53 protein-coding genes (2 of these 53 only partly in view) are annotated in these 56,637 nt (G+C 72.2%); 26 read left to right on the top strand and 27 right to left on the bottom strand.

Annotated elements, in window-relative coordinates:
• Positions 1-496, top strand: the 3' portion of a protein-coding gene (locus UQW22_RS13460) for a superoxide dismutase (protein WP_407317541.1). Its footprint begins 128 nt before the window's first position; the window shows 496 of its 624 coding nt (coding positions 129-624); its start codon lies off the left edge, out of view; its stop codon occupies positions 494-496.
• A 94-nt stretch (positions 497-590) separates the two neighbouring features.
• Here the strand turns inward: UQW22_RS13460 and UQW22_RS13455 are convergent, their stop codons facing one another.
• From UQW22_RS13455 to coxB, 3 genes are read right to left on the bottom strand one after another with little or no spacing between them, the layout of a single operon-like run.
• Positions 591-992 carry a cytochrome c oxidase subunit 4 gene (locus tag UQW22_RS13455; RefSeq protein WP_407317540.1) on the bottom strand — a complete coding sequence of 134 codons (402 nt, stop codon included), beginning with the start codon at positions 990-992 and terminating at the stop codon, positions 591-593.
• A complete protein-coding gene (ctaD, locus tag UQW22_RS13450) occupies positions 989-2,812 on the bottom strand; it encodes a cytochrome c oxidase subunit I (protein WP_407317539.1) in 1,824 nt (607 codons plus the stop codon). Before ctaD ends, UQW22_RS13455 begins: the two co-directional genes overlap by 4 nt.
• Complete coding sequence (gene coxB, locus UQW22_RS13445; RefSeq protein WP_407317538.1) at positions 2,812-3,738, bottom strand: cytochrome c oxidase subunit II; 927 nt, start codon at positions 3,736-3,738, stop codon at positions 2,812-2,814. Before coxB ends, ctaD begins: the two co-directional genes overlap by 1 nt.
• A 285-nt stretch (positions 3,739-4,023) precedes the next feature.
• Here coxB and UQW22_RS13440 point away from each other — a divergent pair, with 285 nt between their 5' ends.
• Positions 4,024-5,181: a cysteine desulfurase family protein gene (locus UQW22_RS13440; protein ID WP_407317536.1), complete on the top strand. Its 1,158-nt coding sequence runs from the start codon at positions 4,024-4,026 to the stop codon at positions 5,179-5,181.
• A complete protein-coding gene (locus tag UQW22_RS13435; RefSeq protein WP_407317535.1) occupies positions 5,178-5,426 on the top strand; it encodes a sulfurtransferase TusA family protein in 249 nt (82 codons plus the stop codon). The genes UQW22_RS13440 and UQW22_RS13435 overlap by 4 nt, the downstream gene beginning before the upstream one ends.
• A gap of 160 nt (positions 5,427-5,586) precedes the next feature.
• Here the strand turns inward: UQW22_RS13435 and UQW22_RS13430 are convergent, their stop codons facing one another.
• Together UQW22_RS13430 and UQW22_RS13425 are read right to left on the bottom strand one after the other, a co-directional pair.
• Complete coding sequence (locus UQW22_RS13430; protein ID WP_407317534.1) at positions 5,587-5,937, bottom strand: HesB/IscA family protein; 351 nt, start codon at positions 5,935-5,937, stop codon at positions 5,587-5,589.
• Positions 5,938-6,011: 74 nt separating this feature from the next.
• The gene (locus UQW22_RS13425; protein WP_407317532.1) at positions 6,012-6,575 is read right to left on the bottom strand and encodes a hypothetical protein; all 564 of its coding nucleotides are present in this window, start codon (positions 6,573-6,575) and stop codon (positions 6,012-6,014) included.
• A gap of 43 nt (positions 6,576-6,618) precedes the next feature.
• On the opposite strand from UQW22_RS13425, the gene nadA reads away from it, so the two are divergent.
• The 3 genes from nadA to UQW22_RS13410 all read left to right on the top strand — a co-directional run bounded on the left by nadA (position 6,619) and on the right by UQW22_RS13410 (position 9,072).
• Complete coding sequence (gene nadA, locus UQW22_RS13420) at positions 6,619-7,824, top strand: quinolinate synthase NadA (RefSeq protein WP_407317530.1); 1,206 nt, start codon at positions 6,619-6,621, stop codon at positions 7,822-7,824.
• 30 nt (positions 7,825-7,854) lie between these two features.
• The gene (locus UQW22_RS13415; RefSeq protein WP_407317529.1) at positions 7,855-8,448 is read left to right on the top strand and encodes a DJ-1/PfpI family protein; all 594 of its coding nucleotides are present in this window, start codon (positions 7,855-7,857) and stop codon (positions 8,446-8,448) included.
• A gap of 78 nt (positions 8,449-8,526) precedes the next feature.
• A complete protein-coding gene (locus UQW22_RS13410; protein ID WP_407317527.1) occupies positions 8,527-9,072 on the top strand; it encodes an acyl-CoA thioesterase in 546 nt (181 codons plus the stop codon).
• An 84-nt stretch (positions 9,073-9,156) separates the two neighbouring features.
• Here the strand turns inward: UQW22_RS13410 and UQW22_RS13405 are convergent, their stop codons facing one another.
• On the bottom strand, positions 9,157-10,539 hold the full coding sequence (locus tag UQW22_RS13405) for a dipeptidase (RefSeq protein ID WP_407317525.1): 1,383 nt from the start codon (positions 10,537-10,539) through the stop codon (positions 9,157-9,159).
• A gap of 56 nt (positions 10,540-10,595) precedes the next feature.
• Here UQW22_RS13405 and UQW22_RS13400 point away from each other — a divergent pair, with 56 nt between their 5' ends.
• Entirely contained in the window at positions 10,596-11,228 is a 633-nt protein-coding gene (locus UQW22_RS13400; protein ID WP_407317524.1) for a DUF3043 domain-containing protein, read from the top strand.
• A gap of 76 nt (positions 11,229-11,304) precedes the next feature.
• Positions 11,305-12,318: an aldo/keto reductase family protein gene (locus tag UQW22_RS13395; RefSeq protein WP_407317522.1), complete on the top strand. Its 1,014-nt coding sequence runs from the start codon at positions 11,305-11,307 to the stop codon at positions 12,316-12,318.
• Positions 12,319-12,406: 88 nt separating this feature from the next.
• Here UQW22_RS13395 and UQW22_RS13390 read toward each other — a convergent pair whose 3' ends face one another.
• Entirely contained in the window at positions 12,407-13,255 is an 849-nt protein-coding gene (locus tag UQW22_RS13390) for a YczE/YyaS/YitT family protein (protein ID WP_407317520.1), read from the bottom strand.
• Between the two features lie 60 nt (positions 13,256-13,315).
• Here UQW22_RS13390 and UQW22_RS13385 point away from each other — a divergent pair, with 60 nt between their 5' ends.
• Positions 13,316-14,755 (top strand): PLP-dependent aminotransferase family protein, encoded by a 1,440-nt coding sequence (locus tag UQW22_RS13385; RefSeq protein ID WP_407317518.1) that lies wholly within the window; start codon positions 13,316-13,318, stop codon positions 14,753-14,755.
• A gap of 73 nt (positions 14,756-14,828) precedes the next feature.
• On the opposite strand, the gene UQW22_RS13380 is transcribed toward UQW22_RS13385, so the two are convergent.
• The 9 genes from UQW22_RS13380 to UQW22_RS13340 all read right to left on the bottom strand — a co-directional run bounded on the left by UQW22_RS13380 (position 14,829) and on the right by UQW22_RS13340 (position 27,153).
• Positions 14,829-19,559, bottom strand: coding sequence for a glycoside hydrolase domain-containing protein (locus tag UQW22_RS13380; protein WP_407317517.1), 4,731 nt, complete (start codon positions 19,557-19,559; stop codon positions 14,829-14,831).
• A 58-nt stretch (positions 19,560-19,617) separates the two neighbouring features.
• On the bottom strand, positions 19,618-20,670 hold the full coding sequence (locus tag UQW22_RS13375) for a hypothetical protein (protein WP_407317516.1): 1,053 nt from the start codon (positions 20,668-20,670) through the stop codon (positions 19,618-19,620).
• Positions 20,671-20,745: 75 nt separating this feature from the next.
• Positions 20,746-21,357, bottom strand: coding sequence for a hypothetical protein (locus UQW22_RS13370; RefSeq protein ID WP_407317515.1), 612 nt, complete (start codon positions 21,355-21,357; stop codon positions 20,746-20,748).
• A gap of 53 nt (positions 21,358-21,410) precedes the next feature.
• On the bottom strand, positions 21,411-24,143 hold the full coding sequence (locus UQW22_RS13365) for a fibronectin type III domain-containing protein (RefSeq protein WP_407317514.1): 2,733 nt from the start codon (positions 24,141-24,143) through the stop codon (positions 21,411-21,413).
• A gap of 166 nt (positions 24,144-24,309) precedes the next feature.
• Positions 24,310-24,957, bottom strand: coding sequence for a BMP family ABC transporter substrate-binding protein (locus UQW22_RS13360; RefSeq protein WP_407317513.1), 648 nt, complete (start codon positions 24,955-24,957; stop codon positions 24,310-24,312).
• Between the two features lie 93 nt (positions 24,958-25,050).
• Positions 25,051-25,260 (bottom strand): hypothetical protein, encoded by a 210-nt coding sequence (locus UQW22_RS13355; RefSeq protein WP_407317512.1) that lies wholly within the window; start codon positions 25,258-25,260, stop codon positions 25,051-25,053.
• Positions 25,257-26,336 carry a quinone-dependent dihydroorotate dehydrogenase gene (locus UQW22_RS13350; RefSeq protein WP_407317511.1) on the bottom strand — a complete coding sequence of 360 codons (1,080 nt, stop codon included), beginning with the start codon at positions 26,334-26,336 and terminating at the stop codon, positions 25,257-25,259. The genes UQW22_RS13355 and UQW22_RS13350 overlap by 4 nt, the downstream gene beginning before the upstream one ends.
• Entirely contained in the window at positions 26,333-26,797 is a 465-nt protein-coding gene (locus UQW22_RS13345; protein WP_407317509.1) for a hypothetical protein, read from the bottom strand. Before UQW22_RS13345 ends, UQW22_RS13350 begins: the two co-directional genes overlap by 4 nt.
• Positions 26,797-27,153 (bottom strand): hypothetical protein, encoded by a 357-nt coding sequence (locus UQW22_RS13340; protein WP_407317508.1) that lies wholly within the window; start codon positions 27,151-27,153, stop codon positions 26,797-26,799. Before UQW22_RS13340 ends, UQW22_RS13345 begins: the two co-directional genes overlap by 1 nt.
• Before the next feature lie 63 nt (positions 27,154-27,216).
• Here UQW22_RS13340 and UQW22_RS13335 point away from each other — a divergent pair, with 63 nt between their 5' ends.
• Positions 27,217-28,719 (top strand): leucyl aminopeptidase, encoded by a 1,503-nt coding sequence (locus UQW22_RS13335; protein WP_407317506.1) that lies wholly within the window; start codon positions 27,217-27,219, stop codon positions 28,717-28,719.
• 16 nt (positions 28,720-28,735) lie between these two features.
• Here the strand turns inward: UQW22_RS13335 and UQW22_RS13330 are convergent, their stop codons facing one another.
• Complete coding sequence (locus UQW22_RS13330) at positions 28,736-29,101, bottom strand: oxidoreductase (protein WP_407317505.1); 366 nt, start codon at positions 29,099-29,101, stop codon at positions 28,736-28,738.
• Positions 29,102-29,375: 274 nt separating this feature from the next.
• On the opposite strand from UQW22_RS13330, the gene sucB reads away from it, so the two are divergent.
• Positions 29,376-31,175 (top strand): 2-oxoglutarate dehydrogenase, E2 component, dihydrolipoamide succinyltransferase, encoded by a 1,800-nt coding sequence (sucB, locus tag UQW22_RS13325; protein ID WP_407317504.1) that lies wholly within the window; start codon positions 29,376-29,378, stop codon positions 31,173-31,175.
• Between the two features lie 70 nt (positions 31,176-31,245).
• Here the strand turns inward: sucB and UQW22_RS13320 are convergent, their stop codons facing one another.
• Genes UQW22_RS13320 through UQW22_RS13310 form a run of 3 tightly spaced genes read right to left on the bottom strand, consistent with a single transcriptional unit; the run spans position 31,246 to position 36,048 of the window.
• Positions 31,246-32,538, bottom strand: coding sequence for a hypothetical protein (locus UQW22_RS13320; protein ID WP_407317502.1), 1,293 nt, complete (start codon positions 32,536-32,538; stop codon positions 31,246-31,248).
• Between the two features lie 57 nt (positions 32,539-32,595).
• Positions 32,596-33,699: a Gfo/Idh/MocA family protein gene (locus tag UQW22_RS13315; protein ID WP_407317501.1), complete on the bottom strand. Its 1,104-nt coding sequence runs from the start codon at positions 33,697-33,699 to the stop codon at positions 32,596-32,598.
• 60 nt (positions 33,700-33,759) lie between these two features.
• Positions 33,760-36,048 (bottom strand): MMPL family transporter, encoded by a 2,289-nt coding sequence (locus UQW22_RS13310; protein WP_407317500.1) that lies wholly within the window; start codon positions 36,046-36,048, stop codon positions 33,760-33,762.
• A gap of 27 nt (positions 36,049-36,075) precedes the next feature.
• On the opposite strand from UQW22_RS13310, the gene UQW22_RS13305 reads away from it, so the two are divergent.
• Genes UQW22_RS13305 through UQW22_RS13290 form a run of 4 tightly spaced genes read left to right on the top strand, consistent with a single transcriptional unit; the run spans position 36,076 to position 39,044 of the window.
• Positions 36,076-36,534, top strand: coding sequence for a MarR family winged helix-turn-helix transcriptional regulator (locus tag UQW22_RS13305; RefSeq protein WP_407317498.1), 459 nt, complete (start codon positions 36,076-36,078; stop codon positions 36,532-36,534).
• A gap of 10 nt (positions 36,535-36,544) precedes the next feature.
• The gene (gene lipB, locus UQW22_RS13300) at positions 36,545-37,261 is read left to right on the top strand and encodes a lipoyl(octanoyl) transferase LipB (RefSeq protein ID WP_407317497.1); all 717 of its coding nucleotides are present in this window, start codon (positions 36,545-36,547) and stop codon (positions 37,259-37,261) included.
• A gap of 26 nt (positions 37,262-37,287) precedes the next feature.
• On the top strand, positions 37,288-38,298 hold the full coding sequence (lipA, locus tag UQW22_RS13295; RefSeq protein WP_407317496.1) for a lipoyl synthase: 1,011 nt from the start codon (positions 37,288-37,290) through the stop codon (positions 38,296-38,298).
• A gap of 11 nt (positions 38,299-38,309) precedes the next feature.
• Positions 38,310-39,044: a DUF4191 domain-containing protein gene (locus UQW22_RS13290; RefSeq protein ID WP_407317494.1), complete on the top strand. Its 735-nt coding sequence runs from the start codon at positions 38,310-38,312 to the stop codon at positions 39,042-39,044.
• A 36-nt stretch (positions 39,045-39,080) separates the two neighbouring features.
• Here UQW22_RS13290 and UQW22_RS13285 read toward each other — a convergent pair whose 3' ends face one another.
• Entirely contained in the window at positions 39,081-39,527 is a 447-nt protein-coding gene (locus UQW22_RS13285; protein ID WP_407317493.1) for an RDD family protein, read from the bottom strand.
• Positions 39,528-39,661: 134 nt separating this feature from the next.
• On the opposite strand from UQW22_RS13285, the gene glnA reads away from it, so the two are divergent.
• Both glnA and UQW22_RS13275 read left to right on the top strand, forming a co-directional pair.
• The gene (gene glnA / locus UQW22_RS13280; RefSeq protein ID WP_407317492.1) at positions 39,662-41,086 is read left to right on the top strand and encodes a type I glutamate--ammonia ligase; all 1,425 of its coding nucleotides are present in this window, start codon (positions 39,662-39,664) and stop codon (positions 41,084-41,086) included.
• 168 nt (positions 41,087-41,254) lie between these two features.
• Positions 41,255-42,124 (top strand): GyrI-like domain-containing protein, encoded by an 870-nt coding sequence (locus tag UQW22_RS13275; RefSeq protein WP_407317491.1) that lies wholly within the window; start codon positions 41,255-41,257, stop codon positions 42,122-42,124.
• A 20-nt stretch (positions 42,125-42,144) separates the two neighbouring features.
• Here UQW22_RS13275 and map read toward each other — a convergent pair whose 3' ends face one another.
• Positions 42,145-42,927: a type I methionyl aminopeptidase gene (map, locus tag UQW22_RS13270; RefSeq protein WP_407317490.1), complete on the bottom strand. Its 783-nt coding sequence runs from the start codon at positions 42,925-42,927 to the stop codon at positions 42,145-42,147.
• A 66-nt stretch (positions 42,928-42,993) separates the two neighbouring features.
• On the opposite strand from map, the gene UQW22_RS13265 reads away from it, so the two are divergent.
• A complete protein-coding gene (locus UQW22_RS13265; protein ID WP_407317488.1) occupies positions 42,994-43,296 on the top strand; it encodes a helix-turn-helix domain-containing protein in 303 nt (100 codons plus the stop codon).
• 276 nt (positions 43,297-43,572) lie between these two features.
• Here UQW22_RS13265 and UQW22_RS13260 read toward each other — a convergent pair whose 3' ends face one another.
• Positions 43,573-44,277 carry a haloacid dehalogenase type II gene (locus UQW22_RS13260; RefSeq protein ID WP_407317487.1) on the bottom strand — a complete coding sequence of 235 codons (705 nt, stop codon included), beginning with the start codon at positions 44,275-44,277 and terminating at the stop codon, positions 43,573-43,575.
• Between the two features lie 119 nt (positions 44,278-44,396).
• Between UQW22_RS13260 and UQW22_RS13255 the strand changes: the two genes are divergently transcribed.
• From UQW22_RS13255 to UQW22_RS13240, 4 genes are read left to right on the top strand one after another with little or no spacing between them, the layout of a single operon-like run.
• Entirely contained in the window at positions 44,397-44,960 is a 564-nt protein-coding gene (locus UQW22_RS13255) for an RNA polymerase sigma factor (RefSeq protein WP_407317486.1), read from the top strand.
• Positions 44,957-45,235, top strand: coding sequence for a zf-HC2 domain-containing protein (locus UQW22_RS13250; RefSeq protein WP_407317485.1), 279 nt, complete (start codon positions 44,957-44,959; stop codon positions 45,233-45,235). Before UQW22_RS13255 ends, UQW22_RS13250 begins: the two co-directional genes overlap by 4 nt.
• Positions 45,232-46,674: a dihydrolipoyl dehydrogenase family protein gene (locus tag UQW22_RS13245; protein ID WP_407317483.1), complete on the top strand. Its 1,443-nt coding sequence runs from the start codon at positions 45,232-45,234 to the stop codon at positions 46,672-46,674. Before UQW22_RS13250 ends, UQW22_RS13245 begins: the two co-directional genes overlap by 4 nt.
• A complete protein-coding gene (locus tag UQW22_RS13240; RefSeq protein WP_407317481.1) occupies positions 46,664-47,794 on the top strand; it encodes an NAD(P)/FAD-dependent oxidoreductase in 1,131 nt (376 codons plus the stop codon). Before UQW22_RS13245 ends, UQW22_RS13240 begins: the two co-directional genes overlap by 11 nt.
• Here the strand turns inward: UQW22_RS13240 and UQW22_RS13235 are convergent.
• Genes UQW22_RS13235 through UQW22_RS13225 form a run of 3 tightly spaced genes read right to left on the bottom strand, consistent with a single transcriptional unit; the run spans position 47,752 to position 49,909 of the window.
• Entirely contained in the window at positions 47,752-48,504 is a 753-nt protein-coding gene (locus UQW22_RS13235) for a TVP38/TMEM64 family protein (protein ID WP_407317480.1), read from the bottom strand. The two genes, UQW22_RS13240 and UQW22_RS13235, sit on opposite strands and share 43 nt — an antisense overlap.
• 59 nt (positions 48,505-48,563) lie before the next feature.
• A complete protein-coding gene (locus tag UQW22_RS13230; RefSeq protein ID WP_407317479.1) occupies positions 48,564-49,211 on the bottom strand; it encodes a CDP-alcohol phosphatidyltransferase family protein in 648 nt (215 codons plus the stop codon).
• Complete coding sequence (locus UQW22_RS13225; protein ID WP_407317478.1) at positions 49,211-49,909, bottom strand: TVP38/TMEM64 family protein; 699 nt, start codon at positions 49,907-49,909, stop codon at positions 49,211-49,213. The genes UQW22_RS13230 and UQW22_RS13225 overlap by 1 nt, the downstream gene beginning before the upstream one ends.
• An 88-nt stretch (positions 49,910-49,997) precedes the next feature.
• On the opposite strand from UQW22_RS13225, the gene UQW22_RS13220 reads away from it, so the two are divergent.
• From UQW22_RS13220 to UQW22_RS13205, 4 genes are read left to right on the top strand one after another with little or no spacing between them, the layout of a single operon-like run.
• Entirely contained in the window at positions 49,998-51,230 is a 1,233-nt protein-coding gene (locus tag UQW22_RS13220) for an ABC transporter substrate-binding protein (protein WP_407317476.1), read from the top strand.
• Positions 51,227-52,087 carry an ABC transporter gene (locus UQW22_RS13215; protein WP_407317475.1) on the top strand — a complete coding sequence of 287 codons (861 nt, stop codon included), beginning with the start codon at positions 51,227-51,229 and terminating at the stop codon, positions 52,085-52,087. Before UQW22_RS13220 ends, UQW22_RS13215 begins: the two co-directional genes overlap by 4 nt.
• A complete protein-coding gene (locus UQW22_RS13210; RefSeq protein ID WP_407317474.1) occupies positions 52,084-52,917 on the top strand; it encodes an ABC transporter permease in 834 nt (277 codons plus the stop codon). The genes UQW22_RS13215 and UQW22_RS13210 overlap by 4 nt, the downstream gene beginning before the upstream one ends.
• Complete coding sequence (locus UQW22_RS13205) at positions 52,914-54,038, top strand: ABC transporter ATP-binding protein (RefSeq protein ID WP_407317472.1); 1,125 nt, start codon at positions 52,914-52,916, stop codon at positions 54,036-54,038. The genes UQW22_RS13210 and UQW22_RS13205 overlap by 4 nt, the downstream gene beginning before the upstream one ends.
• A gap of 34 nt (positions 54,039-54,072) precedes the next feature.
• Here the strand turns inward: UQW22_RS13205 and UQW22_RS13200 are convergent, their stop codons facing one another.
• A protein-coding gene (locus tag UQW22_RS13200) for a bifunctional [glutamine synthetase] adenylyltransferase/[glutamine synthetase]-adenylyl-L-tyrosine phosphorylase (protein ID WP_407317471.1) crosses the window boundary here: on the bottom strand, positions 54,073-56,637 show its 3' portion. Its footprint extends 582 nt past the window's final position; only the last 2,565 of its 3,147 coding nucleotides appear in the window; its start codon lies off the right edge, out of view — the gene reads right to left on this strand; it ends in the stop codon at positions 54,073-54,075.

The following is a 56,637-nucleotide window of genomic DNA, read 5'->3' as shown; positions in this document are numbered from 1 at the left end:
GCTGGAGAAGCTGGCCGAGGCCCGCGAGTCCGGCGACCTCGCCACGGTGAACCTCCACGAGAAGAACCTCGCGTTCCACCTCGGCGGGCACACCAACCACACCATCTTCTGGCACAACCTCTCGCCCGAGGGCGGCGGCGAGCCCGACGGTGAGCTGGCCGAGGCCATCAAGGACCAGTTCGGCTCCTTCGCCGCCTTCCAGGCCCACTTCGCCGCCACCGCGACCGGCATCCAGGGCTCCGGCTGGGCCGTGCTCGGCTGGGACTCCCTCGGACAGAAGCTGCTGATCTTCCAGCTCTTCGACCAGCAGGCCAACGTCCCGGCCGGCATCGTCCCGCTGCTCATGCTCGACATGTGGGAGCACGCCTTCTACCTCGACTACCTCAACGTCAAGGCCGACTACGTCAAGGCGTTCTGGAACATCGCCAACTGGCGCGACGTCGCCGCCCGCCTCGACCGCGCCCGCACCCAGACCGCAGGCCTCCTCACCGCGTGATACCTGGCTGAGGTCGCCGGCAGGTCCGGCAACGACGAAGAGGCCCGGTCCCACGCAGAGCGTGGGACCGGGCCTCTTCGTGCGACGGGGTGGATCAGTGGGCGTGCTGCCCGCGGCTGAACTCGAACACCCAGCCGACCAGGCCGACCAGGCCGACGATGATGCTGATGTAGAAGACCCACCAGCCGACGGCCAGACCGAGGAAGGCCACCGCGGCACCGGCACCGAGCACGAGGGGCCACCAGGACCAGGGGGCGTAGACGCCCTGGTCTCCGGCGCCCTGGTCGATCTCGCCCTGCTCGTCGTCCTCCGGACGCGGGTCGATGTGGCGGGCCTGCAGCGCAAGGTAAGCACCGATCATCGCCATGAGGCCACCGACGAGCGGGATGCCCAGGTAGCCGACGGGCTCGGTCCACCCGCCGAAGAAGCCGTAGAGGACACCGACGACCACGAAGAACGGGGCCAGCCAGACGAAGAGCCGGATCTCGATCTTCACTTGGTCGTCTCCTCGTCCTCGGGTCCGTCGACCGCCGTCGACGACTGGTGCTTCTCGGGGTAGTCGTTGATCTGTCGTTCCTCGACGAGCTCCGCCTGGCCGCGGCGGTCAGCACCGCCGTAGACCTGCTCGAGGCCGTCCTGGTTGACGTGCGGGTCCTCCATGGCGGCGACCTCCGGGTGGTGCAGGTCGAAGGCCGGCGACTCGGAGCGGATCCGGGGCAGCGACGTGAAGTTGTGCCGCGGCGGCGGACACGAGGTCGCCCACTCGAGCGAACGGCCGTAGCCCCACGGGTCGTCGACCTGGACCCGGGGAGCGTTGCGCCAGGTCGCGTAGACGTTCCACAGGAACGGGAGCGTGGAGGCCGCGAGGATGAACGCGCCCACGGTCGAGAGCTGGTTCTCCCAGGTGAAGCCCTCGTCCGGCATGTAGTCGGCGTACCGACGCGCCATACCCTCCACACCCAGCCAGTGCTGCACCAGGAACGTCATGTGGAAGCCGATGAACAGGATCCAGAAGTGGACCTTGCCGAGCCGCTCGTTGAGCATCGTCCCGGTGAACTTGGGCCACCAGAAGTAGAAGCCGGCGAACATCGCGAACACCACGGTGCCGAAGACGACGTAGTGGAAGTGCGCCACCACGAAGTAGGAGTCCGAGAGGTGGAAGTCCAGCGCGGGGCTCGACAGGATGATGCCGGTCAGGCCGCCGAAGAGGAAGGTCACGAGGAACCCGATGGACCAGAGCATCGGAGTCTCGAACGTGAGCTTCCCGCGCCACAACGTGCCGATCCAGTTGAAGAACTTCACACCGGTCGGGACCGCGATGAGCATCGTCATGAAGGCGAAGAACGGCAGCAGCACGGCGCCGGTGACGTACATGTGGTGCGCCCACACGGTGACCGACAGGGCCGCGATCGCGATCGTGGCGTAGATGAGGCCCTTGTAGCCGAAGATCGGCTTGCGGCTGAAGACCGGGAAGATCTCCGAGACGATGCCGAAGAACGGCAGCGCGATGATGTACACCTCGGGGTGCCCGAAGAACCAGAACAGGTGCTGCCAGAGCACCGCTCCCCCGTTGTCCGGGTTGAAGACCTGTGCGTTGAACCGGCGGTCGGCGCCGAGCGCGAAGAGCGCCGAGGCGAGCGGCGGGAAGGCCATGAGCACGAGCAGGCTCGTGACCAGCGTGTTCCAGGTGAAGATCGGCATCCGGAACATCGTCATGCCGGGCGCGCGCATGCAGATGATCGTCGTGATGAAGTTGACGCCACCGAGGATGGTCCCGAACCCGGCCAGCGCCAGGCCGAAGACCCAGAGATCTCCTCCCAACCCCGGACTGAACGTGGTGTTGGACAACGGCGCGTAGGCGAACCACCCGAACGACGCCGCACCCTGCGGGGTGAAGAAGCCGGCTGCGGCGATGAGCCCGCCGAAGAGGAACAGCCAGTACGCGAACATGTTCAGTCGTGGGAACGCCACGTCCGGCGCACCGATCTGCAGCGGCATGATGACGTTCGCGAAGCCGGCGAAGAGCGGTGTCGCGAAGAGCAGCAGCATGATCGTGCCGTGCATCGTGAAGAGCTGGTTGTACTGCTCCTTGCTCTGCACGATCTGGATGCCGGGCATGAAGAGCTCGGCGCGGATGAGCAGCGCCAGGATCCCTCCCACGGCGAACCAGAAGAACGACGTGATCAGGTACATGTAGCCGATGGTCTTGTGGTCGGTGGAGGTGATCCACTTGACGACCGTTCGGCCCAGGGTCTGCCGCTCGGAACGGAGGCCGGGAACGACCTCGGCTCCGTACGCGGTCTCGGTGGTGGCCATCAGCCCTCGACCTCCGGAATGGTTTCTTCGCTGGTGAACTCACCGTGCTGCTGACGGTTGAGGTCGAGACCGAGCTCGCCGGTCTGGCCCTTGGCCTCGAGCTCCGCCATCTGCGCGTCGTACTCGGCGCGGTCGACGACCTTGACGTTGAAGAGCATCCCGGAGTGGAACTCGCCGCAGAGCTCGGCGCACTTGCCGGCGTAGGTGCCCTCCCGCTCGGGGACGACCTGGAACGTGTTCGTCCGGCCGGGGATCATGTCCATCTTGAACAGGAACGCGGGGATCCAGAAGGAGTGGATGACGTCGCGCGAGTCGACGGTGAACTCGACGCGCTCACCGACGGGGAGGTACAGGGTCGGCAGGTTCTGGGAGGTGCCGGGCTCGCCGTCGACCTCGTCCTCGGCGGTCTGCGCCCCGGGGTCCAGCAGCTGCTGGCCCGACTCGTAGACACCCTCGTCGAGGTAGTTGAAGTCCCAGCTCCACTGCTTGCCGATGACCTGGATGTTGACGTCCGGTTCCTCGGACGTGGTGTCGAGGACCGCGGTCATGTCCCGGTTCGTGTAGAAGAACAGCACGAGGACCATGAGCGTCGGCACGATCGTGTACATGATCTCGAGCGGCATGTGGTAGCGCGTCTGCACGGGCAGCCGGTGGTCGTCGCGGCGCTTGCGGTAGGCGGCGACGCACCACAGCATCAGCCCCCACGTGATGACGCCGACGGCGAGCGCGGCGACCCAGGAGCCGACCCACAGGTCGGTCATGCGCCCGGTCTGGTTGGTCACCTCCCCGTCGCTGTATCCGGGAAGGTATCCGCGCTGGGCGGCATCGTCGGCGCAGCCGGAGGCAAGCGCCACGACGGCGACCGCGACGGCGGTCGCACGCAACGCCAGGGCCCGCCGGGTGCGAGTGGGGCTCTTCGGGTGCAAGGGAGGCCTTTCACGTCTCGTCCGACCGCCGCGCCCTCGCTCGGGGCGCACGGGTAGGACCTTCGTCCTCGATGGGAGCAGCCTAGCGCGACCTTCACGCTTTCGACGCCAGAAGCGCCCCGTTCCTACGTGACGACAGGCGGCCTCCGTGTCGCCATCCCGGCTGTTCGCGACATGGTTCCGAGGCGTGTCAGATCATCGCGTCGCTGGCGGCCCCGGTCGGCGCCACGGCATCATGGACGTGCGCTCCGCGCACCGTCCCAGCACCGCACCGAAGGGCTCCGTGTGACACACCCCACCCCCACCGACGGGCGGTCCCACCTGGACAACGGCGGTCGGGCACCCTGGCACCCGTTGGCTCGCCAGGCGTTCCTCCAGGCCCTCGACGACGGCTGGGCGGACCCGCGCCGCCTGCACACCGAGGGTCGTCGCGCCGCCGCGCTGCTGGACGGCGCCCGGGAGGCCGTCGCCGACGTGCTCGGCGCCCGGACGGAGGAGGTCCGCTTCACGCCCTCGCACACCGCATCGCTGCACGCCGCGGTGGTGCAGGTCGCCCGGGCCCGACGGCGGCACGGCCACGACGTCGTGGTCGGCGCCGTCGAGCGGGCCGCCGTCCTGCACGCCGCCGAGCATGCCGCCGGTCCCGCGGGACGGCGCGTGACCGTCGCGGTCGACGGGTACGGGCGGGCGGACGCCGACGCGTTCGTCGAGGCGCTGCGGCACGACGGTGTCGCACTCGCCGCGCTGCAGCACGCCAACGGCGAGGTCGGCACGACCCAGCCGGTCGAGGCGGTGCACGAGGCCGCGCGGGCGGCGGGCGTGCCGCTCGTCGTCGACGCGGGAGCGAGCCTCGGCCACGCCGTCGTCGGCCCCGCCTGGGACGTCCTCGCCGCGGACCCGGCCGACTGGGGCGGACCCGCGGGCATCGGTGTCGCCGCGGTCCGGCACCGGGCCCGCACCGTCGCCGACGGGCCGGAGGACCCCGAGCCGTGGGCGCCGGGCGGTATCAGCGTGCCGGCCGCCTTCGCGGCCGCCGTCGCGCTGCAGGCCGTCCAGGCCGACCGTGGCGACGCCGACGGACGGCGACGCGCTCTCGTCGATCAGGTCCGCGCCCGGGTCGCGCAGATCCCCGACGTGGAGGTGGTGGGAGACCCGTCCGACCGGCTGCCGCACGTGGCGACGTTCTCGTTCCTCTACGTCGACGGTGAGGCGCTCGTCTCCGAGCTCGACCGCGCCGGGTTCGCCGTCGGGTCGGGCTCGGCCTGCACGGCGAGCACGCTCGAGCCGTCGCACGTCCTCGCAGCCATGGGCGTGCTCACCCACGGCAACGTGCGGATCGCGCTGGACAGGTCCACGGACGCCGCCGACGTGGAGCGGTTCCTCGACGTGCTCCCGGGCGCCGTGGCCCGCGTCCGCGACATGCTGGGGGTGCAGGGCCTGTGAGCACCGGGGACGGTCACGTCGTGGACGCCCGCGGGCTGCGGTGCCCCGTGCCGGTGATCCGGCTCGCCGCCCACGCCCAGGGGCTGCCGACCGGTACCGAGGTGACGGTGCTCGCCACGGACCCCGCCGTCGAGCACGACGTCCCCGCCTGGGCACGGCTGCGCGGGCACACGTACGTCGGGGCCCGCACGCACGAGGCGGACGGCCGGCCCTGGTGGGCACTGACCGTCCGCCTCGGGGACTGACTGCTCGGAGGCCTTCGGCTCGGCCGACGTCATATCGGCTGAACCTGCGGTTCCGCTACGGGCGGGTTCCTCGGCCCTCGATCGCGATCGACCTACGCTCGCAAGCTCGCTACGGACGCTCGCTCAACCCTCGGCCCCCACCCTGCGCTGCACCCTCGGCTCAGCCGAAGGAACCGCCGCAGGCGCAGGACTCGCCGGCGTTCGGGTTGTCGATCGTGAAGCCCTGCTTCTCGATCGTGTCGGCGAAGTCGATCTTCGCGCCGTCCAGGTACGGGACGCTCATGCGGTCCACGACGACCTCGACGCCGTCGTAGTCGCGCAGGGCGTCCCCGTCGAGCAGGCGCTCGTCGAAGTAGAGCTGGTAGATCAGGCCGGAGCAGCCGCCGGGCTGGACGGCGACGCGCAGACGCAGGTCGTCGCGTCCCTCCTGCTCGAGGAGGTTGCGGACCTTGTTCGCGGCGACCTCGGAGAGCTCGACGCCATGGGTGGCGATCTCGGTGGTGTCGGTCATGCTTCCTCCAACAGGTTGGCCGGTGCGGCTGTTCCCGATCCTACGCCGGAATCGTGGCGGGTCGATGACTCACGTCACAGTCTGCCCCACTCCGGTGCCCAGGTGCGGGCGGCCCGTGCCACCGCCCCCTCCTGCCAGGGATCACCCACCTCGTGCACCCCGGCGACGCCGGCGGCCGCCAGCTCGCGCCGGGTCACCTGGGAGCGTCCGGCGAGCACGACGACGGGGACCGCGTGGGGCGACGCGGCCCGGGCCGCGTCGGCCACGGGCCCGTCGTGCAGTGCCGCGCCGTCCAGCACGCGGACGTGCACGACGACCAGGTCCGCGCCGGCGGCGCGCTCCGCCAGCAGGGCCACCTGCGGCGCGGGGGCAGGTGGTCCGACGCTGGACAGCCCGAGCGCCGTCGTGGGGACGAACACGCCCGCCACCGACGGACCGGGGCCGTCGGGTGACGCGGGTGGCGCGGCATCGCCGGCAGGGACGACCAGCGGCTCGGTGCTGCCGCGCGGCGCCGCCTGCGACCACGCGGCCGCGACGGCCGCCGCGGTGCCCGAACGGGTGTCGGCGCAGCCGTCGTCGACCGGTACCGCAGGACCGTGGGAGGGGGCGCCGGACGCGGCGACGATGAGCGCGTGCACGGACCGATCGTGGCACATCCCGGCGTCGTGGGAAGATGAGCGCGTGAGCACTCTGCTGAACGAGACGTCCACCTTCGTCGAGCCGGCACCGTCACCTCTGCTCCTGCTCGGGCAGGGCCGCGACCTCGCGTCCGAGCGCGGTGTCGAGTGCACGGGCGCGCTCCCCTCGCCGTCGGACCCGGACCTGGTCGAACGGGCACGGGCCGCACGCGAGGCCCTCGGGAGCCGCGCCTTCGTGCTGGGCCACCACTACCAGCGCGACGAGGTCATCGACTTCGCGGACGTCACCGGCGACTCGTTCAAGCTCGCCCGCGAGGCCGCGGCGCGGCCTGAGGCCGAGTTCGTCATCTTCTGCGGCGTGCACTTCATGGCCGAGTCCGCCGACATCCTGACCTCCGACGCCCAGCAGGTCGTGCTGCCCGACATGGCGGCCGGCTGCTCGATGGCGGACATGGCGGAGATCTCGCAGGTCGAGGAGGCGTGGGCCGTCCTGGAGGACGCCGGCGTCGCGGCCGACACGATCCCCGTGACCTACATGAACTCCACCGCCGCGATCAAGGCGTTCACGGGCCGCCACGGCGGCACCGTGTGCACGTCGTCGAACGCGCAGGTGGCGCTGCGCTGGGCCTTCGACAAGGTCGGCGGCGTCGACGGCACCGGGAAGGTGCTGTTCATGCCGGACCAGCACCTCGGCCGCAACACCGCGGTGCTCCAGCTGGGCAGGAGCCTGGACGACTGCGTCGTGTTCGACCCCCGCAAGCCCGACGGCGGCCTCACCGCGGCCGAGCTGCGCGACGCCCGCATGATCCTGTGGCGCGGTCACTGCTCGGTCCACGGGCGGTTCTCCGAGCGCAACGTCACCGACGTCCGGGCCGCGGTGCCGGACGTCACCGTGCTGGTGCACCCGGAGTGCAAGCACGAGGTCGTCAACGCCGCCGACATGGTCGGCTCGACGGAGTACATCATCAAGGCGCTCGAGAACGCCGAGCCGGGGTCGTCGTGGGCGATCGGCACCGAGCTCAACCTCGTGCGGCGGGTCGCCGCCGCACACCCGGACAAGCAGGTGCACTACCTGGACTCGACGGTGTGCTTCTGCTCGACGATGAACCGCATCGACCTGCCGCACCTCGTCTGGGCGATGGAGTCGCTCGTCGAGGGCCGCGTGGTCAACCGCATCGTCGTGGACGCCGAGGACGCGCACTGGGCCCAGGTGGCCCTCGACCAGATGCTGGCGCTGCCGGGGGTCTGACCGACCTGACAGAAGGGCGATGACCGTGCGATGAGCACCGACGGGGGGCTGCACGTCGGCATCTTCGTGTTCGACGAGGCCGACGAGCTGGACGTCGTGGGACCGTTCGAGGTCTTCACCGCCTGGTCCGGCTGCTCGGAGCTCAGGCCGCACGTGAGCACGTTCTCCTGGACGGGTGACGGGGTGCGTCTGGCCGGTGGTCTGCGGATGCTCCCGCACCGCTCGGCGGACGACGTCGGTCCGCTGCACCTGCTCGTCCACCCCGGCGGCTGGGGCACGCGCAGCCTGCTGGAGGACTCCTCGCACCTGGAGTGGCTGCGTGCCGTGCGGGCGCAGACGCCGATCGTGGCCAGCGTCTGCACGGGGGCGCTCGTGCTGGCCGCCGCGGGGCTGCTCGCCGGGCGGCCCGCCACCACGCACCACGACCACTACGACGACCTGGCACGCCTCGACCCGAGCACCGTGGTCGACTCCGAGGCCCGGTTCGTCGACGACGGCGACGTGGTCACCTCGGCCGGGGTGTCGGCCGGGATCGACATGGCCCTGCACCTGGTGACCCGGTTGGAGTCCGGCACGGCGGCCGCTGCGGTCCGCCACGCGCTGCAGTACGACGCACCGGCGTGACGGCGTCGGCCGCGACGGCGCCACCGACCTCGGCGGCCGATACCTGATACCGCGCGTCGCCGATATACCGTGGCGCCCATGACCCGGATGCTGCACCTCGCCAAGGCCTCCCTGCTCCCCCGCCGGCCCGTCGTCGGACGAGGCCTCCTCGACGCCTCGACCACGGTGCTGCGGGTGCACCCCGGGGACCTCGACATGTACGTCCACGTCAACAACGGCTCGTACCTGCAGATGATGGACGTGGCGCGGTCGAACCTCATCGCCGACCTCGGCGGGTTCTCCCTGCTCCGGGCCGAGGGCTGGTACCCCGTGGTCGCGGCGTCGACGATGACGTACAAGCGGTCGCTGCAGCTGTTCGAGAAGGTCACTATCACCACGCGCGTCCTCGGCTGGGACGCCCGCGTGGTCTACATCGAGCAGGTCTTCACGCGCGCCGGCACCTTCGCGGCGCGCGGCTGGGTCGCCGGCCGGTTCCTCGGCAAGGACGGGTCGCGCGTCGCCCCGGCGGACGTGGTCGCGCTGCTCGGAGGGCAGGGCGAGGTGCAGAGCCCAGCCCTGCCCGACGACGTCGCCGCCTGGGCCCGGTCGGTCGATGTCGCGCACCGTGAGGCCGACCAGGCCTGAGAGCTACTCCGTTCGGCAGTTCCTGTCCTGTTCGGCAGTTCAAGCTGCCGAACAGGACAGGAACTGCCGAACAGGTGCACCCGGTCAGCCGGCGTGCGCGAGCCGTCGCAGCAGCAGCGCCTCAGCGAGCACGACCTTGCGCAGCTCGCCGAGGTGCACCGACTCGTTCGCACCGTGGGCCCGAGAGTCCGGGTCCTCCACGCCGGTGACGAGCACCGCGGCCTCGGGGAACGCCTCGAGGAGGTCGGCGATGAAGGGGATCGACCCACCGACGCCGATGTCCACCGGTACTGTCCCCCACGCCGCGGAGAACGCGCTGCGCGCGGCCCGCATCGCCGCGGAGTCCGCCGGCGCGCCGAACGCCCTGCCCTGCTCGCCGGGGGTCCAGGTGACCCGCGCACCGAACGGGGCGTGCGACTCGAGGTGGGTCCGCAGCGCCGCCTCCGCCTCCTTCGGCTCGAGGCCCGGCGGGATCCGGACCGAGATCTTGGCCGCGGAGCGCGGGGCGAGGGTGTTCGAGGCGTGGGCCACCGAGGTCGCGTCGATCCCGACGACGGCGATCGCCGGCTTGGTCCACAGCCGTCCGGCGATCGTGCCGGTCCCGGCCAGCTCGACGCCGTCGAGCACCGAGGCGTCGCCGCGGAAGTCGGCCTCCGCGTAGTCGACCTCCGGTTCGCCGGCGCCGGTGAGCCCGGCGACCGCCACGTCGCCGGCGTCGTCGTGCAGGGTCGCGACGAGCCGCGCGAGCAGGACGTTCGCGTCCAGGACCGGACCGCCGAACATCCCGGAGTGCACGGCGTGCTCCAGCACCTCGACCGAGACGACACCGTCGACCAGCCCGCGCAGGGACGTCGTCAGGGCCGGCACGCCGACCTTCCAGTTCGTGGAGTCCGCCACGACGATCACGTCGGCGGCGAGCAGCTCGTGATGGTCCGCGAGGAACCGGGCGAAGCTGGGCGACCCCGACTCCTCCTCCCCCTCCACGAACACGGTCACGCCCACGCCGAGGTCGTCGCCGGCCGCCGCCAGGGAGCGCAGAGCCCCGACGTGGGCCATCAGACCGGCCTTGTCGTCGGCCGCGCCGCGACCGAACAACCGGTCGCCGACCTGCGTCGGCTCGAACGGTGCGGTCTCCCAGGCGGCCGGGTCCCCCGGCGGCTGGACGTCGTGGTGCGCGTAGAGCAGGACGGTCGGCTCATCCGGCCGCGCCGGACGACGGGCGACCACGGCGGGGGCGCCCGCCGTGCCGTCGGGCCGGTCGGACCTCAGCACGCGGACGTCGGGGAGCCCGACGCCGCGCAGCAGGTCGGCCACGGCGTCCGCGCTGGCTGCGACGTGGGCCTGGTCGAAGGCCGCCGCGGAGACGCTCGGGATCCTGACCAGCGCCTCGAGGTCCGCCCGGATGGCAGGGAACAGCTCGTCGACGTGGGCGCGCAGGGCGGCCACGTCCGTCTCGGTGTGGTTCACCCCTCCACGCTACCGGGGCGTCACCGCCCGGCCCCGCGCTCGACTACCCTGGTGGCGTGATCTTCCGCAAGCCTGACACCGCCGACTCCGCTGCCACCGGCTCGTCCGACAGCCCCTCCGTCGCCGACCCGGCGATCACGCCGGCCGGCAAGGGCCGACCGACGCCCAAGCGGCGTGAGGCTGCGGCGAAGAACCAGCGCCCCCTGGTCCCGAACGACCGCCGGGCGGCGCGCAAGGCGAGCAAGGAGAAGGCGCGCGAGGAGCGCACCCGCGAGTACAAGGCGATGCAGACCGGCGACGAGCGGTTCATGCCGGTCCGCGACAAGGGACCGGTCCGTCGGTACGTCCGCGACTACGTCGACGCCCGCTGGAACCTCGGAGAGTTCTTCCTGCCGGTCGCCTTCGCGTTCATCTTCCTCAACCTGCTGGTGATGCAGAACCCGACGCTGGGCGCGCTGGTGCTCCTCGCCCTGTACGCGGTCGTGTTCATCACCCTGATCGACGCCGTGGTCATGTGGCAGCGTCTCAAGCGCAAGCTGCGCGACAAGTTCGGTACCGCGGGCGCCGACGGCACGACGTACGACGTGCCGCGCGGGACGATGATGTACGCCGTCATGCGAGCCTTCCAGCTCCGCCGCTCGCGCCTGCCGAAGCCGATGCACAAGAAGCACGGCGTCTGGCCGCAGTAGCCGGCGCGTGCGGCCGGTGCCGAACGATCCGGCGCCCGGGGTCGAATCGATGCGACCGGCGGCATAGGGTGACGGCATGGTCAACTACCGGTACCTCGGCAACAGCGGTCTCAAGATCACCGAGATCACCTACGGCAACTGGCTCACCCACGGCTCCCAGGTCGAGAACGACGTCGCCACCCAGTGCGTGCACGCCGCCCTCGACGCAGGGATCACCTCGTTCGACACCGCGGACGTCTACGCCAACACCAAGGCGGAGTCCGTCCTGGGGGAGGCGCTGAAGGGTCAGCGCCGCGAGTCGCTCGAGATCTTCACCAAGGTCTACTGGCCCACGGGACCCGGCGGCCCCAACGACACCGGGCTGTCCCGCAAGCACGTCATGGAGTCGATCAACAGCTCCCTGCGGCGCCTCGGCACGGACTACGTCGACCTCTACCAGGCGCACCGGTACGACGTCGAGACGCCGCTCGAGGAGACGATGCAGGCGTTCGCCGACATCGTCCGGCAGGGCAAGGCGCTCTACATCGGCGTCTCGGAGTGGACCGCCGACCAGATCCGCGCGGGTGCGGAGCTGGCGAAGGAGCTCGGCTTCCAGCTCATCTCCTCGCAGCCGCAGTACTCGATGCTGTGGCGGGTCATCGAGGACGAGGTCGTCCCCGCCTCGCAGGAGAAGGGCCTGTCCCAGATCGTCTGGTCGCCGATGGCGCAGGGCGTCCTCTCCGGCAAGTACGTGCCGGGCAAGGAGCTGCCGGCCGGGTCGCGCGCCACCGACGAGAAGGGCGGCGCGAAGATGATCCAGCGGTTCATGCGCGACGACGTCCTCGAGCGCGTCCAGGGCCTCAAGCCCGTGGCCGACGAGCTCGACCTGTCGATGGCGCAGCTCGCCGTCGCGTGGGTGCTCCAGAACGACAACGTGGCCGCCGCGCTCGTCGGCGCCTCCCGCCCCGAGCAGGTCGCGGAGAACGTCAAGGCGTCCGGCGTCGAGATCCCGGCCGAGCTCATGGCGCGGATCGACGACGTCCTGGGTGACGTGGTCGAGCGCGACGCCGGCAAGACCCTCGAGGGGATGCCGACGACGCGCGTCGCCTGACGCCCACCCGGCACGAGCGTCCCTGTCCGTCCCGCATCGAGCCCTGATGCGGGACGGACAGAGACGCTCGTTCACGTCCGGACCGGGGTCAGATAGTCCGACCGTGCTCGCCGAAGGAGTCCAACGCACGGGCGATCTCCCGCGCACGGCGACGCACCCGCTCCTCGCGGGTGGCGCGCTCCCCCGCCCCGTCCGACCGGTCGGACGACGACGCCGGCACGGGCGGTGCGGCGCCACGGGCGACGCGCGTCGTGCGTGCAGACCGCGGACCGCTGAGCCCGTCCGGGACCAGCCAGCGCCACCGCGCGGCGGCCTGCACCACGACGCCCACGCCGAACGCGAAGGCGACGGTGGCCCAGCCGAGCGTCCCGCCGAGCAGCCAGCCGACGGCGACGACCGTCGCTTCGATACCGGTCTTGATCACGCGCACGGACCAACCGGTGCGCGCCACGAGCCCGGTCATGAGCCCGTCGCGAGGGCCGGGGCCCAGGCGCGCCCCGACGTAGGCGGCGGTGGCCACGCCGTTGAGCACGATCCCGCCGAGGGCGAGCGCGACCCGGCTCACGGCCCCCGGGTCGGGCAGCAGCACGTCGAGCAGCCGCAGGCTGGGCTCGATGGCGACAGAGATGATCACCACGTTCGCGACGGTCCCGATCCCCGGGCGCTGCCGCAGGGGCACCCACGCGGCGAGGACCAGCAACGACGTCAGGGCGACGGTCACGCCGAACGGCCATCCGGTGGTGCGTACGACCCCCTGGTGGAGCACGTCCCAGGGCATGCCGCCCTGTCCGGCGTGCAGGAGCATCGCCATCGACAAGGTGAAGACGAGCAGTCCGACGACGAGCTGGGCGCCTCGCCGGGCAGGGGTGAAGCCGGTGCGGGTCACGGTCGGCGTCGGCACGCCGGCGGTCGCACGGGAAGTCGTCGGAGCGGTCATACCCCCACCATCGGCGACATTGGCTTTGCATTCCATGGCCAATCGAGCAAGAGTGGATCCATGAGCCTGTCCGCGCCGCCCACCACCGCGGTCCGCCACCTGTCCGCCGCCGCCGCGTCGCGGCTGCTCGGCGCCTGGCACGCATCCGGACCGGCCTACCTCGCCCTGGCCGACGCGCTGCGCGCCGCCGTCCTGTCCGGATCGCTGGCACCGCTGACCAGGTTGCCCAGCGAACGAGAGCTGGCCCGCGTGCTCGGCCTCTCCCGGACGACGACGTCGGCCGCCTACGACCGGCTGCGCGAGCTCGGGTTCGCCACGAGCCAGGTCGGGTCGGGCACCGTCGCGGTCCTGCCCCGCTCCGCCGGCCTCCCGGTGCGCCCCCAAGCGCCCGCCGGCGACGGCCCGCTCCCCCCGCTGTCCGACCCGTCCGGGCCGATCGAGATGTCCCAGGCCACGCCGTCGGCCCCTGACGCCCTGCACGCCGCCTACGAGCGCGCCCTCGAGATGCTCCCCGCCTACCTCGGCACCGGCGGCTACTCCCACCTGGGCCTCGACGTCCTGCGCGAGGCCGTCGCGCAGCGCTACACCGACCGGGGTGTGCCCACCAGCCCCGACCAGGTGCTGGTGACCACGGGCGGGCAGCAGGCCATCGCGCTGCTGGCCACGACGCTGGTCGGTCGCACCGAGCCGGTGGTGGTCGAGTCCCCCACCTACTACCACGCCATCGAGGCGCTGCAGCGGGCAGGTGCCCGGTGCGTCGGCGTGCCCGTCGGCGACGTCGAGTCGCTGGCCTCCGCCGTCCACCGCACCCGTGCTCGCCTGGCCTACCTCGTGCCCGACTTCCACAACCCCACGGGACGGACGCTCACCGCCGAGGACCGCGAGACGGTGGCACACCTGACCGACCGCTACGGCGTGACCGTCGTGGGCGACGAGACGCTCACCGACCTCGACCTCGACGGCGGCACCGTGCCGGGGCCGTTCTGCGGGGACGGCACCGACAACCGGCTCGTCTCGGTGGGATCCGCCTCCAAGTCGTTCTGGGGCGGCCTCCGGATCGGCTGGGTGCGCGCGGACCCGCAGCTCGTCCAGCGGCTGGCCCGGACCCGCCAGGCCCTCGACATCTCCACCCCGGTGCTCGAGCAGCTCACGGTCGTGGAGCTGCTCGCCCGTCGCGACGCGATCCTGCCGGCACGCGTGGCGGACCTGCGGGAGCGGCGCGACCACCTCGTCGGGCTCGTCCGCGACCGCTTCCCCGCCTGGGACGCCCCCTCCCCCGCCGGCGGGCTCTGCCTCTGGACCGGGATCGGCCGGCCCGCCGGCCAGGCGCTCGCGGCCGCCGCCGTCGCGGAGGGGCTGCGGATCGGCGCCGGCCCGCAGTTCACCCCGGACGGGTCCGCGCAGGACCGGATCCGGCTCGTCTACACCGGTTCGCCCGAGACCCTCACGGACGCGGTGGACCGGCTCGAACGAGCCTGGCGACGGGTCGCCGGCGCCTAGGTGTACCCGGCCATCGGCACGGCCCCTGGTGGCGCAGCCCCAGCGGATACCAGCCCGGTCGGACGACGGACGGTCAGTCGGCGGCGGCGTACGAGGCGGACGTCGAGGCCGTGACGGTCCCGGCGCCGGCCTGACCGGTGACAGTGACCGTGACCTCGCCGGCGGGGATCGCCGTCCTGCGCGAGCTGATCGACACGCTCGCCGACCTGCCCGGCGGTACCGCGGCGAAGGACTTGCTCCCGTACGACGTCTCGATCACGACGTCCATGGACACCTCCGAGCCGTTCGTCACGACGACCGACACGTGCTGCTTCCCCGCCACGGTGCGTGTCGAGGCCGACACCGACAGCTTTCTGACGGCCTTCCACTCGAGGTGGCCGGTCGCGAGCCCGAGGACGCGCCGAGCCTCGTCGACCTCGTCCTGCGTCGGGGTGCCGGCGGCGATCCGCTTCGCCTCGGCGAGCGCGGCGCGGAAGACGGCGAAGTCGATGGTCACGTACTGCTCCTCGGCCACCAGCAACGGCTCGGCCGCGGTGATCGCAGCGTTGAGGCGGGTGAGGTCGGCCACGGGACCGTCCTGCGGCCCGGGCCCGATCTCGAACCACTGCAGGTTTGCGACATAGTTGAACTCCTGGCCGGCGACCGCGTCCGCACGCATGACGACCACCAACGTGTGCGTGCCCGAGACCGGCTCGTCGAGCTCGACGGTCGACTCGGCGTAGGTGCCCCATCCACCGGTCGTCGGCAGCGCGACGGTGCCGACCCTCGTCGCGTCGCTCACCTCGTCGAGATAGAGCTCGAGCCGCCGGTTGTCACCCACCCGCTCGTCCCGCGTCGACGCGCTCACCGTGACGTGGGTCAGGGGGTGCGGGCCGAGGTCGCGGCTGTCATAGGTCAGCCGACCGCCGTCCCAGGTGCCGCCGACGTTGCCCGCCGGCGGCTCGCCCCCCTCCTTCTTCAGGCCGTTGCCGTTGTCGGCGTCGTAGGTCTCGGCCTCGATCCGCACCGCATCGGCGGGCTCTGAACCGTCATCCGCGGTCTGGAGGAACTGCGCCCGGTCGAGGTTCACGACCCAGGAGTTCGTCTGAGACGGATCAGGCGTCCCCTGGAAGACGAGGTAGAGCCGGTTCGTTCCCGCCAGCACCCCTGGATCGTCGATCACCGCTTCGGCCGTCGCAAACTTGTTCCAGCTCCCCGTCGTCTCCACGTCGACCCGTGCCGCGACAGGGCCGTCTTCGGCACCGACGCGGACCTCGACGTGCTCGTCCGTAGCGCTGTCGCTCGGGTGGTTCGAGTACCGGAGCTTCACACGCACCGGGACGGTGTCGGCGAAGTCGATCCCGTCGTACGCGATCCACGAGCCCACGGTGACACCGCCGATGCCGCCCACGCTCCCGCCGGCCGAGTCGTCGATCGTCCCGGGACCGAGCCTGCCGCCGGAGGAGTCGTCGAACTCCTCCGCCTCGAGCACGCGGTAGGGAGATCCGGTGATCTGCAGGGCGTTCGCGGCCCTCGTGAGCCGGTCGAGGGCCGACCTGAGATCGTCGTCCGTGGCCGTGTCGCTCCTGAGGGCCTCGCTCGCGTCGTCGCGCGCCGCGTCGAACGCGGAGAACGACGCCGGCGAGTACGCTCCTCGGACCACGAGCTCGGCCTCGGTATGCAACGCGCTCAGCTTCTCGCGCCACCGCTGGTCTCGCTCGACCACCAGGGATCCGAGGCCCGAGACCGCGACGCCGTGGACGCTCACCGCTGGCGTGTCGTCGAACGCCGCATCGGCGAAGACCAGCGCGAGCGAGGCTCGCTCGGCGTCTCCGAGCGAGCCGGTCAGCCGCAAGGTCGCCGCTCCGGCGTCGTCGAGAACCACCGAGGCGGCCATGCTCTGCGGGAGGCCGTCGACCTTCACCGCGCCGTCCGCGACGAGGTCTCGCCCGTCCGACCCCGCGAAGCGGGCGCCGCTCAGCGTGAGCGTCGCAGAGACGTCGACCGTGCCGTCCGTCGCCGCTTTCAGACGGCTCTTGTCGACGTGCAGCGTCGCGCCGTCGAAGACGACCTTCACCCTGAACTGGCGGACGCCGTTCGACGGCTGGCGCGAGAACGCCTCGTCGGAGACTCTCACGGTGAGATCGTCCATGCTGTCGAACGGCCCGGAACGCTCCGCCACGCCCGCGAGAGACAGCTCCACGGTGCGGTTGCCCGTGCGCTCGGCGACGAGCGTCAGCCCCGCGGGCACGTTCTCGGCCGTGATGGCTCCGGCGAGGTCGTCACCGTTCTCACCGGCGAACGTCCCGTTCGCGATCTTCAGATCGATGCTGTTCCCGATCGAGCCGTCACCGGCCGACGCCTCGGAGTACGTCCGCGACGACACCGAGACGGCGCTGATCGGGTCGTACACAGAGCTCGGCAGCCCGTCGCTCAGCGAGGACGACGCGACCGAGCCGGCCGCCCAGTCGGACGCCTCGTCGCCCATCCGGAAGGTGAGCTCGCCGCCGGAGGTGAGCTGGTCGTACGTCAGCCAGGTTCGGTCGAACGGCTCCCCGTTCAGCGTCGCCGACTGGATGTAGTAGGAGTCCGGAGACACGCCGTCTGCCGAGATGTCGAAGGTCCGTCCAGACGGGTAGGCGATACGCACGTTCTCGAAGAACGGTGTGCCGATCTGGTACTCGTCCGATCCGGCGAGGACCGGGAACAGTCCCAGGGCTGCGGCCACGAAGGTGGACGACATGGTGCCGGTGTCGTTGTCCATCGTGGGCAGGAAGCCCTGCGGCTCGTTCTGGAACACCTTGGTCTTCACCGGTGGGGTGAGCTCGCCGCCGCCCGACGGCGCCTCGTGCGTAGAACCCGTCGCGAGATAGCGGTTCCAGGTCTCCTGGGTGTAGATGCTCCGAACCCAGTGCTGCGTGCTGGCGGGAGCGCCGACGTAGTTGAACAGGTAGGGCGCCTGCAGGTCGATCTCGTTGGCGTTCGAGTGGAGCATGCGCGATCCGTCGTCGGGGGCGTGCTCGCCGAACATGAAGCTGAGCGCCTGGCGTGCGGTCTCCTTGCCGCCCATCTCCTGGATCAGGCCGCCCATGTCGGGTGCCGCGTACCAGTGGTACTGCCACAGCGTGCCCTGGTAGACGTTGCCGGCCTCGAACCGCTCCGGATCAGCGTCGATCCAGCGCCCGTCTGCGTCCTTCGGGAAGATCAGGCCGGTCTCGGTTCCGTCGGCCAGGGTGACGGCGCCGTCCTGGAAGAGGTTGGTCCAGTTGGCCGCCCGCAGGCGGTACTCGCGCGCCTCCTCGGTCTTGCCGAGCGCATCGGCGATCGTCGCCATCGCCCAGTCGTCGTAGGCCGTGCCGAGCGTGTCGTCGGCCTCGTTCGCGATGTATCCACGGCGGACGTTCTCCGCGTCGGCGTAGCCACCCCGCGACTGCGAGACGAGGGCGGGCCATGCCTGCGCGAGGCCGGGCAGCTCCGCGCCCTTCGCGATCGCGTCGGCGACGACGACGGCGGCGCGCTCGAACCTCACGGTGGGCACGGAGTGGGTGACGTCCGACAGCGAGCCTCTGTCCGTGCCGGCGAACGTCCCGTACAGGTCGACGATGGACCGGGCCATGTCGCGGAACACGTCGGGATACCCGATCGCGAGGACCTCGTACTTGCGGAAGTCGTCCCAGAACCCCCATCCGTCGTAGTGCGTGTACCCGTCGGCCTGATGGACCTCGCCGTCGAGACCGCGGTAGGTCCCGCTCGTGCTCGTCGCGTTCATCGGCGTCCCGAACATGCGGTACAGGTGCGTGTAGAACAGCGTCTGCAGGTCTCCGTCCGGGTCGCTCGTGCTGGAAGCGGTCACCGACAGACGACCGAGGATCTCGTTCCACGCGGCCTTGGTGTCCTCCCTCACCTGCTCGAAGGACCGGTCGCCCATCTCCGCGGCCAGGTCGGTCCTCGCCTGCTCGGCGCTGAGCGGCGAGACGGCCACCCGGAGCCCGACCTGCTGACCCGCGTCCACGTCGAAGTCGAGGATCGCACCGATGTCGGTACCGTCACGATGCGGCTCCTCCGCGAGCCCGCCGGGCCCGCCCCAGGTGCGCACGCCCGTCGCCGGGACGGTCGTCTCGGCGTAGAAGTGCATCTCGTAGTCGTAGCCGTTGAAGTGGCCCGTGAAGTCGCCAGCGAGCGCGACGCGCCCGTCGTCCAGCGTCTCGTACCCGAGCGTGGCACCTCGGCGGCTCGTGAAGTTGTTGCGCAGGTCGACGACCAGCGAGGCGGTCCCGGCCTCAGGGAAGGTGAAGCGGTCCTGCCCCGTGCGCACGTCCGTGGTCGCCTCGGCACGGATCGGGCCCTCGTCGGTCTCCAGGCCGACGGAGTAGTACCCCGGTTCGGCCTCCTCGTCGTCGTGACGGTAGTTCTTCGCGTACGTGTCCGTGCCGGGCCGGCTCGTGTAGGCCGTGTACGTCGGGACGACCAGCAGATCGCCACCCGCACCGGAGCCGCCCACGCCGTTGAGGTTGGTGTGCGTGAAGCCCGCGATCTGGTCCTCGGCGTAGTCGTACCCCGAGTGCGAGCGTCCCGGCGTCGTCATGGGGTTGATCTTGACGATCGAGTTCGGCGCCTCCGCGCCGACGAGGTCCTGGCCGAAGTCGTCCTCGGTCGAGACGAAGGTGTTGACGAGCTCGGTGTAGTCGATCTCGGAGGTCGGTGGCTCGGCGGCCACGGCGGCGGGAGCGGCGTCGGGCACCGCGGCGGGGACCAGCGCCGTTCCGAGAAGCGCGGTGGCGACGCCTCCGGCGAGCAGACGCGGCGAACGGGACAAGAGCGACATGGGGACGTCTCCTCGGGAGGACGGTCGGCTGTGGCGTCGGGACGGTGTCCGCCAGTGGTCAGGTGATCGGCAGCTCCCGGGGCCGGGCGCCGTCGGACGATGCCCTCGCCTCGGCGAGCGCCTCCTCGCGAGCCTGCGCGATCATCTGCTGTGTTCTCGTGCGCGCATGGCGGCGGCGCAGCGCAGACCACACGACCAGCAACGCCGTTACGACCAGGACGACCAGCTGCGACCACGGCACCGCGAGAGTCGTCGTCCGTGCGTTCGCCTGCTCCGCGCCGTCGAAGGAGAGCTCGTCGGACACCGGCGAGAGCCCCGCAGTGATGTTCACGTCGTAGGTGAGCACCGGCCAGGCCGAAGAGATCCGCACCGTGCCGCGCCGCGTCTCTCCCGGGGCGATCTCGACGATCTCCTCCGCCTGGACACCGTGCGACACGAGCCCGAACGGGCCCGAGACGAGGATCTCCGGCTGGGTCCGCAACCGGACGTTGCCCGTGTTCTCGACCTCGTACGTGACGTCCAGGGCTCCGGCGTCGAAGGGGTTCACCACCCCGCTGTAGGCGCCGGACACCGCCACGCTCAGCTCTGGCGCGAGGTCGCCGGCCACGCGAGTCATCACGCGGAACCCCACACGAGACTCGACCCCGACGGTTCCGTCACCCGCCGAACGGACGCTCGCCGCCACGCCGGCGACGTGATCGCCCGGCGTGGCGCGCTCCGGCACGGTCACCGTGAAGGGCACGACCTCCGTACCTCCTGCCGGGACGAGGACGCTCTCGGGCAGGTCGATCCACGTGCCCGCTGCGACCGACTCCTCGTCCGAGGCGAGCATGTTGAACCGGCCGGCGTCGGTGAAGTACCCGTCCGCTGCGCTGAGCACGAACTCCACGGCCGCACCGCTGTGGTTCGTGACGACCATGTGCTCGATGCGCGACTCTCCCGGACCCGCCTCCCACTCGACCCAGGCGCGACCGTCCGCTTCGTCCTGGTCTCCCGGTCGCACCGACCACGTCACCGCGTCGTCGGTGACGGCGGCCGTCGCGGGATGAGCTGCCAGCGTCGGCGTGACGGCGAGTGCCAGGACGAGGAGAGCGGTGTGCACAGTCTTCACGAATCGGGCTCCGGAGGTCGGGGCGGACAGCGAGAGGTGGGCGGGGCGGGCATCCGCTCCGCCCCGCCCGCGAAGTCACTCGAACAGCGACAGCGTGATGGTCGACGAGTACACGCCCGCCGCCACGTCCGCCGGGACCACCAGACTCAGGTCGGCGGTCGCGCTGAACACACCCCCGGCATCGTTGCCCTCTGCCGACTCCGCCAGGTACAGCAGCTCGTGATCGACCAGACCGGGTCCGGACGGTGCCACGTCCCCACCGACCGAGACGAACGGCTCGCCCTCACCCTCGCCGGCGACGAGCCTCGGCGCCCAACCCAGGTGCTGCGCCCCGACGATGTTCGCCTGCGCCTCGTCGTGGAAGTCGCTGGCGGAGCCGAGCACGGTCCACACCGCGCCCTCCGGGACGTCCTCGGGGGCGCGCGTGTCGGTGACCGTCACCTGGGGAAGCGTTCCTGTGAAGACGCGCTCCAGCTCTGTCGAGTCACCCTCCGTCAGCGTGGTCTCGGTGCTCGCGACCGTCAACGCCAGCGCTCCGGGCTCCGCCAGCTCTTCGATCTCGACGTTCAGGTCCACGCCCGTGCTGCCCTTCTCGTCCTCGTCGGCCAGCGCGGCCGACCCCGCCGACACCAGCAGCGCCGCGCCGAAGGTGGCCACGCAGCTTCGCAGCGCAACAGACTTCTTCATGTCCACTTCTCCTTGCTAGAGGTTCGTCCAGAGTGATTCGTCGAGGCCGGTGCTCAGCCGGCGGCCGGGTACGAGGCCGTCTGCGAACGCGTCACCGTCTCCTCGCCGACCTGCCCGGTGACCGTGACCGTCACCTCGCCGGCGGGGATCGACGTCTCGCGCGAGTTCATCGACACGCTCGCGGACCTCCCCGGCTGGACCGCCGTGAACGACTTGGTGCCGTAGGGCGTCTCGACCACGACGTCGACGGGGAGGTCCTCGTTGTTCGTCACCACGGTCGACACGTACTGCTTCCCCGCCACGACACGCGTGGATGCCTCCACCGACACGTCAAGATCCGTCGCCGCTCCGGCCCGGGCGAGCACGACCTCGTCCACGACGCTGTTGACCGGGCCGGCGGTGCCGTTGGCCTGACTGCGCAGGGTGCGCACCGTGAGCGTCTCGTCGGTGACCTCGATCGCCGAGTAGTTGCGCACCTTCTCCTGGTTGATCACCGAGGCGAACCACGCCTCGGGGGCGCGAACGTCGTAGTACTTCGACCCGCTGGCGGAGTTCGCGGTGATGTACAGCACGTCGCCGTCCGCGGCCTCGACACGTTCCTGGCCCGCGACCGCGGTCGTGTCGGCCAGCTCGCCGCCATCGATCAGGTGGCTACGGGTATAGCTGTGGTCGTGCCCCATCAGCACCATGTCGAAGCCCAGCTCCGAGACATCGGCCGGCATGCTGTCGCGGCGGTCGATGATGTCGCTGTCGTCCGTGTGGGCCGCGACCGAGTAGATCGAGTGGTGGAAGGCGAGCACCTTCCACCTGGCCTCGTCACCGTGCTCGGCGACGACCTGCTCCATGAAGGCGCGGTGCGATGCGAAGTCGCGGCTGTTCGAGTTGATGTTGACGAACAGCACGTCCTTGTAGAGGAACCAGTAGTCGCCGCCCGAGGACGTGCCGTTCGACGCCGCACCGGACTCCAGGTCCTCGTTCGGCACGTTGAAGTGCTGCTCGTACGCCTTCGACCCGACGTCGTGGTTGCCGTTCGTGACGACGAGCGGGATGCTGCGGACCTGTTCCGGCTTCAGGAACGCGTCGTACTGGGCCTCGCTCGAGGCGGTCTCGACCTGGTCGCCCGCCGAGAACAGCAGCTCGGCGTCCGGGTAGCTCTGCGTCGCGACGTTCATCGTGTCGATCCAACCGGCCTCGTCGCGTCCGAGGTCGCCGGAGGCGCCGACCTGGGGGTCGCCGAAGAGCAGGAACGAGAAGTCTCCGGAGAAGCGCTGGGTGCGGAACGTGGAGATGTCTGACCAGCCCGTCTCGTCGCTGCCGACGCGATATGCGTACTCCGTGCTCTCCTCGAGACCGGAGAGGGTCACGTCGCGGAAGAACTCGCCGCTGGTCGTCTCGCCGCTCTTCTCCGCGTCGACCGTGGAGGCCGATGCGGGGAACTCACCGTCGACCACCTCCGTCGCCTTCGCGAGCTGCGCGCCCTGCACCACGTCGACGTCCGAGTACCAGGTCAGGTTCCGCTCGGCCTCGGTGGCACCGACGTGGAGTGCGATGTCCGAGATCGTCGGGGCGGCGGGCTCCACGGCGGGGACGAGCGACGTCAGGTCGAGATAGATGTCGCTGCTGGTCTCGCGGTCCTGGTACAGCGCGACCGAGACCGCGTTCTCACCGGGCTCGAGCGCAGCCGCCGGGATCGTGAACGTGCTGGTCCGGGGGTCACCGTTGCTCGCCCCGGCGTAGGTCACGTTCTGGTTCTCGGCGCCGTCCACGCGATCGTCCACGAAGCCCGCCACCTTCTCGCCGTTGACGTAGATGCGCACCGCGTCGTCGTACGTGATCGTGCCCTGCAGCGACTCGAGCTGCGCGAGCTGCGCGCGCGAGACCGCGAACTCGTTGCGGAAGTGGTAGGTCGGTACTGTGCTCGCCGACCCGTCCAGCGTGTACTGCAGCAGCGTGTTCGCGACGAAGCCGCCGCCGAGTTCCGCGCCACCTCGCTTCGATCCGAACGAGCCGACCGCCTTCGCCCACGCGGAGTCGTCGAAGTCGGCCGTCGTCCACGACAGCGAGCCGTCACCGGACGGGTCGGTGCCGTCGTCGGAGTACTTCCAGGCGTCGGCGGTGGTGAGGAACGACTCGGGCAGCGGTTCGGGACCGAGCTCGAGGTAGTCGATGTTGCCGACGTAGTTGGGGTATCCCGCGCCCTGGCCGGGCTTGGGGTCGACGTGCATGACCACGATCAGCCTGTGCTCGCCGGAGACCTCCTGCAGCAGGTCCACCGTCGTCTCGCCGTAGGAGTCCCAGTCGCTGCCCGTCACCCCCAGGTCCATGGTCGCGACCCTGGTGGCGTCGCTCTTCTCGTCCAGGAAGACGTCGATCGACGGGTTGACCCCGCTGCGGCCCTCGTGAACGGTGTATCGCAACGTGAGCGTGGACAGCGGGGTGGTGCCGAGGTCGACCTGGTCGAACCAGATCTCGGCACCGTTGAAGGTGTTCTTCACGCGGGAACCGCCGGATGCGCCGCCGTGCCGCTCGACGCCGGTGTTCATCACCCGGTCGTCGACCACGTCTCCGTTGTTGTCTCCTGTGTAGTTCTCGGCCTCGACCCGGACGGGCGTCACGCCGATCTCTGCCGGCGGGGCGTTCGTGGGGTCGTCCGACGCTGCGACCGGGAGCGCCCTGGCGGCGAAGGCTCCCACCGTCAGCGCGAGGACGACGAGAACGGCGACAGCACGCCGCCCGCTCCTGCGGAGGTCCCCCGAGGGAGTCGGCGACGCTTCGATGGTCAGCAAGGTGTCACACGCCAATCTGGAGTCGATGCCTGGGGCAAGAGGCGCATCCGGTGCGTCCGGGCGTCATCCTGTTCGCCTCGCATGGCGCCCCGGAGACGAGGCGATGAACGCCCGCCGTCGCGCGTGCGAAGAGGTGGCGCGCCGTCCGTCCCCCTTCGGGAGCAGGTCAGCCGAGGTGCAGGACGACCCCGGTGGTGCCGTCCTGGATGCTCGCCAGGCCGGCCTCGAGCGCATCCTCGCCACGGTCCGCGGTGATGCTCGCGTCGTCGAGGGCGCCGTCGGAGCCGGCCGCGGATCCACGAGAGGTCGCGCCGACCCAGGTCACGGCCGTGACGTTGTCGGTGGGCTCCGGCAGCTGCGCGCCGACGACCAGGAACTGCTGGTCGAGTCGCTGCGCGCTCTCGAACCCGAGGACGTCGACGGCCCCTTCCCCGAGACCGACGATCAGGTCCGGCCGGGTGTCGAGAGCCTGCGCGAGAGCCGCACCGACCGGATCCTCGCCCGCCGCGTCGGCCGAGAACTCACGCACCTCCGCGCCGTTCGCGGAGGCCACCGCCCTGGTGGCCGACAGGAGCGTCGCGGAGGCCGCCGAGTCGTCGGGGACGAGCACGGCGATCCGGTGACCGTCGAGGCCGGGTACGGAAGCGGGCGGCGTCGCCTCGATCGTGCGGCCCGGTGCAGGCTTGATCTCGTGCGGGGTTCCTGAGGCAGTGGGAGCGACCTCCCCGTCCGCCACGCAGCCCGGAAGCAGCACGCCCAGGATCACGAGCACCGGGGCGAGTCGTGCGATGCGGGCAGTTCCTCCGTGGGTCACCACGCCAGTGAAACCCCTGGCGGTGATGCGTCGGCGGCTTGCGCGTGTCCCTCCGGTGAACGGCCGACGCACGACCGGGTCAGGACATCACATCTAGTGGACGCGCAACATGATCGTCGGAGTCGCCTGGGCACCGTCGTGCCGGAGCGTCGCGGTCGCGGCACCCGCTGCGGCGAGCCGCCGCCAGTGCTCCCCGAGCCACTGCTCGGCGTCGTACTGGGCGGTGAACACCGGGCTCGACGACGGTTCCAGCGTCCGTCCGTCGGCGTCCGTGAGCACCCATTCCCACCGTGGCCGGATCATGCGACCCGCCCCGCACTGACGGACCCGGCCGACCGAGTCAGGGCACGGTTCAGGCGCGAGGGCCACAGGGGCCCCTCGTAGACGAACGAGGTGTAGCCCTGCACCAGGTCGGCCCCCGCACGCAGGTAGGCGCGGACGTCGTCGGCGTGCGTCACGCCCCCCACACCGATGACCACCGGGTCCGGCCCGAGCCGTCGGCGCAGGCGCGCCACGACCTCGAGCCCCCGGGGCAGCAGGGTCGGCCCGGACAGGCCGCCCGGGCCACGGTCGTGGCCGACCGTCGTGTTCACGGCCACCACGCCGTCCAGACCCAGCTCGGCGGCGAGGTCGGCGACCGCGTCCACGTCGGCGTCCGCCAGGTCCGGAGCGATCTTGACGAGGAGCGGGGTGCGCCGCACCCCGGCCGTGGCCGTCGCCTCGTCGGCCGCCTGCCGGGCGGCGGCCAGGATCGGCCGCAGCTCGGCCGTGGTCTGCAGGTCGCGCAGCCCCGGCGTGTTCGGCGAGGAGACGTTGACCACCAGGTAGTCGGCGTGCGCGGCCAGCAGCCGGGCGCACGCCGCGTAGTCGGCGGCGGCGTCCTCGGCCGGCGTGCTCTTGTTCTTGCCGATGTTGACGCCGACGACGGCGGCCCGTCCCGCTGCGGTCGACCGCAGCCGACGCAACCGTTCCGCCATCTCCAGCGCGCCGTCGTTGTTGAAGCCCATCCGGTTGCGCACGCCGCGCAGGTCGAGCTCGCGCCACATGCGCGGAGCCTCGTTGCCGGGCTGCGGACGAGGGGTGACGGTGCCGACCTCGACGAAACCGAACCCGAGCATCATCAGTCCGCGGACCGCCCGCGCGTTCTTGTCGAAGCCGCCGGCCAGCCCGAACGGCGCCGGGACGGTCCGGCCCAGCACCTCGACGCTGCCCGGGCCGCCCGCCCCGCGCCCGAGGTAGGGGGCGAGCGCCCCCTGCACCACGTCACGCAGCACGGGGACGCGTCCCGCCCTCTCGATCGCGCGGAACGCCAGCTCGTGGGCACGCTCCGGGTCCATGCGCCGGAAGAGGCCGTGGAAGAGCAGGGAGTACGGGGTCATCGAGCCTCCGTCGATTCGTCCGGCGCGGTCACGGGTCGTTGTCGTCCAGGGCGAGTGTGCCAGAGCCACCACAGGCCGACGAAGGGCAGGACCAGGGGCACGTAGCCGTACCCCTGGCCGAACGCCGACCAGACGGTGTGCTCGCCGAAGAGCTGCGGGGCGACCAGGGAGACGGTGCCGACCACGAGCACGCCGGCGGCCTCGACGACGACGGCGCACCAGGCGACCGCCCGCCACCGCCCGCGCCCGCCCCGGGCGAGCGCCAGGGTCGCCACGACGTAGACCACCGCGGCGAGCAGCGAGAGCAGGTAGGCCGCCGGGGCCTCGCCCAGCTTGGTGGCGACCTGGTAGGAGGACCGGCCGAGGGCGGCGAACGCCAGGATGCCGTACACGGTCACCAGCAGCCGTCCGAACCCGCGGCCGGTCGCGCCGGCGACGGGTTCCCGGGACGACGCGCCCATCAGCTTCCTCCCCAGATGATCCAGAGACGCCACTGCAGGAAGGCCACGGTCAGCGAGGCGACGCAGAGCACCACCGACGACCACCGGGTGCGCTCGGCGAACGCCCACACGGCGGCCAGCGGCAGCAGGAGCGCGGCGGTGAGCAGGTACCCCCAGAACAGGGCGCCGTCGACGGCGTGGCCCCGGGCCTGGAGGCCGATCGCGACCACTGCCTGGACGACCAGGACCGCCTCGACGGCGCCGGCCCAGAAGAGCTGACGCAGGACCACGGCCCGGTCGCGCACCGCGAACCACGCCGCCCACCCGGCGAGCGCGGCGCACAGCACGACGGACAGCGCGAACAGGGGAAGGACCACGTCCGCAGACTACCGGCAGCCTCGCGGCGCCATGACGCCGGACGCCGCGTTAACCTGGTCCGCGTGGCTGACCTCACCCTGACCGGCAAGAAACCGTCCACCATCGCTGCCGACGCCCTCGTCGTCGGGACCTGCTCCACCTCCGACGGCGTGGCCGTCGTGGCGGACCAGCTGCCCGCCCGGCTCGTCGAGCAGATCGAGTCCCTGGCTCCACGCCTCGGCGTGACCGGCGCGCTGCAGGAGGTGCGGACCGTGCCGGCCGGCAGCGACGTCGCCGCCGACGTACTCGTCCTGACGGGCCTCGGCGAGCGCGAGCCCGACGGCACCTTCGACCACGAGACCCTGCGCACCGCCGCCGGCGCGGCCGTGCGGACCCTGGCCGGGGCCGCCGACGCCGTGATCGCGCTGCCGGCGGTCGACGAGGCCGAGCTCGGCGCCGTCGCCGAGGGCGCGCTGCTCGGCGCCTACGCCTACACCCGCTACCGTGAGGAGAAGGCTGCCGGCAAGCTGACGCCGGTCACGCGACTGCAGGTCGCGACGAGCATGTACCGGTCGGCACGAGCCAAGGCCGTGACCGCCCGGGCCGAGGTGCTCGCCGCCGCCGTGCAGGGCACGCGCGACCTGGTGAACTGCCCGCCCAACGACCTCTACCCGGCGGCGTTCGCCGATGCCGCGAAGGCCGCCGTGAAGGAGCTGGGCGCCCGGGGCGTCAAGGTCACCGTGCTGGACGACAAGCAGCTCGTGGCCGGCGGCTACGGCGGGATCGCCGGCGTCGGGCAGGGCTCGTCGCGCGGCCCTCGCCTCGTGAAGCTGACCTACGCGCCGTCGAAGGCGACGAGCAAGGTCGCGATCGTCGGCAAGGGGATCACGTTCGACACCGGCGGTATCTCCCTCAAGCCACCGGCCGGCATGCTCACCATGAAGTCCGACATGGCCGGTGCCGCCGCCGTGCTGCACACGGTCGTCGCGGCCGCGCGGCTCGGCCTGCCGGTCGCCGTGACCGGCTACCTCTGCCTGGCCGAGAACATGCCGAGCGCCACCGCGCAGCGCCCGTCCGACGTCGTCACGATGCGCGGAGGCAAGACGGTCGAGATCACCAACACCGACGCCGAGGGCCGGCTCGTCATGGCGGACGGTCTCGTCGCCGCCGTGGAGGACGGTCACGACGCCGTCCTGGACATCGCCACCCTGACAGGGGCCCAGATGGTGGCCCTCGGCAACCGGACGTCGGCGGTCATGGGCTCCGACGCCGTGCGCGACGAGGTCAAGGCGGCCGCGGACACAGTCGGCGAGCCGTTCTGGCCGATGCCGCTGCCCGCCGAGCTCCAGGCGGGGCTGAAGTCGAACGTGGCCGACATGGTCAACGCCGCGTCCGACCGCGCCGGCGGGATGCTGTTCGCCGGGCACTTCCTGGCCGAGTTCGTCGGGGACACCCCCTGGGCGCACCTGGACATCGCGGGCCCGTCGTACAACGAGAAGGCGGCGCACGGCTACACGCCCGTCGGCGGCACCGGGGTCGGCGTGCGGACGCTGCTCGGCTTCCTGGAGGGACGCGCCGGCGCCTGACCGGCACGGCCGGGCGTCAGCGGGAGCCCTGGCTCCGCCGGCGCTCGGCCCGCTGGGCGGAGTTCCAGTCCCGCATCCGCTGGGGGTAGCCCGTGAAGCGCACGTTGTACACGGGCACCCCCAGCGACCGGGCCACGTCGAAGCCGGTCCGCTCGTCCGGGACCCGCCGGCGCGTCCACTCCCCCGTCGTGGCGACGAGCAGGACCGTCGCCGGGGTCTGCGCGTTCGGAGGCTCCACGTAGGCCTCGACGCCCACGCGGGAGCCGACGAACTCCTGCAGGTGGGTCACGGCAGCAGCACGTCCGCCCCCCGACGGCGCGGCGGCGGATGACGGCGTGGCGGACCGGCCGAGCAGGCGGTCCATCGCAGACCTCAACGACATGTCGCGAGACTACCTCTGCCCGCTGGGAGTGAGCACGGTCACCCGGGAGACGACACCGAGGGCCACGACGCCACGAAACGTGGCGATCCGGGCCAGATGTACCGAGCGTCACAGTTCTCGCAGGGTGGCCACGATTGGGGCCGGACCCCAGGAAGTGACAAGATGAGGCCCAGTGAACCAGGAACGCGGCAACCGGAGAGGTTTCGACCGGATCACCGGTCGACCGGCCTCGGCACGTCGCCTGACCCACTGATCGAAGGAGACTCCACAGGTCATGTCTGAGAACGTGCAGCTGCCGGCACTCGGCGAGTCCGTCACCGAGGGCACCGTCACCCGTTGGCTCAAGTCCGTCGGCGACACCGTGGAGGTCGACGAGCCCCTGCTCGAGGTCTCCACCGACAAGGTCGACACCGAGATCCCCTCGCCCGTCGCGGGCGTGCTGGAGCAGATCCTCGCCGAGGAGGACGAGACCGTCGAGGTCGGCGCCACCCTCGCCGTCGTCGGCGACGGCTCCGGTGGTGGCGGCGGTGCCGCGTCCCCGGCGGAGGCCGAGCCGGAGAAGCCCGCCGAGGCCGAGCAGCCCGAGCCGGAGCCCGAGCCCGCTGCGCAGGCCCCCGCCGAGCCCTCCGAGAAGCCCGCCGAGCCCGCTCCGCAGCCTGCTGCGGAGGCCGGGGACGGCGGTGGCGAAGGCACCGAGGTCACCCTGCCCGCGCTGGGCGAGTCCGTCACCGAGGGCACCGTCACCCGCTGGCTCAAGTCCGTCGGCGACTCGGTCGAGGTCGACGAGCCCCTGCTCGAGGTCTCCACCGACAAGGTCGACACCGAGATCCCGTCCCCCGTGGCCGGCACGCTGCAGAAGATCGTCGTGGACGAGGACGAGACCATCGAGGTCGGTGCGGTGCTCGCGCTCGTCGGCTCCGGTGCCGCCCCGGCCGAGACGTCGCAGCCGGAGCCCGCCCAGGCGCCCGAGCCGGTGGGGGCTCCCGAGCCCGCGCCGTCGTCGCCCGCCGCGGCCGAGTCGGCACCGGCCGCGACGCCCGCTCCGGCCGCAGCGACGCCGGAGCCCGCACCCGCCGCGTCGACGCCCGCTCCGGCCAAGACCGCCGAGTCGCCCGCACCTGCCGCGGCCGCCGGGGGCAAGGGCTCCTACCTGACCCCGCTGGTGCGCAAGCTGGCCGCGGAGAAGGGTGTGGACGTCTCGACGGTCCAGGGCACCGGCGTCGGTGGCCGGGTCCGCAAGGAGGACGTGCTGGCCGCCGCGGAGAAGGCTGCCGCACCGGCGCCGACTCCCGCCGCGTCCGGCGCTCCGGCGTCGGCCCCGAAGAAGCCGACGGTCCCCGAGGTCTCGCCGCTGCGTGGCACCACGGAGAAGATGTCGCGACTGCGCAAGGTCGTGGCGGACCGCATGCTCGAGGCGATGCAGACGCAGGCCCAGCTCACCACGGTGGTCGAGGTCGACGTCACGAAGGTCGCCAAGCTGCGCAAGGCCGCCAAGGAGTCCTTCAAGGCGCGGGAAGGCGCGAACCTCACGTTCCTCCCCTTCTACACGCTCGCCGCGGTCGAGGCGCTCAAGGCGTTCCCGAAGGTCAACGCCTCGATCGACACGGACAAGGGCGAGATCACGTACCACAGCTCGGAGAACGTCGGCCTGGCCGTCGACACGGAGCGCGGACTGATCGTCCCGGTGATCAAGAACGCCGGCGACCTCAACCTGGCCGGCATCGCCCGTCAGATCGGTGACCTCGCCGCGCGGACGCGGGACAACAAGGTCGGCCCGGACGACCTGAGCGGTGCCACGTTCACCATCACGAACACCGGTTCCGGCGGTGCGCTGATCGACACCCCGATCGTGCCCGTCGGCCAGGTCGCGATCCTCGGCACCGGCACCATCACGAAGAAGCCCGTCGTGGTGACCGGCCCGGACGGCGAGGAGACCATCGCGATCCGTCAGATGGCCTACCTCTTCCTGTCCTACGACCACCGTCTGGTCGACGGCGCCGACGCCGCCCGCTTCCTCGCCGCGGTCAAGAACCGTATCGAGGAGGGCGCGTTCGAGTCCGAGGTCGGTCTCTGATCTGACCCAGCACCGCCGAGGGCGGGTACCGCGAGAGGGAGTCTCCCTCGCGGTACCCGCCCTCGGTGCGTCAGGCCACCTCCGCGACCCGCCAGCCGTCGTCGGTCCAGGCGAGCCGCAGCGTCGCCGTCCGTGGTCCGTCGGCCGGCACCCGGGTGGTCCGGCCGTCCACCGTCTGGTCGTGCTCCTCGACCACGTACTCCACGGCGACCTCCGCCGTGCGCGCGTCCGACCGGAGCGTGCGGGAACCCAGCACGTTCACCTCGACACCGTCGACCTCGACGCCCGACGCCGCCACCTGCTCGAGGCGTTCGACGGCAGCCTCCGCGGCGGGTGATCCGGCCAGGACGACCTCGTCCAGTGGGCCGGCCTGCGCGAGAAGCTCCACCCGTCGACGCGTGAGCTCGGCGGCGGCCGCCGCCGGGTCGTCCTGCTCGACGACCGCGTCCCGCACGTCCTCCGCTCCGGTCGGTGCGTCGCTCGCCGCGGCCGACGGTGCGGCTGTCGGCGCGGCCGCGAGAGCCGGCTGCCGGTCCTCCGGACCTCCGACGTGCAGCACGAGGGCGACCGCCAGCCCGGTGCCGCCCAGCACCACGGCAGCGCCCACCGCGGACCGCACGACGCCGGACCGGCGCACCGACCGCCCACGCCTCGGCCTGGAACGTCGTGCGTCCACCGCCCGACGAGCCCGCCCGGCCCGGCGCGCGGGCCGGTGCCGGACCGATGTCGGCCGCCCGGCCTCGCGGTCTCCGCCCCGACGGCCCAGCGCCGCGGCCGCCAGCAGCGCGGGTTCAGGGAGCCGCACGGGCCCGGGCGGCACGGCCTCGTCCACCCGTGCCGCCAGGGTGCCGGCCGCGGGGCGAACGCCGGGGTCGCCGGCGAGCGCCGGCGCGAGCGCGGCACGCAGCGCCACGGTCGCGTCCGCGTCGGGGTCGGCGACGAGCGAGTCGACGAGGCGGGCGAGCGCGTGCACGTCGTCGGCCTCCGTCGTCGGCCCGGCGGGCACGTCCGGGCGGGGGCGCAGGCGTGGCCGTCCGTCGGCCCCCACCACGACGTCGCCCTCCTCCAGCGGGCCGTGCAGGACGCCCGCGCTGTGCAGCGCGGCGAGCCCCTGCGCCAGGGCGACTGCGATCCCTGCCGCTTCCGTGGCGTCGCACCGGTCACGGACGGCGAGCACGGTCGGCAGCGCCGTCGCCGTGCCGGTCCCCCGGGAGACGAGGAGCGTCCCGTCCGGGTTCTCGACCATGTCCCCGACCGGCTGGACACAGGGGTGGTCGACGGCCGCGAGCGCCCGCAGCCTCTCGAGCAGGGCCGTCCGGTCGGCGGCGTCGGCGGGAACGGTCAGGACGTCGTCGGTCTGCACAGGTTCATGGAACACCGGACGGGCACGCCCGCGCTCCGGTCGTCCACAGGCTGCCGGTCACAGGGCGATCTGGCGCCCCTCCCGGGCGGAGGTGCGGGCGGCGTCGAGCACCTCGGCGGTGCGGACGGCGTCGGCCGGGTCGACGGGGGCCGGGGCGTCCCCCGCGAGCCAGGGGCCGAGCGCCCGGTAGAAGTCGGCGTGCGAGCCCTCGGCGGTGGGGACCGGTTCGCGGTCCCGGCCCCGCGTGAGCCAGCCGTGCGCCCCGGCCGGGGCGTCGTCGTCGAACAGCTCGAGGGGCGAGGCGTCCTGCTCGAACGTCGTGACCAGGTAGGCGCCACCCGTGCCGAGCACCCGGGTGCGGGGCCCGGGGGCGCCCACGACCGATCCTGCCCACAGCCGCGAGACGACGGCGTGCGGGCTGGCGGCGAGCCCTCCCCCGGGCATGTGGCTCAGGACGAGGAAGACGTCGTCCTCGGTCGGTGTCGTCAGCGCCCGGGTCTGCGCCCAGACGCTGGTGACGGGGCCGAAGAGCTGGGTCGCGGAGTCCACGAGGTGCGGGCCGAGGTCCAGCAGCAGGCCGCCGCCGGCGGTGTCGTTCTCCTTCCACCGCTTGCGGGGCACGGGACGCCACCGCTCCCAGTGGCGCTCGAACGTGTGCACGTCACCGAGGCCGCCCCGGGCGAGGAGCGCTGCCAGCGTGCGCTGCTCGGGGTCCCAGCGCCGGTTGTGGAACACGGTGAAGGGTGTCCCGGTGGCCGCCGCCTCGGCCACGACCGCGCGCGCCTCGTGCGCGTCCACGCCGATCGGCTTGTCGAGCACGAACGGCACGCCGGCACGGGCGAGCATGGCCGCCTGCTCCGCGTGCAGTGCCGTCGGGCTGGCCAGCACGACGGCGTCGTACCGTGCGCGGAGCTCGATGAGCTCGGCGAGGTCGCCGAGCAGCCGCGCGCCGGGCCAGTCGCCGGCGGCCTGCGTGCGCCGCCCGGAGTCCCGCGTGAGGACCGCGGTGACCGTGTGCCCCGCCTCGGCCGCGAGCCGGGCGTGGATCTCGCGTCCCGCTCCCCCGTACCCGACGATCGCCAGACGCAGCGGCGGGTAGGTCGTGCCGTCGTCCGCTGCGCCGCCGGTCGCCGCACCTGTCGTGTCCCCGTGATCCACCATGGGGACCATGGTGCCCGACGGCGGGCCGCTCGGCCGGTCAGCGCGCCGCGCAGCTGCCCGTCAGCCGTGCCGCGGCGCGCCGCGCAGGAAGCGACGCGAGGGCCACCACACCCGGTCACCGATGTCGCGGACCAGGGCGGGCACCAACAGGCTGCGCACGACGAGGGTGTCGACGAGCACGCCGAACGCCACGATGAACGCGAGCTGGGCGAGGAAGAGCAGCGGGATGACGCCGAGCGCCGCGAACGTGGCCGCCAGGACCACGCCGGCCGAGGTGATCACGGACCCGGTCACGGCCAGCCCCCGCAGCACCCCCTGCCGGGTGCCGACGCGCAGGCTCTCCTCGCGCACGCGGGTCATCAGGAAGATCGAGTAGTCCACGCCGAGGGCCACCAGGAAGCAGAACGCGTACAGCGGCACGGACGGGTCCGCGCCGGGGAAGTCGAAGACGTGGTTGAACAGGATCGCGGCCACGCCGAGCGCCGCACCGAAGGACAGCACGTTGGCGGCCATGAGCAGCACGGCGGCCAGCACGGAGCGCAGCAGCAGCATGAGGATCAGCAGGATGACCACGAGCACGACGGGCACGATCACCTGCAGGTCACGCTGACCGGCGAGCTGGGTGTCGAGGCGCTCCGCGGCGGCCCCGCCGACGAGCGCCTCGGGCGAGACGCCGTGGACGGACTCGCGCAGGGCGGAGACCGTCTCGACGGCCTCCTGGCTGTCCGAGGGGGCCGACGTCGTCACGTCGACGCGCACCAGGCCGTCGACGACGAGGGGGTCGCCCTGCGCCGGGGCTCCTGGAGCCGGGGCCGGTTCGTCGGTCACGGGTGCGGCGGCCGCGACACCGGCCGTGCCCTCGGCCGCCTCGACGACGGCGTCGAGGTCGTCCTCGGGTGCGACGACCGTGGCCGGCTGCGCGGAGACCCCGTCGAAGTGGCGGGTCAGCGCCTCCTCGCCGTCGACGGAGTCGACCTGGGTGAGGAACACCTCGGAGTCGCCCGTGCCGTCGGCGTCCAGGGTCGGCACGAACGCCGCGCCCGCCGCCAGCACCAGGGCGGTCACGATCCACACCGGTCGGGCGTGCCGGCCGACGAAGGTCGCCACGCGCGACCACAGCCCGTGGTCGGCGACGTCGACCCGTCCGTCGTCGCCGGTCGCCTCGGTGGCCGGGCGTGCCGTCTCCTCGGACCGGACCTCGTCCTGCGTCACCGCGTGCGGGACCCGGGGCCAGAACACCCAGCGGGCGCGCCGCCCACCGACGAGCAGCAGCGCCGGCAGGAGCGTCAGGGCGGACAGGAAGGCGGCGACGATGCCGATCGCGGCGACGGGCCCGAGGCTGCGGTTGGACGAGAGGTCGGACAGCAGCAGGCACAGCAGCCCGGCGACGACCGTTCCGGCGCTGGCGGCGATCGGCTCCACGGAGGCGCGCACGGCACGGCGCAGGGCGGTGTACGTCGACCGGACGTGGAGCAGCTCCTCGCGGTACCGGGCGACCACCAGCAAGGCGTAGTCCACGGACGCCCCGACGACGAGGATGGACAGGATCCCCTGGGACTGACCGTTGAGGACCAGGATGTCGTTGGCGGCCAGGTGGTAGACCGCGAGGCCGGCCAGGCACAGGGCGAGCACGGCGTTGAAGATCACCACGAACGGCAGCACGGGCGAGCGGTAGACCAGCGCGAGGATGACGAGCACCGCACCGAGCGCGACGAGCAGCAGCACCGTGTCGATGGCGCCGAAGGCGTTGACGAGGTCGGCGACGAACCCGGCGGGCCCGGTGACCCAGGAGTCCAGGCCGGTGCCCACGAGGCCCCCGTCAGCGGTGTCGCTGCCCTGCAGGTCGCGCAGGGCGTCGACCGCGAGCTGAGAGACGCTGGACTCCTCGGCGCCGGCGTCCTGCTCGGCGAGCTGCGCGTCGAGGGAGACGACCACGAGCGCGGCCTGACCGTCCTCGGACGGGACGACGACGGGGTCCGCGATGCTGGCGTCCCCGACGGTGGCGGGCTCGTCACCGCTCGTGCCCTCCAACGGTGCTCCGGGGACGGCGCCGGCGAACGCCCGGACGTCGGCGAGCTGGTCGTCGGTGAGCGGCGACCCGTCCGCCGTCTCGGCGACCACGAGCGCCGGCAGCGTCTCGTCGTCGGAGAACTGCGCGGCGAGCTCGGCGGCCTCGGTCGACTCGGCGTTGGCGGGCAGGAAGGCCGCCGAGTCGTTGGTCTGGACGCTGCTGAGCTGACCCTGGGCCTGTCCGCCGAAGACCCCGATCGCCAGCCACACGCCGATGGCTGCCAGAATGACGAGACCACGGACGACACCCGTCCATCTATTGCTCAGCATGTTGAGCATTCTCCACTGAAGAGGGACCCTGAGCAAGTGACCGACCCGACGAGCGAAGAACCGGCCGACTGGCCCACCGGCCGGCTGCTGTTCACCGTCGTGCGCCGCATCGAGCACGAGTGGAACGAGCACCTGTCCGGCTGGGAGCTCAACCATGCCGGTTTCCCCGTCCTGCTGCACCTGATGGGCGGTCCGCGCACGCAGCGCGAGCTGGCCGCCGTCTCCGGCGTGACGGAGCAGACGATGAGCAAGGTGGTCGCCCGGCTCGAGAGGTCCGGCTACGTCACGCGGACCACGGACCCGCACGACCGCCGTCGTCGGACGGTCATGGTCACCGGCGCGGGGATGGCCGCGGCACGCGAGGCGGGGCGCATGCAGCCCGCCGAGGACCTCGCGCTGCAGGGTCTGGACGAACGCCAGGCGAGCGAGCTGCGCGACCTGCTCGTGACGATGGTGCGCTTCCAGCGCCGCGAGGACCGGCCCGACGCGGAGTAGCCTTCCAGGCATGGACGTCGTCACGCTGCCGGGCCGCACGGACTACCGCGCCGGCTGGGACCTCCAACGTCGTACCCACGCGTCGGTGCGGGACGGGGCCACCGGCGTGACCTACCTGCTCGAGCACGACAGCGTCTACACCGCCGGGCGGCGCACCCGCCGCGACGAGTACCCCACCGACGGCACCGACGTCGTGGACGTCGACCGCGGCGGCAAGATCACGTGGCACGGCCCCGGCCAGCTCGTCGCGTACCCGATCGTCGCGCTGCGCTCGCCCGTCGACGTTGTCCGGTACGTGCGCACCCTCGAGTCCGCGGTGATGGCCGTGTGCACCACGCTCGGGCTCGAGACCGTCCGCGTCGAGGGACGCTCGGGCGTCTGGTTCGCCGCCGACGACGGCACACCCGACGGGTCCGACGCCGAGACGCCGAGACGGGAGCGCAAGGTGTGCGCCATCGGGGCGCGCGTCGCCCGGGGCGTGACCATGCACGGCCTGGCGCTCAACTGCGACGCCGACCTGACGGCGTTCGACGCGATCGTGCCGTGCGGGATCGACGACGCCGACGTGACCTCGCTGTCCGCCGAGGCAGGGCGCCCGGTGACCGTCGACGAGATCCGGCCGCTGCTGGCGTCGGCCCTGGTCGAGCACCTGTCACCGCTGGTGACGGAACTCACGGCCACCCAGCAAGACATCCGCCCCGCACCCGCGGGCACCGCCGTAGGGTGAGGCGCGTCTACGAAGGGACCGACGTCGTGACCATCGCACCTGAGGGCCGCCGCATGCTGCGGGTCGAGGCCCGCAACGCCACCACCCCCATCGAGAAGAAGCCCGAGTGGATCAAGACCCGGGCGGTGATGGGCCCCGAGTACAAGGAGCTCAAGGGACTCGTGAAGGGCGGTGGCCTGCACACCGTGTGCGAGGAGGCCGGCTGTCCCAACATCTTCGAGTGCTGGGAGGACCGCGAGGCCACGTTCCTCATCGGCGGCGACCAGTGCACCCGGCGGTGCGACTTCTGCCAGATCGACACGGGCAAGCCCGCCGACTTCGACGCCGACGAGCCGCGCCGCGTGGCCGAGTCCGTGCGCGAGATGGGCCTGAGGTACTCGACCGTCACCGGGGTCGCCCGCGACGACCTGGCCGACGGCGGCGCCTGGCTGTACGCCGAGACGGTCCGCCAGATCCACGCGCTCAACCCGGGGACCGGCGTCGAGCTGCTCATCCCGGACTTCAACGCAATCCCGGAGCTGCTCGACCAGGTCAACGAGTCCCGACCCGAGGTGCTCGCGCACAACGTCGAGACGGTGCCGCGGATCTTCAAGCAGATCCGGCCCGCGTTCCGCTACGACCGCTCGCTGTCGGTCCTGACCCGGGCCCGCGAGGCCGGCCTGGTCACCAAGTCGAACCTCATCCTCGGCATGGGCGAGACGATCGACGAGGTCAAGCAGGCGCTCGAGGACCTGCACGCCGCCGGGTGCGACCTCATCACGATCACCCAGTACCTGCGCCCCTCGCTGCGCCACCACCCCGTGGACCGCTGGGTCCGGCCCGAGGAGTTCGTCGAGCTGAGCGAGCACGCCGAGGCGGTCGGGTTCCTCGGTGTCATGGCCGGCCCGCTCGTGCGGTCCTCGTACCGCGCCGGGCGCCTGTGGGGTCAGGCGATGACCAAGCGGGGGCAGTCGGTCCCGGAGGCGCTCGCGCACCTCACCGAGCCGACGACCGCGCGCCAGGAGGCCGCGAGCCTCGTGACCTCCCGAGCCCAGTAGACTCACCAACCATGGCCCGCACCAAGTCCGGCGCCGGCGACTCCGCCGACGCGCCCACGAAGAAGCAGAAGAAACCCAAGAAGCAGCGGTGGTACCACCAGGTATGGGCCGCCTACAAGATGACGAGGCGGCAGGACCCCCTCGTCACCTGGATCATGCTCGCGGTCTTCTGCGGCATCCTCGCGCTCGCGCTGCTCATCGGTTTCCTCACCGGCCACCCGATCTACGCGACGGTCATCGGCCTGCCGTTCTCCCTGCTGGGCGCGATGTTCGTCCTCACCCGCAAGGCTGAGCGCGCCGCGTACACCCAGATCGAGGGCCAGCCCGGCGCGGTCCGCGCCGCGCTCGGCACCGTGCGTGGCGGTTGGAGCTTCGAGGACGAGCCCGTCGCGGTGAACCGCCAGCAGGACCTCGTCTTCCGCGGCATCGGGCGCCCCGGCGTCGTCCTCGTCTCCGAGGGGCCGTCGCACCGCGTCCAGCGCATGCTCGATGACGAACGCCGCCGCACCGCCCGCGTGCTGCAGAACGTGCCCATCACCACGCTGCAGGTGGGCAACGGCGAGGGCCAGATCCCGCTGCCCAAGGTGGCGCGCAAGGTGCAGAAGATGAAGAAGACCCTCACGCGCGCCGAGGCCTCTGAGGTCGGCAAGCGCCTCAAGGCGCTCGGTGGTGCCCGCCTGCCCGTCCCCAAGGGCGTCGACCCGATGAAGGCACGCCCCGACCGCAAGGGGATGCGGGGGCGCTGAGCACGCCCCTCGCACGGCACGCAGCGGCCGGCACGGTCATCGACGCACGATGACGGTGCCGGCCGCTCTGTCGTGCATTCCCCGGCCGTCGGCGTCCCACACCACGGCAGGGATCACCAGGCAGAGCAGGACCGCGCGCACGGCCCCCCTGCCGAACCCGACGATCTGCGGCTCGGGGGCGCCGAGGCGCCGCACGCGCAGGCCCAGCAGCCGGTGCCCGATGGTCGATCCGACGGACGACACGAGCAGCACGTTCATCAGCCCGAAGATCGCCAGCGTGACCATGGGGTCCCGGTCGAAGAAGCCGTAGCTGATGGCCTCGGCGACGGCCCAGTCGAGGCAGAGGGCCACGACCCGCCGCCCCAGCGGTGCCCGTGAACCGCTGCCCGACGCGGGGAGACCGAGCCGGTCGCGGTCGCCCGTCTCACCAGGCGGGACGCTTCCGCCGGTCAACCACGACCCAAGATCGCCACGTGAAGCCATGTGATCAGCCTACGCGCGGCAACCAGCGGGTTACGTAACATCGCCGAAACATACGCGCTATGCAAGGGTAACCCTGCCGCCCTAGCGTCAAGGGCGCCGAGCGACCTGGCACCGTCTCACCAAGGAGAGCCTGCATGTTCACCAATGCCGAGGAGGCAATCGCCTTCACCCGCGACGAGGGGGTGGAGTTCATCGACGTCCGGTTCATCGACCTGCCGGGCGTGATGCAGCACTTCAACATCCCCGTCGGGCAGTTCGACGAGGACTCCTTCACCGAGGGCCTGATGTTCGACGGCTCCTCGATCCGAGGCTTCCAGGCGATCCACGAGTCGGACATGAAGCTGGTCCCGGACGTCACCACGGCGTACCTCGACCCGTTCCGCAAGCGCAAGACGCTCATCATGAACTTCTCGATCGTGGACCCGTTCACGGACGAGCCCTACGGTCGCGACCCGCGCACGATCGCCGCCAAGGCCGAGGCGTACCTGCGCTCGACCGGCATCGCGGACACCGCGTTCTTCGCCCCCGAGGCCGAGTTCTACATCTTCGACGACGTCCGGTTCCAGACGTCGGCCAACTCCAGCTTCTACCAGATCGACTCCGTCGAGGCGGCCTGGAACACCGGTCGCGAGGAGGAGGGCGGCAACCTCGGGTACAAGACCCGCTACAAGGGTGGCTACTTCCCCGTCTCCCCCAACGACCAGTTCGCGGACCTGCGGGACGACATCTGCGCGGCGCTGGCCCAGGTCGGGCTCGACGTCGAGCGCGCGCACCACGAGGTGGGCACCGCCGGCCAGCAGGAGATCAACTACAAGTTCAACACCCTGCTGCACTCCGCCGACGACCTGATGAAGTTCAAGTACGTCGTCAAGAACGTCGCCTGGCAGGCCGGCAAGTCCGTGACCTTCATGCCGAAGCCGATCTTCGGCGACAACGGCTCGGGCATGCACTCGCACCAGTCGCTGTGGCTGAACGGCGACCCGCTGTTCTACGACGAGAAGGGCTACGGCGGCCTGTCCGACATGGCCCGCTGGTACATCGGCGGCCTGCTCAAGCACGCGCCGTCGCTGCTCGCGTTCACCAACCCGTCGGCCAACTCGTACCACCGGCTCGTGCCCGGCTACGAGGCCCCGGTCAACCTGGTCTACTCGGCCCGCAACCGCTCCGCGTGCATCCGCATCCCGGTCACCGGCAACTCGCCGAAGGCCAAGCGCGTCGAGTTCCGCGTGCCGGACCCGTCGGCCAACCCGTACCTCGCGTTCGCCGCCCAGCTCCTCGCGGGCATCGACGGCATCAAGAACCGCATCGAGCCGCCGGCGCCGGTCGACAAGGACCTCTACGAGCTCCCGCCCGAGGAGCACGCGGAGATCGCCCAGGTTCCCGCCTCCCTCGGCGAGGCCCTGGACAACCTCGAGGCCGACCACGACTTCCTCACCGAGGGCGACGTGTTCTCCGAGGACCTCATCGCCACGTGGATCGACTACAAGCGCACCCACGAGATCGACCCGATCCGTCTGCGCCCGCACCCGCACGAGTTCGAGCTCTACTACGACATCTGATCGGTCGCAGGAGCAGGACCCGACGCTGCGGCGTCACCACGAAGGCCCCGCCATCGGCGGGGCCTTCGTCGTTCCGCAACGTCATACCGCGATGATCGAACCGGTCCGCGATGATCGGGCGCGGACGCCTCCCGTTCCCGGAGGCTGGTACGCGGAAGGAGGTCCCCGATGTTCGCAGCGCTGAACCACCTGATGGGCGCCGTCGAGGAGGCGGCGGCCGAGCAGGTCGACGTCGCCGCCGTGGCGGCCGAGCACGGGACCACCGAGCACCACCTGCGACGGATGTTCTCGTCGCTCGCGGGCGTGCCCGTCTCGGAGTACGTCCGTCGTCGGCGCATGACCGTCGCAGCGGCCGACGTGGCGGAGTCGTCCGACGACCTGCTGACGCTGGCCGTCCGGTACGGCTACGGGTCGACCGAGGCGTTCGGACGCGCGTTCCGCGCCGTCCACGGCCTCGGTCTCAGCGAGGCGCGTCGCGACGGGGGCCCCTTCCGCAGTCAACAGCAGCTCAGGTTCCGCCTGACCGTCGAAGGGAACAGACCCATGCACGTCCGCCTCACCGAACGACCCGACCTCCGCCTCGTCGGCCACGCCACCCGGGTGCCGCTCGTCCACGAGGGCGTCAACCCGCACATCCAGGAGCACATCGCCGCAATCCCCGCGGAGGAGCACCTGCGACTCAAGGAGATGAGCAACACCTCCCCCGCCGGGATCCTGCAGGTCAGCGACGAGCTGGAGCAGGACAGCCCGGAGGGCACCGAGCTGACCTACCTGCACGGAGTGGCCGTCAGCGACGGCACCCCGGTCCCCGACGACCTGGACAGCATCGCCGTCCCCGCCGGGAGCTGGGCGGTGTTCACGACCCAGGGTCCGCACCCGCAGGCCCTGCAGGAGGCCTACGCGGCCACCGCCGCGGAGTGGTTCCCGTCGAACCCGTGGCGGCTGCGGCCCGGCCCGTCGATCGTGGCGGTCCTCGAGCACGACGAGGACTTCACGACCGCCACCTGCGAGATCTGGCTACCGGTCGAGCGCGCCTGACCGAGGCGAGCCCGAGATCCTCACGCGGGCGGCGACGTCGGCAGCGTGAGGATCTCGGCCCCGCCGTCGGTGATCGCGATGGTGTGCTCGCTGTGCGCGGTCCGGCAGCCGGTCGCGCTGCGCAGCGTCCAGCCATCGGGGTCGGTGACGAGCTCGGCGGTGTCCTCCATGACCCACGGCTCGAGCGCCAGCAGCAGGCCCGGCCGCAGTCGGTACCCGCGGCCGAGCCGCCCGGTGTTGGCCACGTGCGGGTCCTGGTGCATCGTCGACCCGATGCCGTGGCCGCCGAACTCCGTGTTGATCGGGTACCCGGCCTCGGAGAGCACGGTGCCGATGGCGTGGGAGATGTCACCGATGCGCGCCCCGGGCCGGGCCGCGGCGATGCCCGCCGCCAGCGCACGTTCCGTCGTCTCGATCATCGCGACGCTCACCGCCGGCATCGAGTCACCGACGACGAAGCTGATCGCGGAGTCGGCAGCCACGCCGTCCAGGACGACGGCGAGATCGAGCGTCAGCAGGTCGCCGTCGTGGAGCGTGGTGTCCGACGGTCGGCCGTGCAGCACGGCGTCGTTCACCGCGGTGCAGATGTAGTGACCGAACGGGCCACGCCCGAACGAGGGCTCGTAGTCGACGTAGCAGGACGTCGCGCCCGCGTCGTCGATCATGGACCGCGCCCACCGGTCGACGTCCAGCAGGTTCGTACCGACAGACGCCCGGCGCTTCAGCGTCTGCAGGATGTCGGCCACCAGGGCTCCGGCGTCCCTCGCACGGGCCAGCTCGGCAGGGTTCAGGATCTCGATCATGCAGCACCTCTTCCACGCTTCCAATAACTATCCCGGCCATACTATCCCGGTACTACAATCGTCAGCATGGTCCGGTTGCCGCTCACTCCCGAGGACGTCGAGCGTGGACGCCGCCTCGGCGCCTTGCTCCGTCGCGCCCGAGGAGACCGGTCGATGCTGGAGACCGCACTGGACGCACGCGTCTCCCCGGAGACACTCCGGAAGATCGAGACCGGTCGCGTCGCCACCCCGGCCTTCCCCACCATCGCGGCGATCGCCGACGTCCTCGGCCTCTCCCTCGACGAGGTCTGGGCCGAGATCAACGGCTCCGAGCGCGAGACCGAGGGGGCCGGCTCCAGAAGCAGCGCCCGCGAGCGCCTGGCGTCGTGAGCGCTCGCGCATGCGTTCCGCTGTCTCGGCCGACCCGACATGGTGCGGCGGCGAGGACCACCCTCGCACGACCAGCATGGGCGTGGCCTCGTCGGTGACCGACCTGCGCGACGGCGGCCGCGTCGTACGTGCTCGGAGTGGCCTGCAGTACCCCGGATCTCGACGAGCGCCCGCAACCACCCTGCAGTTGCAGTTGCCGGGCGGCTGCACCGTCGGGGTGAACGAGAAGCAGGCCCCGGCGTGTAGGTCGGTTGCCGCCCGCTCAGCGACGCCCGCTCAGACGGGTGATGCCCCGAGTGCTGCGGCAAGCTCGACGAACGATCGTGCTTCCACGTCGGCAGGTGCGAAGTGGTCGGGGTACCCGCCCCCCGTCCGGTTGATCCATGCGGTGCGCAGTCCCGCGCGTCGGGCCCCTTCGACGTCCCACGGATGGACGGCGACGAGCATGGCCTGCTCCGCCTCGACGCCGGTGGTGGCGAGGGCGTGGGCGTAGGCCCGGGAGTGCGGCTTCCAGGCGCCTGCTTCGGCGACCTGCAGGTAGTGCTCGACGACGGCGCCGGCCGCGGTGTCCGCCAGCAGGGCGCGAGCCACGTCGGCCGAGCCGTTGCTGAGCGTCACGATCCGGCAGCCCTGGTCCGCCAGGGCCAGCAGCCCGGGGACGACGTCAGGGTGCGGTGCCAGGCGCGCGAAGCGCTCCATGATCCTTCGTGCACCGGCGGCCGGGTCGGCGACGCCCGCGGCTGCCAACCGGATCCGCAGCGCCGCGCCGCCGATCTCGGCGAAGCCCGGGTTGTCGCCGAGCGCGGTGAGGGCGAAGGCGTCGCGCAGCACCCCGGCGAACCATGCCTCGGCATCGCCGGCGTCGAGGCCGGCCTCCACGAACGCCTCACCCATCGGCGCGAGGTCGGACAGCGTCTCGTTGACGTCGAGGACGACGAGATGCGGCCGTCCCTCGCTCAGGTCTGCGTGCGCGGGTGTCATCGTTCCTCCTGCAAAGGTGTCTGCTGGCACGGTAGCCCCGAGAGGCCCGACGCCGCACGAGGTTCCGACGACGTCGCAGCCGCTGGAACACATCCGGGTACGCGCCGGGTTCCCCTGGCATGAGCGAGACGAGGACCCCGGAGGAGGTCGAGCGTGGCCACGCGTTCGGTGCCGTCGTCGAACCCGAGATCCCGGTGATGCTGCGCGTGGCTCGCAGCATCACCGGGAGCGAAGCCGACGCCGAGGACCTCGTCCAGGAGTCGCTGGTGCGCGCTTTCCGCGCCCTCGACAAGTTCGACGGACGCCACCCCCGCGCATGGTTGCTCACGATCGTGCGCAACACGAACCGCAACATGCACCGTCGTCGTCGCCCGATCGCCCTGGACGACTGGGAGCTGATCCACGCCTCGCGTCCCGCGTTCGGTGCCGCCGAGTCCCCGGCCGCCGAGGATCTGTACATCGTGGACGAGCTGGACGGTGCTCTCCAGCAGGCCGTGGAGAGCCTCACCCCGAAGTTCCGCTCCGCCCTCGTCCTCGTCGACGTCCACGACCTGTCCTACGCCGAGGCAGCGGCCGTCCTCGACGTCCCCGTCGGCACGGTGATGTCCCGCCTGAGCCGTGCGCGCGAACGCGTCCGCAGGAGGCTCGGCCCCGCCCTGACCACCCGAGGAGAGCAGCCATGATCGGAATGCTCCGGCAGATGATCACCTGCCGATGGACCGCACGGCGTATCCAGCGCTACCTGGACGCCGACCCCGCGGCACCACTGACCCCGGGCGAGATCACCCGCCTGGAGGAGCACGTGGCCGGCTGCGCACGGTGCCGGGAAGCCGTGCGCCAGCACCGATCGATGCACCGGGCGCTCTCGCTGTGGCAAGGGCGCCGACCGGTCGACCCGGACGTCGTCGACCGCCTGGGTGCCGTGCTCACCGACCTCTCCGAGGGACGGCGCCCATGAGCCGGCCGGACCGCTGGGACCTGCTCGTCCTCGGTGGCGGCACCGCCGGCATCGTCGCGGCCAAGTCCGCCGCCGGACTCGGCGCCCGGGTGCTGCTGGTGGAGCGTGACCGTCCGGGCGGGGACTGTCTGTGGACCGGTTGCGTCCCGTCGAAGGCGCTGCTCGCCGCCGGTCAGGCCGCCGCGAGCGCCCGGCGCGCCGGACGTCTCGGCGTGCAGGTCGACGGCGTGCACACCGACCTGGGGCGCACCCTGGACCACGTGCGCACGTCGATCGACCGGATCGCCCCGATCGACTCACCCGAGGCGCTGGCCCGCGCCGGAGTGACCGTACGGTCGGGGCACGGCCGGTTCCGAGGTGACGGGACGCTGGATCTGGACGGCGAGACGGTGCACTTCACCCAGGCCGTCGTCACCACCGGCGCGGCGCCCGCCGTCCCGCCGATCCCCGGGTTGGCGGACCGCGAGTTTCTGACCAGCGACGATGTCTGGCATCTCGACGAGGCACCGCGCCGACTGACGATACTCGGCGGCGGCAGCATCGGGTGCGAGCTGGGTCAGGGTCTGGCCCGTCTGGGCGTGGAGGTGACGGTGGTCGAGGGGGCGGCGCGCATCCTGCCGCGTGAGGACGCGGACGCCGCCGCCGCGGTGCGGCAGGCGTTGGAGGCCGACGGTGTCTCGGTCCGCACCGGGCAGTCGGTGACGTCCGTCGACGTCTCGGGCGCACGTTCCGGTGCGCTGCGCCTGGACGACGGCAGCTCGGTCGAGTTCGACCGGCTGCTGGTGGCCGTCGGTCGTCGGCCACGGACCGACGGGATCGGCCTGGAGGAGGTCGGGGTGGAGCTGGACGAGCACGGGTTCGTGGTCGTCGACTCCCGCCTGCGGACCACGAATCCGCGCATCTGGGCGGCCGGGGACCTGACCGGCCACCCGCAGTTCACCCACGTGGCGAGCGTCCACGGGAGCCTCGCCGGCAGCAACGCGGTCCTGGGCGTGCGGCGCACCGTGGAGACCTCGGCGGTCCCCCGGGTGACCTACACCGACCCGGAGGTCGGCGCCGTCGGCATCGACACGGGACGTGCCCCGCGAGGGGTCCGCATCGTGACGGTGAACCACGAGCACGTGGATCGCGCCGTGGTGGAGGGCCGGACGGAGGGGTTCTCGAGGCTCGCCGTTGACCGCCGGGGCAGGATCGTCGGTGCGACCGTCGTGGGCCCCCGTGCGGGAGAGAGTCTCGGCGAGCTCACCGTGGCGGTGCGGCAAGGCCTGCGCACACGGGATCTGGCCGGCATCATCCACCCGTACCCGACCTGGAACGACGGGCTGTGGAACGCGTCGGTCGCCGACGTCCGCGGTCTGCTCGCGGGGCCGGTCGTCGGCACGGCGGTGGGACTGCTGCGGCGCGCACGCCGTCGGTGGCTCGGACATCGTGCGTCCTGAACGGCGCCTGCTCCTGGTCGGTGCCGGGCACGCGCACCTCCACCTGCTGCGGCACGCCCCCCGGTTGGCCGGGGCCGGCTACCAGGTCTGCCTGGTGGCGCCCCGATGGTTCGACTACAGCGGGCTCGCCGCGGCGATCGCCGCCGGCGGTCACGATCCGCACGAGGGCCGGATCGACGTGGGCGCGCTCGCACGTCACGCGGCCGTGGACCATCTCCGGGGCATGGTCGTCGACGTCGACCCGGTGGCGCGCACCGCGTCGACCGACGGCGGTGACCGGCTGACCTGGGACATCGTCTCGTTCAACATCGGCAGCGTCACCACCGCCGATGCCTCCACGCAGATCGCCGCCGGCACCGCCGGCACCGTCGGCGTCAAACCGCTCGACGGTCTCGCCCGGCTCCGCGAGCACCTCGCCGGTCGACCGTCGGGGAACGGTCACCGGATCACCGTCGTCGGAGGCGGGGCCAGCGGCATCGAGCTCGCCGCCCACCTGGGCGCACGGCACGACGTCGACCGTGTCCACCTGATCGAGTCGGGCGACCACGTGGGCGGCTTCCTGCCACCCTCCGCCAGGACCCGCGTGCTCGTGCTGCTCGAGGAGCGGGGCGTCCGGGTGCGCACGGGCGCGCAGATCGAGCTTCTCGACCGCACGTCCGTTCGACTCCGCGACGGGACCCGGTGGACGCATGACCTCGCCGTCCTGGCCTCGGGGCTCTCCGCTCCCGCTCTGGCTCGCAGGGCTCCCCTGGGCGGCCTGGACGGCTTCCCCGTCCGGGCGACCCTGCAGCATCGCGACGACGACGACGTCTACGCGGTCGGGGACTGCGCCGACTTCCTGCCCGCGTCACTGCCCCGCACCGGTGTCCACGGCGTCCGGCAGGGTCCCGTCCTGCTCTCCGCGTTCGAGGCCCGTGCCCGCGGCGACCGTCGCCCCGTCTACCGACCTCCGCGCAGGACGCTCTCGATCCTGGACCTGGGAGGGGGCACCGCCCTGGCCGTGCGCGGACGGCGCTGGTGGCTGGGCCGGTCCAGCCTCACGGTGAAACGCCGCATCGATCGACGGTGGCTGGCCCGCTACCGTGACGGCGGGTCGTCCCCGACCGCACCCGGATCCTGATCCTCCACGGCCGGGGCCGCGCTCCGGGCGAGCAGCCTGCGCCCGACCGTTCCTCCCAGCACTGCCAGGACCACGAGACCACCGACACCGATCACGATGCCCCGCGGATCGGCTCCCGAGGCGCCGACCGCCGCATAGGCGAGCGTGCCCGGCACGATCCCGACCGCGGTGCCCACGACGTAGTCGCGCGCCCGCACGCCCAGGAGCCCGGCTGCGTAGTTCAGCGCAGTGAAGGGGAACAGCGGGACCAGGCGGACCGCGAGGACGGCGACCAGACCGTGGCGGGCGAGCACCTGGTCCGCCTGCTGCAGCCGACCGCGCAGCAGCCGGTCGACCGCGGGTCGGCCCATCCTTCGCCCGATGAGGAAGCCGCCGAACGCACCGAGCAGTGCCCCGGCCCACGCCAGCAGAGCACCCCACCACACCCCGAAGAGGGCGCCACCGAGGATGGTCAGCAGCGATGCCGGCGAGGGCACGAGGACCAGCACCGCATAGCCCACCACGAAGACGAGCACCCCCGACCAGCCCGCCGACTCGACGAGCTCCTGGAGGCGTTCGGGGCCGCTCCATCCGCTCAGCTGCAGCGCCACGGCAGCCGCGGCGAAGCCGAGCACCAGGAGCACCAGGCGGACGGCGGCGCCCCGGGTCGATCCGGGCGGGGGCGGTTCGACGGCGGGCTCGGGGGCGGGGCGTCCTGGTGGTGTCGTCACACCATCGGCAACCCGCCGACCACCCTCGGGGCTTCCCACGGGTCGACAGGCCCGGCGGGTCACGACTTCTCGTCGTCAGGTCGCCGCAGCGTCAGGTAGCCGGCCACGATGCGGTGCACGGCACTGACGGCGACCACCACCGCCCAGAGACCGGCGATCAGCGCCGCGTGCCCCGGGAAGATCAGCCACAGGGAGTGCACGACGATCGTCTCCGCCCCCTCGGCGACCCCTCCCAGGAAGTTCAAGGTCCGGCCGTCGTCGATCCGCCGCCCGGTCCGTTCGGCGATGGACGAGAACGCCAGGAACGCGGCACCGTTGACGTAGTAGGCGAGCAGGACGGCCGCGAACGGCAACCACTGGGACAGCGCGTCCGCACCGGTCGTGGTGCCCACCGCGACACCGATGACGGTCACGCCGTAGACGGCGAAGTCAGCGGTGATGTCCAGGAACCCGCCGGCCGCCGACCCGTGTCGCGACGGCGCCCGTCGCCGGGCGAGCGGCCCGTCGAGACCGTCCATCGCCCGGGAGAACAACCAGGCGACCAGCGCCCATCCCCACAGCTGGGAGGCTGCGAGGGCGCCGCTCGCGAGCCCCGTGACGAGCCCGGCCACGGTGAGCCGGTCCGGGGTGAGCCACGGCCTGTCGATGTGGCCGGCGAGCCTCGCCAGCGGGCCGTCGAGACGGCGACGGAGAACGGCGTCGAACATCAGCGTGCCTCCTGCGCATCGGTGTCGCCGCCGGCGGTGCTGCCAGCGTCGGTTCCCCACAGGTGCCGTCCCAGCAGCCCGCCGGCGACGACGAGGACGACCAGCGCGGCCGCACCGACGAAGACGCCCCACGGGTCGGTGCCCCAGGCTCCCAGGGCGGCGTAGGCCAGGCTGCCCGGCACCATGCCCAGTGCCGACCCGACAAGGTAGTGCCACCACCGCACTCCGGTCAGCCCCGCGGCATAGTTGATCGCGGTGAACGGGACCACGGGCACCAGCCTGACGGCGACGACGGCCCCGAGGCCGTGTCGGGTCAGGAGCCTGTCGGCCTGCGCCACCCGGCCCTGCGTCAGACCTTCGATCGCGTCACGTCCGACGAGCCGCCCCAGCACGAAGGCCAGCACCGCCCCGGCGAGCGCCGCGAGCCACGACAGCAGGGCACCCAGCCACAGACCGTAGAGCAACCCACCCAGCGTCGTCAGGACTGCTTTGGGGATCGGCACCAGGCACAGCAGGGCGTACCCGGCCACGAAGACGACGCCGCCGAGAGCTCCTGCGCCCTCGACCAGATCGCGCAGCAGCTGGACGTCGTCCCACCCGCGTGCCTGCTCGACGACGGTCAACGCGAGCAGGACGGCCAGGAGCACGCCGAGACGCACCCAGGCCCACGGGCGTCGTGCGGGTCTGTGCAGTTCCACAGGACGGGAAGTCCCCGACCCCCTCGATGTGTTCCCCAGTCGAGGGTCACGCCGCACCAGTCCGTCGACCGAGGAGACACCGCAGTCCATGCACCCCCGATCGTTCGCCCTGCCGGCAGCCGTCGCCGGCTCGGCTCTTCTCCTGGCCGCGTGCGCGGCCCCCGGCGACGGGTCACCGACGACGGCGGTCGAGCGACCGTGGCCGCAGGTGCTCGCCGAGGCGGACGGACAGACGGTCGACCTGTGGATGTACGGGGGCGACGAACGGGGCAACTCGTACGTCGACGACCATCTGACACCGGCCGCCGCCGGCCTGGGTGTCACGCTGCGCCGGGTCCCCGTGGCCGACACCAAGGACGCGGTGCGACGAGTGCTCGCCGAGCATGCCGCGGGCAGCGACGACGGGACCGTCGATCTCGTGTGGGTCAACGGCGACAACTTCGCCACCGGCCAGGAGGCCGGCGCCTGGTGGTGCGGGTGGGCCGACGACCTGCCGAACATGAGGCACGTCGCGGCGGACGACCCCCTGGTCGCCGAGGACTTCGGCGTGAGCGTCGACGGGTGCGAGGCTCCGTGGCACAAGGCCCAGTTCGTCCTCGCCTACGACTCGGCTCGGGTCACCGACCCGCCCGCGAGCGTCGCCGGACTGCTCGACTGGGCCCGCCAGCACCCCGGCCGGTTCACCTACCCGGCGCCCCCCGACTTCACCGGCTCCGTCTTCGTGCGCCAGATGCTCTACGAGGTCGCCGACGGCAGGGTTCCTCCCGCCTTCGACGTCGCCGCGTTCGACGACCTGACCCCGGCGCTGTGGGAGGAGCTGGACGGGGTGGCGCCCTCGCTCTGGCGCGAGGGCCGCACGTATCCCCGCGACCAGGCTGCGCTGGATCGGCTCTACGCCGACGGACAGGTCGACTTCACGATGACCTACGGCCCCGCCACCCTCACCGAACTGGTCCGGGACGGCACCTTCCCCGACACCACGCGCGTGCTGACGGTGCAGGAGGGCACGATCGGCAACGCGAGCTTCCTGGCGATCCCGGCCGGTTCCCCGGACCGCGCGGGCGCCATGGCCGTGGCCGACCTCGCGCTCTCGCCCGAGCAGCAGGCCACGAAGGCCGACCCCGAGGTCTGGGGCCAGTTCACGGTGCTCGATACCGGACTCCTCGGCGACCGGGACGCCGCCCGCTTCGACGAGCTGCCCTCCTCGCCGGTCGTCCCGCCGTACGCGGAGCTGGCGGCGAACGCCCGCCCGGAGCTCTCGTCGTCGTGGGTGACGCCGTTGGACCAGGGGTGGCGCGACGAGGTGCTGGCGCGTCCATGACGGCTCGCTCGCCACGCGGTGCGCTCCCGGGCGTCGTGGTCGTCACCGTGGTGGCCGGTGCGGGGATGGTCGCCGTGCTGGCCACCTCGTTCGGTCTGATGCCGCTCTACGGCGACCCGGAGCCCGGGCTGCACGGGTGGCGCAGCGCAGCGCCCGATCTCCTGGCCGGCATCGGCGAGTCCCTGCTCATCGCGGTGCCGGCGACGTCGTTGGCCGCGGCGGCCGGGCTGGGCCTGGCGATGCTGATGCTGCGCGGTGGCCGGGGCGCGGTCGCCGTGCGGGTCGCGTGTCTCGTGGTGCTGTCCGTGCCCCACCTGGTCGGGGCCACGTCGGTGGCCCTCCTGCTCGGTGACGGCGGGCTCGCCGCCCGGGTGTCCGCGGGCGCGCTCGGCATCGAGGCGTGGCCGCCGCTGGTCGGTGGCCCGTGGCCGGTCGCCACCGTCCTGGAGCTGGCGTGGAAGGAGTCGGCCTTCGTCGCGCTCGTCGTGCTGGCCTCCGTGGCACCGGGGCACGCCGGACGGATGCAGGTCGCGGCGGCGTTGGGCGCCGGCCTCCGGCACCGCGTCACCCGGGTCCTGCTGCCGACCGCCGGCCCGGCGCTGGCGGCATCGTCCCTGGTCACCCTCGTCTACGCCGTCGGCAACTACGAGATCGCCTGGATCCTGGGCCGGGCCGCGCCGGAGCCGCTGCCCGTCCTGGCCTTCCGCCTGTTCGGGTCGATCGAGCTCGCCGACCGGCCGGCGGCCGCCGCGGCGGCGGTCACCGGCGCCGCCCTCGCCCTGCTGCTGACCGTGCCCGCCCTGGTGGCGCTGCCGCGGGTGCGAGCCCTCGTCACCCGGGCGCAGGAGGTCTCGTGAACAGGTGGGTGAGAGACGTCGGCGGCGCCGTCCTCGTGGCGACCGTCGTCGCCTTGCTCGCGGTCCCGCTGCTGCCCGTCCTGCTCTGGGCCGCGGCGGACCGATGGAGCTTCCCCGCGGTCCTGCCCCAGGTCTGGGGGTTCGGGGGGTGGAGCGACGCGCTCGCCGCCGGGCTGCCGGCCGCCCTGGCGCGGTCGACGGCGCTCGGGCTCGCGGTGGCCGCCGTCGCCACGCCCCCGGGTGTCCTGATCGGCATGGTGCTGGGATGGCGTCTCGGTCACCGACCGCGACTCCTGGTGACGGTCCTGCTGGTGCCACTGATCCTGCCGCCGTTCGCGGTCGCCATGGGCCTGGACGTCATCCTGATCCGCGCCGGGCTGCCCGGGACGGTCGCCGTGGTCCTGGTGCTGGCCGCATTCGCCCTGCCCTACACGTCGTACACCAGCGCGACGGGGTTCGCCCGCATCTCACCACAGCTGGACGAACAAGCGCGGGCGCTGGGCGCGACACCGCGCCAGGCACACACACGCGTCGTGCTGCCCGCCATCCGCGGGAGCATCCTCGTCGCGGCGCTGCTGGCCTTCCTGGTGGGGTGGAGCGACTACGTCGTGACGGTGCTGATCGGCGGCGGACAGCTGATCACCGCTCCGGTGCTGCTCGGCGCGGCCGCCGCCGGGTCGGGCAACGAGCCGATCACCGCAGCGTTGGCCCTGGCGGCGCTCGTGCCCCCGGTGCTGCTGGTGACGGCGGCGGCAGCCGCACGGCGTGTCGGCCGACCACGCCGCACGACCCCCGACCTGGACCCGGCCCCCGAGAGGACCCGTCGATGAGCACCTTGGAGATCCGGGCGGTCCGGCACCGCTACCCGGCGGCCGACGACGACTCCCTGCGCAGCGTGTCCGTCTCCGTGGACGACGGCGCCATGGTGTCGGTCGTCGGGCCCTCGGGTTCGGGCAAGAGCACGTTGCTGCGGGTCGCCGCCGGACTCCGACGCTCCACGACCGGGCGGGTCGAGATCAACGGTCAGGACGTCTCCGAGCGACCCACGGAACATCGTGACCTGACGGTCATGTTCCAGAACCCGTCGTTGTTCGACCACCTGGATGTCGCCGGCAACGTCGCCTTCGCACCGCGGCTGGCCGGGGTCCGGCGCCGTGAGGCCCGGCGCAGCGCGCAGCGGTACCTGCGGCTCGTCCACCTCGAAGGCTTCGACCGTCGTGGTGTCGGCGCCCTCTCGGGCGGTCAGCAGCAGCGTGTCGCCCTCGCTCGGGCCCTGGCCGCCGAACGGGGTGTGCTGCTGCTCGACGAGCCGTTCAGCTCGCTGGACCGCGAGCTGCGCACCTCGATGCACGACCTCCTGACCGAGGTGCGTGCCGCCGTGTCCCCCACGATCCTGATGGTCACCCACGACATCGACGAGGCGGCGCTCGCCGATTCCACCGTGGTCCTCATCGACGGCACGGTGCACCAGCAGGCCCCGACGAGCGAGCTGTACAGCAGGCCCGCGAGCCTGCCGACCGCCAGGCTCCTGGGAGGATTCACCGAGGTTCCCGGCGACGTGCACCACGGCGTGCACCACTCGCTGTGGGGCCGGATCCCGGTCGCGGCCGACTGTCCCACGACGGGTGACGCCGTCCTGGTCCTGCGTCGCGAGGCCCTCCGGCTCCAGGATCCCGCACCCGGCGCTGCACGAGGAGGCGAACCCCACCTGCCCGGACTCGCGGCGCAGGTCGTCCGACGCCGGACGGCGGGCGCACGCGTGGTCGCCTCGCTCACGGGCGACGACGGCACACCCGTGGAGGTCGAGATGCCCTTCGGTGCGGACGTGCCTCTCGGCGCCCGGACCCGGGTGGAACTGACGCCGGGCGCACCGGGTCAGTGGGCGCTGCCGACGGCGCATCGCTCCGGCACGATGGCGTGCCGCGAACCGTCACGCACGGGGGCGCGGTGAACCGACGAGAGAACGTGCCCGGCACGACCGCCGTTCATTCCTCGCCGTAGACCACCCGCTCCATGACGGCCCGGGCCCGCCGGGACGTCCGCAGGTAGACCTCCTCGAGCTCGCCGCCGGTCCCGACGTCGCCGAGGAGATTCGCCAGCCCGGACAACGCCCACGCGTCGGCGGGCAGCACGTCGCCGCGAGGCCCGCCGACCTTGCCGGACCAGAGCACCAGCGCGGCCCGCAGACGCGAGGCGAGCATCCACGCCTCGCGCAGCCACTCGGCGTCCAGCGGGTCGAGCAGGCCGGCCGACTCCGCGGCGTCCAGGGCCGAGACCGTCTCGGTCACCCGCAGCCCGGGCACCTCGTGGGCGTGCTGGAGCTGCAGGAGCTGCGCGGCCCACTCCACGTCGGAGACCCCTCCCCGGCCGAGCTTGAGGTGGCGGGTCGGATCCGCGCCCCGTGGGAGCCGTTCGGACTCCACCCGGGCCTTGATGCGGCGCACCTCGCGCAGGGCGGCTTCCGGGAGCCCACCGGCCGGGTAGCGGTACCGGTCGACGAGGGTCGCGAAGCGACCGGCCAGATCCGCGTCACCACCCAGCGTCCCGGCGAGCGGGCGTGCGCGCAGCAACGCCTGCTGCTCCCAGACGTCGATCCACCGCTCGTAGTACTCCACGTACGAGTCGAAGGTGCGCACGAGTGCGCCCTGACGGCCCTCCGGGCGCAGGTCGGCATCGACGGGCAGGTTCGGTTCGGGCCCGACGGCGGAGAGCATCTTCTGCAGGGTGCGCGCCGTGCGCAGCGCGAAGTCCTTCGCCTGCGCGGCGTCGGCACCGGGCACCGGGTCGTGCACGAACATCACGTCCGCGTCGGAGCCGTAGCCCATCTCCCGGCTGCCGATCCGTCCCATGGCGACCACGAGCATCCGCGTCGGGTTGGCCGCCGCGTCGGTGCCGAGCCCCATCTCGGCACGGGTGGCGTACTCGGCGACCCGCAGCCCGCCGAGGAGGACCATGTCCGCCGCGTCGGAGATCGCCGCCTGGGCACGGACGGGGTCGAGCACCCCGAGCACCTCGCCCGCGCCGGTGCGCGCCAGCTCGCGGCGACGCAACGCACGCAGCTTCGTCGCGGCGGGGCCGGGGTCGTCCACCCGGGCGAGCACGGCGTCCGCCTCCGCGGCGAGCCGCTGCGGTCCGCGGGGCTCGAGGCGTGAGGTGTCGGCGAGCCACTGCACCGACTCCGGAGACCGCGCCAGGGCGTCGGCCAGGTAGCGGGAGGACGCCAGCAGGTGGGCGAGGTGGTAGGCGGCATTCCCGGAGTCCCGCAGCAGCCGCAGGTACCAGGGCGTGGCACCGAGGGTCTCGGACAGCTTGCGGAAGGCGAGCAGCCCGGCGTCGGGGTCCGCCCCCTCGGCGAACCAGCCGAGCATCACCGGCAACAGCTGGCGCTGCAGGGCCGCGCGCCGCGAGGTGCCTTCGGTGAGCGCCACGACGTGGCGCATGGCGCCGTCGGGGTCCCGGTACCCGACCGCCGCGAACCGCGCCCGGGCGGCGTCCGGGGCGAGCGAGAGCTCGTCGTCGGAGAGCTGCGCCCAGGCGGGCAGCAGGGGCCGGTAGAAGACGGCCTCGTGCAACGCCCGGACCTCGCGGCGGGTGTCGCGCCAGCGTCGCAAGAGGTCGTCGGCCCCCTGCCCCCGCATGCCGAGCGACCGGGCCAGCCGGCGCAGGTCCTCCTCGGAGGTCGGCAGGAGGTGCGTGCGGCGTAGCCGGTACAGCTGGACCCGGTGCTCGAGGGACCGTAGGAACCGGTAGCACTCCCCCATCCGGGCGGCGTGCTCACGTCCCACGAAGCCCGAGTGCGCGAGCGCGTCGAGCGCAGCGAAGGTGTTGGCCGCGTGGATCGACTCGGTGGTGCGGCCGTGCACGAGCTGGAGCAGCTGCACCGTGAACTCGACGTCCCGCAGGCCGCCCTTGCCGAGCTTGATCTGGCGGTCGACCTCCGCGACGGGCACGTGCTCCTCGACGCGTCGACGCATCGCCTGGGCGTCCTCGACGAAGTGATCGCGGTTGACCGCCGCCCACACGAACGGGTCGACGGCGTCGCGGTAGGCGGCACCGAGCTCGGCGTCGCCCGCGACGTGCCGCGCCTTGAGCAGCGCCTGGAACTCCCAGGTCGCCGCCCAGCGCTCGTAGTAGGCGACGTGGCTCTCGAGCGAGCGCACGAGCGGCCCCTGCTTCCCCTCGGGGCGCAGTGCGGCGTCGACCTCCCACAGGGAGGGCTCGACCGAGGTGCCGCCGCAGACCTTCTGCAGCCGGGACGCGAGCTGCGTCCCGATCCGCATGGCCTCCGACTCCTCCATCACCGGTCGCCCGTCCGGCGTCGTGGCTGGTTCGCAGACGTAGACGACGTCCACGTCGGAGACGTAGTTCAGCTCGCGGCCGCCCGTCTTGCCCATCCCGACGACGGCGAGCCGGACGCCGGCACCGTGGTCGGGCACCTGGGAGCGGGCCACGGCGAGCGCTCCTTCCAGCGCCGCCGAGGCGAGGTCGGACAGGGCGGCGGCGACGGCGGGCAGCACGGCCAGCGGGTCACCGGCGGTGAGGTCGGTGGC

Origin of the sequence: Isoptericola halotolerans (assembly GCF_045689585.1) — a bacterium.
Classification (GTDB): domain Bacteria; phylum Actinomycetota; class Actinomycetes; order Actinomycetales; family Cellulomonadaceae; genus Isoptericola; species Isoptericola halotolerans_B.
This window is presented reverse-complemented; position numbering and strand designations above follow the sequence as displayed.

What these genes read in the sequence shown, in the direction of transcription:
- UQW22_RS13310 (WP_407317500.1), bottom strand. Translation starts at nt 36,048, where the DNA reads ATGCTCAACATGCTGAGCAATAGATGGACGGGTGTCGTCCGTGGTCTC.
- UQW22_RS13215 (WP_407317475.1), top strand. Translation starts at nt 51,227, where the DNA reads ATGACGGCTCGCTCGCCACGCGGTGCGCTCCCGGGCGTCGTGGTCGTC.
- sucB (WP_407317504.1), top strand. Translation starts at nt 29,376, where the DNA reads ATGTCTGAGAACGTGCAGCTGCCGGCACTCGGCGAGTCCGTCACCGAG.
- UQW22_RS13430 (WP_407317534.1), bottom strand. Translation starts at nt 5,937, where the DNA reads ATGACCGACACCACCGAGATCGCCACCCATGGCGTCGAGCTCTCCGAG.
- UQW22_RS13315 (WP_407317501.1), bottom strand. Translation starts at nt 33,699, where the DNA reads ATGGTGGATCACGGGGACACGACAGGTGCGGCGACCGGCGGCGCAGCG.
- UQW22_RS13245 (WP_407317483.1), top strand. Translation starts at nt 45,232, where the DNA reads ATGAGCCGGCCGGACCGCTGGGACCTGCTCGTCCTCGGTGGCGGCACC.
- UQW22_RS13350 (WP_407317511.1), bottom strand. Translation starts at nt 26,336, where the DNA reads ATGACCCCGTACTCCCTGCTCTTCCACGGCCTCTTCCGGCGCATGGAC.
- UQW22_RS13255 (WP_407317486.1), top strand. Translation starts at nt 44,397, where the DNA reads ATGAGCGAGACGAGGACCCCGGAGGAGGTCGAGCGTGGCCACGCGTTC.
- UQW22_RS13330 (WP_407317505.1), bottom strand. Translation starts at nt 29,101, where the DNA reads ATGTCGTTGAGGTCTGCGATGGACCGCCTGCTCGGCCGGTCCGCCACG.
- UQW22_RS13275 (WP_407317491.1), top strand. Translation starts at nt 41,255, where the DNA reads ATGTTCGCAGCGCTGAACCACCTGATGGGCGCCGTCGAGGAGGCGGCG.
- UQW22_RS13355 (WP_407317512.1), bottom strand. Translation starts at nt 25,260, where the DNA reads ATGATCCGGCCACGGTGGGAATGGGTGCTCACGGACGCCGACGGACGG.
- map (WP_407317490.1), bottom strand. Translation starts at nt 42,927, where the DNA reads ATGATCGAGATCCTGAACCCTGCCGAGCTGGCCCGTGCGAGGGACGCC.
- UQW22_RS13345 (WP_407317509.1), bottom strand. Translation starts at nt 26,797, where the DNA reads ATGGGCGCGTCGTCCCGGGAACCCGTCGCCGGCGCGACCGGCCGCGGG.
- UQW22_RS13265 (WP_407317488.1), top strand. Translation starts at nt 42,994, where the DNA reads ATGGTCCGGTTGCCGCTCACTCCCGAGGACGTCGAGCGTGGACGCCGC.
- UQW22_RS13290 (WP_407317494.1), top strand. Translation starts at nt 38,310, where the DNA reads ATGGCCCGCACCAAGTCCGGCGCCGGCGACTCCGCCGACGCGCCCACG.
- UQW22_RS13260 (WP_407317487.1), bottom strand. Translation starts at nt 44,277, where the DNA reads ATGACACCCGCGCACGCAGACCTGAGCGAGGGACGGCCGCATCTCGTC.
- ctaD (WP_407317539.1), bottom strand. Translation starts at nt 2,812, where the DNA reads ATGGCCACCACCGAGACCGCGTACGGAGCCGAGGTCGTTCCCGGCCTC.
- UQW22_RS13415 (WP_407317529.1), top strand. Translation starts at nt 7,855, where the DNA reads ATGAGCACCGACGGGGGGCTGCACGTCGGCATCTTCGTGTTCGACGAG.
- UQW22_RS13385 (WP_407317518.1), top strand. Translation starts at nt 13,316, where the DNA reads ATGAGCCTGTCCGCGCCGCCCACCACCGCGGTCCGCCACCTGTCCGCC.
- UQW22_RS13220 (WP_407317476.1), top strand. Translation starts at nt 49,998, where the DNA reads ATGCACCCCCGATCGTTCGCCCTGCCGGCAGCCGTCGCCGGCTCGGCT.
- UQW22_RS13370 (WP_407317515.1), bottom strand. Translation starts at nt 21,357, where the DNA reads ATGAAGAAGTCTGTTGCGCTGCGAAGCTGCGTGGCCACCTTCGGCGCG.
- UQW22_RS13285 (WP_407317493.1), bottom strand. Translation starts at nt 39,527, where the DNA reads ATGGCTTCACGTGGCGATCTTGGGTCGTGGTTGACCGGCGGAAGCGTC.
- UQW22_RS13205 (WP_407317472.1), top strand. Translation starts at nt 52,914, where the DNA reads ATGAGCACCTTGGAGATCCGGGCGGTCCGGCACCGCTACCCGGCGGCC.
- lipB (WP_407317497.1), top strand. Translation starts at nt 36,545, where the DNA reads ATGGACGTCGTCACGCTGCCGGGCCGCACGGACTACCGCGCCGGCTGG.
- UQW22_RS13380 (WP_407317517.1), bottom strand. Translation starts at nt 19,559, where the DNA reads ATGTCGCTCTTGTCCCGTTCGCCGCGTCTGCTCGCCGGAGGCGTCGCC.
- UQW22_RS13395 (WP_407317522.1), top strand. Translation starts at nt 11,305, where the DNA reads ATGGTCAACTACCGGTACCTCGGCAACAGCGGTCTCAAGATCACCGAG.
- UQW22_RS13250 (WP_407317485.1), top strand. Translation starts at nt 44,957, where the DNA reads ATGATCGGAATGCTCCGGCAGATGATCACCTGCCGATGGACCGCACGG.
- UQW22_RS13410 (WP_407317527.1), top strand. Translation starts at nt 8,527, where the DNA reads ATGACCCGGATGCTGCACCTCGCCAAGGCCTCCCTGCTCCCCCGCCGG.
- glnA (WP_407317492.1), top strand. Translation starts at nt 39,662, where the DNA reads ATGTTCACCAATGCCGAGGAGGCAATCGCCTTCACCCGCGACGAGGGG.
- UQW22_RS13390 (WP_407317520.1), bottom strand. Translation starts at nt 13,255, where the DNA reads ATGACCGCTCCGACGACTTCCCGTGCGACCGCCGGCGTGCCGACGCCG.
- UQW22_RS13230 (WP_407317479.1), bottom strand. Translation starts at nt 49,211, where the DNA reads ATGTTCGACGCCGTTCTCCGTCGCCGTCTCGACGGCCCGCTGGCGAGG.